51 protein-coding genes and 1 riboswitch (1 of these 52 running past the window's edge) are annotated in these 57095 nt (G+C 68.6%); of the genes, 27 read left to right on the top strand and 24 right to left on the bottom strand.

All coding sequences use genetic code 11. The features are described 5' to 3' along the window. Window positions 1–1257: the 3' portion of a tetratricopeptide repeat-containing sulfotransferase family protein gene (locus tag UUA_RS14285; protein WP_008438109.1), read on the top strand. The gene continues 573 nt to the left of window position 1, outside the view; the window shows 1257 of its 1830 coding nt (coding positions 574–1830); its start codon lies off the left edge, out of view; it ends in the stop codon at window positions 1255–1257. A gap of 3 nt (window positions 1258–1260) precedes the next feature. Here the strand turns inward: UUA_RS14285 and UUA_RS14280 are convergent, their stop codons facing one another. Both UUA_RS14280 and UUA_RS14275 read right to left on the bottom strand, forming a co-directional pair. Continuing rightward, a complete protein-coding gene (locus UUA_RS14280; RefSeq protein WP_008438108.1) occupies window positions 1261–2808 on the bottom strand; it encodes a tetratricopeptide repeat-containing sulfotransferase family protein in 1548 nt (515 codons plus the stop codon). 20 nt (window positions 2809–2828) lie between these two features. Then, window positions 2829–4406, bottom strand: a complete 1578-nt coding sequence (locus UUA_RS14275) for a tetratricopeptide repeat-containing sulfotransferase family protein (protein WP_008438106.1) — start codon at window positions 4404–4406, stop codon at window positions 2829–2831. A 118-nt stretch (window positions 4407–4524) separates the two neighbouring features. Here UUA_RS14275 and UUA_RS14270 point away from each other — a divergent pair, with 118 nt between their 5' ends. After that, entirely contained in the window at window positions 4525–5850 is a 1326-nt protein-coding gene (locus UUA_RS14270; RefSeq protein ID WP_039954133.1) for an aspartyl/asparaginyl beta-hydroxylase domain-containing protein, read from the top strand. 75 nt (window positions 5851–5925) lie between these two features. Here UUA_RS14270 and grxD read toward each other — a convergent pair whose 3' ends face one another. From grxD to UUA_RS14250, 4 genes are all read right to left on the bottom strand, one after another. Then, window positions 5926–6849: a Grx4 family monothiol glutaredoxin gene (gene grxD, locus UUA_RS14265; protein WP_008438102.1), complete on the bottom strand. Its 924-nt coding sequence runs from the start codon at window positions 6847–6849 to the stop codon at window positions 5926–5928. Between the two features lie 77 nt (window positions 6850–6926). Then, window positions 6927–7784 (bottom strand): UDP-2,3-diacylglucosamine diphosphatase, encoded by an 858-nt coding sequence (locus UUA_RS14260; RefSeq protein ID WP_008438100.1) that lies wholly within the window; start codon window positions 7782–7784, stop codon window positions 6927–6929. Window positions 7785–7871: 87 nt separating this feature from the next. Beyond that, window positions 7872–8471, bottom strand: coding sequence for an SGNH/GDSL hydrolase family protein (locus UUA_RS14255; protein WP_008438099.1), 600 nt, complete (start codon window positions 8469–8471; stop codon window positions 7872–7874). A 4-nt stretch (window positions 8472–8475) separates the two neighbouring features. Next, window positions 8476–9723, bottom strand: coding sequence for an aminotransferase class I/II-fold pyridoxal phosphate-dependent enzyme (locus UUA_RS14250; protein WP_008438098.1), 1248 nt, complete (start codon window positions 9721–9723; stop codon window positions 8476–8478). A gap of 158 nt (window positions 9724–9881) precedes the next feature. On the opposite strand from UUA_RS14250, the gene rsgA reads away from it, so the two are divergent. From rsgA to aceE, 4 genes are all read left to right on the top strand, one after another. Beyond that, window positions 9882–10937 carry a ribosome small subunit-dependent GTPase A gene (gene rsgA, locus UUA_RS14245; protein WP_008438097.1) on the top strand — a complete coding sequence of 352 codons (1056 nt, stop codon included), beginning with the start codon at window positions 9882–9884 and terminating at the stop codon, window positions 10935–10937. Window positions 10938–11082: 145 nt separating this feature from the next. Continuing rightward, window positions 11083–12372, top strand: coding sequence for a peptidase MATCAP family protein (locus UUA_RS14240; RefSeq protein WP_008438096.1), 1290 nt, complete (start codon window positions 11083–11085; stop codon window positions 12370–12372). Window positions 12373–12480: 108 nt separating this feature from the next. Continuing rightward, window positions 12481–14772, top strand: a complete 2292-nt coding sequence (locus tag UUA_RS14235) for an NADP-dependent malic enzyme (RefSeq protein WP_008438095.1) — start codon at window positions 12481–12483, stop codon at window positions 14770–14772. A gap of 198 nt (window positions 14773–14970) precedes the next feature. Next, on the top strand, window positions 14971–17685 hold the full coding sequence (aceE, locus tag UUA_RS14230) for a pyruvate dehydrogenase (acetyl-transferring), homodimeric type (RefSeq protein ID WP_008438094.1): 2715 nt from the start codon (window positions 14971–14973) through the stop codon (window positions 17683–17685). A 60-nt stretch (window positions 17686–17745) separates the two neighbouring features. Here the strand turns inward: aceE and UUA_RS14225 are convergent, their stop codons facing one another. From UUA_RS14225 to UUA_RS14205, 5 genes are all read right to left on the bottom strand, one after another. After that, window positions 17746–19350: an MFS transporter gene (locus UUA_RS14225; RefSeq protein ID WP_008438093.1), complete on the bottom strand. Its 1605-nt coding sequence runs from the start codon at window positions 19348–19350 to the stop codon at window positions 17746–17748. Window positions 19351–19442: 92 nt separating this feature from the next. Then, the gene (locus UUA_RS14220) at window positions 19443–19772 is read right to left on the bottom strand and encodes a hypothetical protein (RefSeq protein WP_008438092.1); all 330 of its coding nucleotides are present in this window, start codon (window positions 19770–19772) and stop codon (window positions 19443–19445) included. Between the two features lie 86 nt (window positions 19773–19858). After that, complete coding sequence (locus UUA_RS14215) at window positions 19859–20527, bottom strand: glutathione S-transferase family protein (protein ID WP_008438091.1); 669 nt, start codon at window positions 20525–20527, stop codon at window positions 19859–19861. A gap of 37 nt (window positions 20528–20564) precedes the next feature. After that, window positions 20565–22382 (bottom strand): family 43 glycosylhydrolase, encoded by a 1818-nt coding sequence (locus UUA_RS14210; protein WP_238533032.1) that lies wholly within the window; start codon window positions 22380–22382, stop codon window positions 20565–20567. Between the two features lie 307 nt (window positions 22383–22689). Continuing rightward, on the bottom strand, window positions 22690–23607 hold the full coding sequence (locus tag UUA_RS14205) for an arginine deiminase-related protein (RefSeq protein WP_008438089.1): 918 nt from the start codon (window positions 23605–23607) through the stop codon (window positions 22690–22692). Between the two features lie 224 nt (window positions 23608–23831). Here UUA_RS14205 and UUA_RS14200 point away from each other — a divergent pair, with 224 nt between their 5' ends. Next, a complete protein-coding gene (locus UUA_RS14200; RefSeq protein ID WP_008438088.1) occupies window positions 23832–24134 on the top strand; it encodes a DUF3247 family protein in 303 nt (100 codons plus the stop codon). Window positions 24135–24384: 250 nt separating this feature from the next. Here the strand turns inward: UUA_RS14200 and UUA_RS14195 are convergent, their stop codons facing one another. Continuing rightward, window positions 24385–26214, bottom strand: coding sequence for an FAD-binding oxidoreductase (locus UUA_RS14195; protein ID WP_008438087.1), 1830 nt, complete (start codon window positions 26212–26214; stop codon window positions 24385–24387). 157 nt (window positions 26215–26371) lie between these two features. Here UUA_RS14195 and UUA_RS14190 point away from each other — a divergent pair, with 157 nt between their 5' ends. The 3 genes from UUA_RS14190 (at window position 26372) to UUA_RS14180 (ending at window position 28558) form a co-directional block, all read left to right on the top strand. Further along, complete coding sequence (locus UUA_RS14190; RefSeq protein WP_039954130.1) at window positions 26372–27238, top strand: LytTR family DNA-binding domain-containing protein; 867 nt, start codon at window positions 26372–26374, stop codon at window positions 27236–27238. A gap of 70 nt (window positions 27239–27308) precedes the next feature. After that, on the top strand, window positions 27309–28043 hold the full coding sequence (locus UUA_RS14185; RefSeq protein WP_008438085.1) for a hypothetical protein: 735 nt from the start codon (window positions 27309–27311) through the stop codon (window positions 28041–28043). Window positions 28044–28105: 62 nt separating this feature from the next. Next, entirely contained in the window at window positions 28106–28558 is a 453-nt protein-coding gene (locus UUA_RS14180) for a DUF6491 family protein (protein ID WP_008438084.1), read from the top strand. A gap of 269 nt (window positions 28559–28827) precedes the next feature. Here the strand turns inward: UUA_RS14180 and UUA_RS14175 are convergent, their stop codons facing one another. Then, entirely contained in the window at window positions 28828–29649 is an 822-nt protein-coding gene (locus UUA_RS14175; RefSeq protein ID WP_008438083.1) for a ferritin-like domain-containing protein, read from the bottom strand. A 136-nt stretch (window positions 29650–29785) separates the two neighbouring features. Continuing rightward, window positions 29786–30202, bottom strand: coding sequence for a universal stress protein (locus UUA_RS14170; protein ID WP_008438082.1), 417 nt, complete (start codon window positions 30200–30202; stop codon window positions 29786–29788). Window positions 30203–30436: 234 nt separating this feature from the next. Between UUA_RS14170 and UUA_RS14165 the strand changes: the two genes are divergently transcribed. The 9 genes from UUA_RS14165 to UUA_RS19420 all read left to right on the top strand — a co-directional run bounded on the left by UUA_RS14165 (window position 30437) and on the right by UUA_RS19420 (window position 35902). Further along, window positions 30437–30895 carry a hypothetical protein gene (locus UUA_RS14165; protein WP_008438081.1) on the top strand — a complete coding sequence of 153 codons (459 nt, stop codon included), beginning with the start codon at window positions 30437–30439 and terminating at the stop codon, window positions 30893–30895. 179 nt (window positions 30896–31074) lie between these two features. Beyond that, window positions 31075–31551 (top strand): hypothetical protein, encoded by a 477-nt coding sequence (locus UUA_RS14160; protein ID WP_008438080.1) that lies wholly within the window; start codon window positions 31075–31077, stop codon window positions 31549–31551. A gap of 88 nt (window positions 31552–31639) precedes the next feature. After that, the gene (locus tag UUA_RS14155) at window positions 31640–32527 is read left to right on the top strand and encodes an energy transducer TonB (RefSeq protein WP_039954128.1); all 888 of its coding nucleotides are present in this window, start codon (window positions 31640–31642) and stop codon (window positions 32525–32527) included. A gap of 105 nt (window positions 32528–32632) precedes the next feature. Further along, a complete protein-coding gene (locus tag UUA_RS14150; protein ID WP_008438064.1) occupies window positions 32633–33376 on the top strand; it encodes a DUF2884 family protein in 744 nt (247 codons plus the stop codon). A gap of 97 nt (window positions 33377–33473) precedes the next feature. Next, window positions 33474–33914 carry a ferritin family protein gene (locus tag UUA_RS14145; RefSeq protein WP_008438061.1) on the top strand — a complete coding sequence of 147 codons (441 nt, stop codon included), beginning with the start codon at window positions 33474–33476 and terminating at the stop codon, window positions 33912–33914. 12 nt (window positions 33915–33926) lie between these two features. Continuing rightward, window positions 33927–34502 carry a DUF924 family protein gene (locus UUA_RS14140; protein WP_008438060.1) on the top strand — a complete coding sequence of 192 codons (576 nt, stop codon included), beginning with the start codon at window positions 33927–33929 and terminating at the stop codon, window positions 34500–34502. A gap of 93 nt (window positions 34503–34595) precedes the next feature. Further along, entirely contained in the window at window positions 34596–34904 is a 309-nt protein-coding gene (locus UUA_RS14135) for a DUF2845 domain-containing protein (protein ID WP_008438058.1), read from the top strand. 452 nt (window positions 34905–35356) lie between these two features. Next, on the top strand, window positions 35357–35713 hold the full coding sequence (locus UUA_RS14130; protein ID WP_008438049.1) for a hypothetical protein: 357 nt from the start codon (window positions 35357–35359) through the stop codon (window positions 35711–35713). Between the two features lie 27 nt (window positions 35714–35740). Next, the gene (locus UUA_RS19420; protein ID WP_155943275.1) at window positions 35741–35902 is read left to right on the top strand and encodes a hypothetical protein; all 162 of its coding nucleotides are present in this window, start codon (window positions 35741–35743) and stop codon (window positions 35900–35902) included. A gap of 254 nt (window positions 35903–36156) precedes the next feature. Here the strand turns inward: UUA_RS19420 and UUA_RS14125 are convergent, their stop codons facing one another. Next, on the bottom strand, window positions 36157–36741 hold the full coding sequence (locus UUA_RS14125) for a DUF4124 domain-containing protein (RefSeq protein ID WP_008438047.1): 585 nt from the start codon (window positions 36739–36741) through the stop codon (window positions 36157–36159). Window positions 36742–36949: 208 nt separating this feature from the next. Between UUA_RS14125 and UUA_RS14120 the strand changes: the two genes are divergently transcribed. Beyond that, window positions 36950–37804 carry a mechanosensitive ion channel family protein gene (locus UUA_RS14120; RefSeq protein ID WP_008438046.1) on the top strand — a complete coding sequence of 285 codons (855 nt, stop codon included), beginning with the start codon at window positions 36950–36952 and terminating at the stop codon, window positions 37802–37804. On the opposite strand, the gene UUA_RS14115 is transcribed toward UUA_RS14120, so the two are convergent. Beyond that, window positions 37801–41418, bottom strand: coding sequence for an ABC transporter permease/M1 family aminopeptidase (locus UUA_RS14115; RefSeq protein WP_008438045.1), 3618 nt, complete (start codon window positions 41416–41418; stop codon window positions 37801–37803). The two genes, UUA_RS14120 and UUA_RS14115, sit on opposite strands and share 4 nt — an antisense overlap. 127 nt (window positions 41419–41545) lie before the next feature. After that, complete coding sequence (locus tag UUA_RS14110; RefSeq protein WP_008438044.1) at window positions 41546–42430, bottom strand: ABC transporter ATP-binding protein; 885 nt, start codon at window positions 42428–42430, stop codon at window positions 41546–41548. A gap of 228 nt (window positions 42431–42658) precedes the next feature. Here UUA_RS14110 and UUA_RS14105 point away from each other — a divergent pair, with 228 nt between their 5' ends. From UUA_RS14105 to dapB, 3 genes are read left to right on the top strand one after another with little or no spacing between them, the layout of a single operon-like run. After that, a complete protein-coding gene (locus UUA_RS14105; RefSeq protein WP_008438043.1) occupies window positions 42659–44053 on the top strand; it encodes a dihydrolipoyllysine-residue acetyltransferase in 1395 nt (464 codons plus the stop codon). 15 nt (window positions 44054–44068) lie between these two features. Beyond that, on the top strand, window positions 44069–45916 hold the full coding sequence (gene lpdA, locus UUA_RS14100; protein ID WP_008438042.1) for a dihydrolipoyl dehydrogenase: 1848 nt from the start codon (window positions 44069–44071) through the stop codon (window positions 45914–45916). A 49-nt stretch (window positions 45917–45965) separates the two neighbouring features. Continuing rightward, complete coding sequence (gene dapB, locus UUA_RS14095) at window positions 45966–46766, top strand: 4-hydroxy-tetrahydrodipicolinate reductase (RefSeq protein WP_008438041.1); 801 nt, start codon at window positions 45966–45968, stop codon at window positions 46764–46766. Window positions 46767–46901: 135 nt separating this feature from the next. On the opposite strand, the gene UUA_RS14090 is transcribed toward dapB, so the two are convergent. Both UUA_RS14090 and UUA_RS14085 read right to left on the bottom strand, forming a co-directional pair. Continuing rightward, window positions 46902–47378 carry a hypothetical protein gene (locus UUA_RS14090; RefSeq protein ID WP_008438040.1) on the bottom strand — a complete coding sequence of 159 codons (477 nt, stop codon included), beginning with the start codon at window positions 47376–47378 and terminating at the stop codon, window positions 46902–46904. Next, window positions 47375–47953, bottom strand: coding sequence for an RNA polymerase sigma factor (locus UUA_RS14085; protein ID WP_008438016.1), 579 nt, complete (start codon window positions 47951–47953; stop codon window positions 47375–47377). Before UUA_RS14085 ends, UUA_RS14090 begins: the two co-directional genes overlap by 4 nt. A gap of 113 nt (window positions 47954–48066) precedes the next feature. Between UUA_RS14085 and UUA_RS14080 the strand changes: the two genes are divergently transcribed. Both UUA_RS14080 and UUA_RS14075 read left to right on the top strand, forming a co-directional pair. Continuing rightward, window positions 48067–48393, top strand: coding sequence for a DUF6249 domain-containing protein (locus UUA_RS14080; protein WP_008438015.1), 327 nt, complete (start codon window positions 48067–48069; stop codon window positions 48391–48393). A gap of 62 nt (window positions 48394–48455) precedes the next feature. Then, window positions 48456–49082, top strand: a complete 627-nt coding sequence (locus UUA_RS14075) for a trimeric intracellular cation channel family protein (protein WP_008438013.1) — start codon at window positions 48456–48458, stop codon at window positions 49080–49082. Window positions 49083–49193: 111 nt separating this feature from the next. On the opposite strand, the gene UUA_RS14070 is transcribed toward UUA_RS14075, so the two are convergent. From UUA_RS14070 to UUA_RS14055, 4 genes are all read right to left on the bottom strand, one after another. Beyond that, window positions 49194–49508: a hypothetical protein gene (locus UUA_RS14070; RefSeq protein WP_238533030.1), complete on the bottom strand. Its 315-nt coding sequence runs from the start codon at window positions 49506–49508 to the stop codon at window positions 49194–49196. A gap of 104 nt (window positions 49509–49612) precedes the next feature. Next, window positions 49613–50704, bottom strand: coding sequence for a DNA polymerase IV (gene dinB / locus UUA_RS14065; RefSeq protein ID WP_008438007.1), 1092 nt, complete (start codon window positions 50702–50704; stop codon window positions 49613–49615). 46 nt (window positions 50705–50750) lie between these two features. Then, window positions 50751–51713: a putative bifunctional lysylphosphatidylglycerol flippase/synthetase gene (locus UUA_RS14060; protein WP_153023001.1), complete on the bottom strand. Its 963-nt coding sequence runs from the start codon at window positions 51711–51713 to the stop codon at window positions 50751–50753. Next, the gene (locus tag UUA_RS14055; RefSeq protein WP_008438003.1) at window positions 51703–52617 is read right to left on the bottom strand and encodes an ATP-grasp domain-containing protein; all 915 of its coding nucleotides are present in this window, start codon (window positions 52615–52617) and stop codon (window positions 51703–51705) included. Before UUA_RS14055 ends, UUA_RS14060 begins: the two co-directional genes overlap by 11 nt. A 17-nt stretch (window positions 52618–52634) precedes the next feature. Continuing rightward, window positions 52635–52710: riboswitch (S-adenosyl-L-homocysteine riboswitch) on the bottom strand. A gap of 170 nt (window positions 52711–52880) precedes the next feature. Between UUA_RS14055 and UUA_RS14050 the strand changes: the two genes are divergently transcribed. Both UUA_RS14050 and UUA_RS14045 read left to right on the top strand, forming a co-directional pair. Next, window positions 52881–54212: an APC family permease gene (locus UUA_RS14050; RefSeq protein WP_008438000.1), complete on the top strand. Its 1332-nt coding sequence runs from the start codon at window positions 52881–52883 to the stop codon at window positions 54210–54212. A 109-nt stretch (window positions 54213–54321) separates the two neighbouring features. Beyond that, complete coding sequence (locus UUA_RS14045; protein WP_008437998.1) at window positions 54322–56463, top strand: hypothetical protein; 2142 nt, start codon at window positions 54322–54324, stop codon at window positions 56461–56463. 90 nt (window positions 56464–56553) lie between these two features. On the opposite strand, the gene UUA_RS19645 is transcribed toward UUA_RS14045, so the two are convergent. Next, a partial coding sequence (locus UUA_RS19645) for a hypothetical protein (protein ID WP_008437996.1) occupies window positions 56554–57095 on the bottom strand: 542 nt, incomplete at its 5' end.

Raw genomic sequence — 57095 nt, 5'->3', positions numbered from 1 at the left:
GAGCTGCTGGGGCGCACGCCCGGCCATCTCCCGGCGCGGCTGTTGCTGGCCGCGGTCTATGAACGCGTCAACGACCTCGACGGCAGCGCGGCCCTGCTCGACCAGGTGGAGCGAAATCATCCGGCACTGGATGCCGAGGCGCAGTTGGAGATCGTCCATCAGCGCGCGAAGCTGGCGTTGCGACGCGGGCAAACCGAGCAGGCGCGGCGGCTGCTTGAGCAAGCCGGGCCGCGCACGTCCGACGATTATGCGCATTTCTTTTCCCTGGCCGAGGCCTGCGACAAGCTGCGCGATTACCCCGGTGCGATCGCCGCGCTGCACGAGGCGCATGCGCGCCAGATCGAGGAGCTGAAGCACAATGCGCCGCGTCGCTTCGATCCCGCTGCGCCGGTGCTTCCGGCCGCGGTGGAACGCATCGGCGCCGAGGAGTTCCGACGCTGGCCGGTGCTGCAGGGGCCCGACAGCGCGAGCTCCCCCGTGTTCATCGTGGGCTACCCGCGCTCGGGCACGACCCTGCTGGAACTGATGCTCGACGCCCACCCGGCGCTGCAGTCAATGGACGAGCGGCCGTTCTTCACCATCCTTTCCGACCAGCTTGCCGATCACGGCATCGTGGTGCCGCAGGATCTGCACAAGCTCGATCAGCACGCTTGCGACGAGTTGCGCAAGGGCTACGTGAGCCTGGTCTGCTCGAAGATCCAGCGGCACTGGAGTGCACAGCTGGTCGACAAGAATCCGCTGAACATGCTGTGGCTGCCGTTGATCTACCGGCTGTTCCCCGAGGCGAAGTTCATCCTCGCACTGCGCCACCCGTGCGACGTGCTGGTCAGCAACTACATGCAGAACTTCCGTGCGGCCGTGCTGGCCGTGGCGTGCGCCTCGATGGAGAAGCTGGCGACCGCGTACGTGACGGCGATGGAATGCTGGCTGCACGACGTGGCGTTGTTCCAGCCAAACGTGTTCGTTTCCCGCTATGAGGACCTGGTGGCCGACCCGGCGGCGCAGACGCGGCGCATCGCCGACTTCCTCGGCCTGGAGGACGCCACGCCGCTGCTGCATTTCGATCGCCACGCGCGCGACAAGGGCTTCATCGCCACGCCGAGCTACGCGCAGGTCACCCAGCCGGTGAACCGCAAGGGGCTCGATCGCTGGAAGCGCTATCGCGAGGCGCTGGCCCCGGCGCTGCCGATCCTCGACCCGATGCTCCGGCACTGGGGCTATCCCGTCGCGGACGCCGACGAGTCCGCTGGCGGCTGATCCTCAGTCGTCCGCCATGCATGCAAGCTCCGGCAGCAGTGCGGCGTAGGCGCGCCAACGCTGCACCGAGCGGGAGTGCACGGGCTGGCGCGCCTGCCACAGGCTGGCCGTGTTGATGGCGCGTTCCTGGCCGGGCGCCACGGGCGGGATGGCAGCGGGCAGCCCGAGCCAGTCGGCCAGGGCGCCGATGCAGGCGGCGGGGTCGGCGACCAGGTCTTCATAACGCACTTCGCGCACGGCGGTCGGGTAACGCCGTTGCCAGTGCGCCATCAGCCGCCGCGTGCCGTGGATGACCGCCGCGATGTCGGCGAAATCACAGGCAAAGTCCTGCGTGCCGGGATGGAACGACTGCATCCACAGCGAGAGCGCGTTGTCGCGGGCGTTGCGGCGGCAATGGATCACCCGCGCCTGCGGGAACAGCGCGAGGATCAGGTCCACGTGCATGTCGTTGTGCGGCTGCTTGTCGATGTACCAGCGCGCCGGGGCATCGTCCTGCACCAGTTGCGCCGTATAGGCCGCGGCGGCCAGCGGCATCTGCGCGGCGCGTTCGCGGTCCGAGGCGATGGCATCCAGGCGCGGTGCCAGCGTCGGCAGCCAGGGCAGCTCCCCGCGATGCCGCACCGCCGGGTGCCGGGCCAGCTGTTCGGCCAGCAGCGTGCTGCCGGACCTCGGCATGCCCACGATGAAGATGGGCGTCCAGTCGTGGCCCGTATCCGGCTGGACGGGCGGCGCCGGCCGCGCCAGCCGCAGTTCCACGCTGCGCCGCCATGCCTTGCGGTTCCATGGCTGCCGCTCGCGCACCATGCGGTTGGCCTCGGCCCAGGCGGCGGCGGCGCGGGCATGCTCGCCGAGATCGTCGCAGGCCTTGCCCAACGCGAACAGCAGACCGCTGCGCGCGTGCGGGCTCAGATCGTTGCGCGCCAGGTAATGTTCAAACAGCGCGAGGTCTGGATGCTGGCGGTCGCGGTAGCGCTGCAGGCCGGCCAGGCCGAGCGGGACGTGCCATTCCAGCGCCAGCGGGCTGCCAGCCAGCGCTGCCTGCTGATGCAGGCGTGCCTCGTCGAAACGTCCCAGTTGCGACGCCAGCGCGCCGGCGTGCGCACGCAGGCGGGGATCGTCGAGGCCGCGGGCGAAGGCGTCCGTGCACAGCTGCAGCGCCTGCGCCTGGCGCCCGCAGTCGTCGAGCAACTCCACCGCGGTGAGCCGCTGCTCCATACTGGCGGTGCTGGCCGTGCAGGCGCCGGTCAGCACCTCGCCGGCAGCCACCATCCGGCCCTGCTCGCGCAGCAGGCGCGCCAGCACGAAGGCGGCGGGCAGATGGCCCGGCGCGCGCTGCAGGATGCCTCGCAGGCGCCGTTCGGCGCCGCGTCGATCGCCGCGCTGGATCGCCAGGCCGGCGAGCGCCAGCGCAAGCTCGTCGGATTCGGGATGCGCGGCGACGGCCGCTTCCAGCGTACTCGCTGCAGCCGCCACGTCGCCGCGCAAGACCTGCGCCTGCGCGGCTTGCAGCGACAGCTGCTCATCCGGAAGTGCAGGCGAGGTCGGCGTCATGGGCGCTTCCGCGGATGCGGTCAGACCGGCCAGGGCGGCAGGTCGAGCGCCGTGCGCAGCGGGTCGAGCAAGGCGCCATAGCGTGTGCTGTGCGCGGTGTCGCCGCGCAGCGGCTGGCGCACCTGGCTGGCGCTGGGCGAGCGCACCTCGCGGGTGTTTTCATGGAAACTCAGGCAGGCCGGGTTGAACGGCAGCCCGCAGAAGTCCAGCAAGGCGCGGATGCGGGCTTCCGGCTCGGCCAGCAGCGCCTCGTAGTCGTGCAGCAGCACCGCCCGCGGATGGCGCCCGGCGAGCCGCTGCAGACTGCGGTCGCAGTCGCGCCAGAAACTGGCCAGGTCGCCGAAGTCGCGGCTGTACTCGTTGTTGTCCAGGCGCTGGCGATAACAGGAGAAGCAGGTCTCCAGCGCGTCGCGACGGCAGCCGACGATGCGCGCTCCCGGCAGCATGGCGCGGATGGCTTCGGCATAGATCCAGTTGCTCGGCAACTTGTCGGTGAAGCGCGGGCGGTGCTTGCGCCAATGGGCCGTGCGTTCGAGATAGCGGTGGCCGAGTCGCGACCAGTCGGCGGGCTGCATGTGCGGCACCCAGCGCGGAAACGGCTGCCCGCGCCGACGCGACTCCTCGGCCAGCACCTGCGGCAGGTCCGGCAGCTCGCCGGTGCCCTCCACCTGCGGATGCGAGGCGAGGATCTGCTCGGCGAGCGTGGAGCCGGACCGCGGCAGGCCGACGATGAAGATCACCTCGTGCCCCAGGCCGGGCTCGTCCGCGCCCGCCGGCGGCGGATCGAAGGCCGCCGCCAGGGCGCCGATCGCCGCCGAGTAGCCGGCGGCGTTCCATTGCTGGCGCCGCCGCGCGATGGTGTTTGCCGTGGCGATCGCCTGCAGTGATTCGGCGTACTGGCCCTGGTCGTCCAGCGCGCGCGCCAGCGCGAAGCCGATCGCGATGCGGTCGTCGTCGGTGGCGCGCGGTTCCCGCAATGCGGCCTGCATGGCGGCGACGTCGGCCTCGCCCATGCGCGTGGTCTTGAGGTCGGCCAGCCCCCACCACGCCATGCCGGCCCATGCCCGTTCGGCCAGCACGCGGCGGTATTCGGCGGCGGCTTCGGCCGGTTGCCCGCGCATGCGCAGCATGTCCGCCCGCAGCGCGCGTGCGTCGGTGGCGTGCGGGTCGAGCTCCACCGCGCGGCGCAGGGCGGCCTCGGCCTCGTCGTTGCGCACGCTGCGGGTCAGCATGACGCCGAGGTTGTACCAGGCCAGCGCCATGTCCGGCTGCAGCCGGCAGGCGGCCTGCAGGGCATCGATGGCGCCATCGTATTCGCCGGCCTGGCCGAGCAGGGTGGCCAGCGTGTTGAGGTAGACCGGGTCGTCCGGCTGGCCGGCGAGTGCCGTGCGCATCAGGGCGATGGCTTCCTGGTGGCGCCCCTGCATGCCCAGGATGCCGGCGTGCAGGCGCTGCACTTCGGGATGATCGGGCTGGCTCGCGAGCAGCGGCGCCATGCGTGCGATCGCGACATCGAGACGGCCGTCGTCGAGCGCCCGCGCGACGGCGGATACGGCCCGCGTCAGGTCAGGGGTGAGGCCATGCAGTCGTGCCGACATCCGGGCTCCGTGATGTGTGGTGGGCGCGGCCGCGCCGCGAACGGCTATTATGCCTGCTCGACCACGGTCCGCTTGGTTCGGGCAGCTGTGGCATGGCACAACCCGCGGAGCACCATCGATGAGCGTTTCCCCTACGTCCGACCCAGTGTCGTCATTGCGGGAGGCCGTTCGCGCGCAGTTGCAGGGCGGACAGATGGCGGCGGCGGAATCCTCCTGTCGGCAATTGCTCGAGCACGAGCCCGATGATGCCGACGCACTGATCTTCCTGGCCGACCGCGAGCTGGCCCGGCGCAACGCGCCGCAGGCCTTGCTGCTGCTGAACCGGGCCGAGCGGGCGCATCCCGACCATCCCGGCGTGGCTCACCAGCTGGGCAACGTGCATCTTGCCAGCGGCGACTTCGATGCCGCCGCCAGCCACCTGCAACGGGCGCTGGCGGCAGCGCCGCACATGTTCCTGGCGCGGTTGCGCCTGGGTATCGCGCTGGAGCAGCTGGGGCGGGCAGAGCAGGCGCTGGCCGCCTATTTCATGGCCGTGCGCAGTGCGCAGGAGCAGGGCCGCTGGCTCAGTGACGCGACCACCGCGCCCGGCCTGCGCGAGTCGGTGAAATACGCAATGAGTTACGCCAATGCCGGGCGCAGGCGCCTGTTCGATGCGGCGCTGGAGCCGTTGCGCGAGCGCTACGGCCGCTCCGAGCTGCGCCGGGTGGATCGTGCGCTGGCGATCCATCTCGGGCTGGAGCCGATGCCGTCGATCGATCCGCGCCAGCGTCCGCTGTTCCTCTATTTTCCCGACGTTCCCAGCCAGCCGTTCTATCCGCGCGAGCGCTTCCCCTGGCACGAGACGCTGGAGGCGGCCGCCGCGGCGGTGCGCGAAGAACTGCTGGGCGTGCTGGCGGGCGAGCAGCCGCTGGAGTCCTTCCTCGGCGTGGACGACCCCGCCCAGGCGCAGTCGATGCTGCGTGGGTCGGATGGCCACGCCGCCGCATGGGATGCCTACTTCTTCCATCGCCATGGCGACCGCTACGAGGACCATTGCGCCGCCTGCCCGCGCACCAGCGCCCTGCTGGATGCGGTGCCGCTGGTACGCATCCGCGACCATGCGCCGGAAGCGCTGTTTTCGGTACTGCGCCCGGGCACCCATATCCTGCCGCACCGCGGCGTGACCAACACCCGCCTGGTCACCCACCTGCCGCTGATCGTGCCGTCCGACTGCGCGCTGCGCGTGGGCGGGCAGATCCATTCCTGGCGCGAGGGAAGTTGCGTCACGTTCGACGACACCTTCGAGCACGAGGCCTGGAACCGCAGTCAGTTCACCCGCGTGGTGCTGATTCTGGACAGCTGGAACCCCGACCTGACCGAGGCGGAGCAGGCGGCGGTCACCGACCTGGTCGAGACCATCGGCGACTTCAACGCGTCGTGCGAGCTGCCTGCCGGCCCTGCCTGATCGGCGCCGCATCGGCCCCAGTGAAAACGGCGCCTCCAGGCGCCGTTTTCCTGTGTCAGCCGGCTGCGATGCCGCTCAGTAGCATGGCATGCCCGGGTCGATCTCACTGGCCCACGCATCCATGCCGCCTTCCACATTGTGCAGGTTGCTGAAGCCGTGCGCGGCGAAGCGTTCGGCCATGGCGCGGCTGGACATGCCATGGTGGCAGATGAAGGCCAGCGCGGTGTCTTTCGGCAGGCTGGCCAGGTTTTCGTAGCCTTCCTCTTCCAGCACCCGCGCCTGCGCCAGCGGCGCGGCCATGGCGCGGCCGGCGGCGGGGCGCACGTCGACCAGGGTGATGTCGTTGGCGGCCAGGCGCTGCTGCAGCTGCTGCACGCTGAGCGACTTGATCTCGACGGCGCCGGGGAACTTCAGGCTGAGGCCCTCGCCCTGCACGGTGGAGACCCAGTCGATCACGACGCCCTTCGCGCGCTGCGCGCTGGCCGGGTCGAAGTGGATTTCCAGCCCGTTCGCCGCGGCCACGATGTCGTGTTCGCCGGCCGGCGCCAGCTGGAAGCCGGCGCTGTGGTCGGGGCCGATCTCCAGGTGCAGCGCCATGCCCTGCGCGCCGGCAGTGCCCTGGCGGATCGCCTCGGCGGCGGCATCGGTGACGGTGATTTCCGGTGGGGTACGGTCCGGCGCGGCGATGCCGAACAGCGCGTGCAGCTCGCCGCTGCCGTACATCTGGCGGATGATGTCGGCACCACCGACGAGTTCGCCTTCCACGTACAGCTGCGGGATCGTGGGCCATTCGCCGTAGGCCTTGATGCCCTCGCGGATCTCCGGATCGTCCAGGACGTTGACCGTGTGGTACTCGGGCAGCAGCTCGTTCAGCGTGTTGGTGGCGGCGGCGGAGAAGCCGCACATCGGCTGTTGGCGGTTGCCCTTCATGAACAGCACCACGCGGTGGTCCTTGAGCAGGGTTTCAATACGTTCGCGGGTGGCGGCGTCGAGGGACATGGGAAACTCCGGGGAAGAAGACCAATGATACGCCGTCCGATATGCGGGAGGCCCGCCGACCTTCAAGCCCGCCCGCTTCAGGCGGCCCGGTGCAGTTCGCCCAGGTCGTGCCGGCACGCGCCCAGCGGCGCCAGCGCCAGCACCGCGGCAGGGGAGGGCCACACCAGTTCGCGGCTGGCCCGGCCCAGCGCGGTGGGCTGCTCGCTCCAGTGGATCAGCTCCATTGCGCCAGTGTGGTCCTCGACCAGCGCGGTGCAGTGCTCGACCCAGTCGCCGTCGTTGAGGTAGAGCACGCCGTCCAGCTCGCGCACGTGGCCGAAGTGGATGTGCCCGCAGATGTGGCCGTCGAAGCCGCGTTCGCGCGCATCGGCGGCCACGCGCTGCTCGTAGGCGCGGATATATGCCAGCGCCCGTGCGATGCGCGACTTGAGGATGATCGACAGCGGCAGGTACGGCAGTTCCAGCCGCTGGCGCAGCGCATGCAGCCGGCGGTTGCTCCAGCAGATGAGTCGATGCATCGCCTCGCCGAGCTGCAGCATCCAGCGGCGGCCGAGCCGTTCGGGGTCGAACTCGTCGCCGTGGCTGACCCGGTAGCGGCGACCGTCGGCGCCGATGTGCACGGCGTCCAGCGCAATCCGCACGCCGCCGATGCATTGCCCGTGCAGGCCCCGCATCGGCGCATCGTGGTTGCCGGGGATGTAGGTCACCTCGACACCGCGGCGCGCCAGCGCCAGCACCTCGGCGATTACCGCGCCGTGTTCGGCGCGCCAGCCCTGGCGTCGGGACAGTGCCTCCAGGTCGATGATGTCGCCGACCAGGTAGAGCTTCTCGCAGCGCAGCCGGCGCAGGAAGTCGAGCAGGTAGGCGGCCTTGCAGTCCGGCGTGCCCAGGTGCACGTCGGAGATGAAGGCGCTGCGGCAGTGCAGGCTGGTCATGGCGCATTCCCCGGTGGTGGCCCGGGGCGCCAGTGTGCGATCGCCACGTCACCGTGCGATGGCGGAATGGTTGCAGGGTCGTTGCGGTCAGGAGCGAAGCGCCGCGCGCGCGCCCGGCTCGATCGCCTCCGCCCACAGCACGTACTGCGCGGCGGAAGGGTGCAGGCCGTCCTCGGCGAGCAGCTCGGGGTGTCGGCGCGAGATGCCGGTGACGTCGACGAAACGCACGCCGGCGCGGCGGCAGGCGTCGCCGGCGATCGCGTTGTAGATGTCCAGTTCTGCGGCGATGCGCGCGCCGTCGCGGCCCTGCCTGGCGGCGAAGCGGGTGACGCCCCAGTCGGGGATCGACGCCACCACCACCCGCGTCGCGCGCTCGCCGGCCAGCGTGATCGCGCGGGCCAGCAGGCCGGCGAACTCGCTGCGGTAGTCCTCGGCCGGGCGGCCGCGGTACTGGTTGTTCACGCCGATCTGCAGCGTCACCAGCGCGTAGGGCGGCGCCAGCGGCGCGGCGTCCATGCCCTGCGCCAGTTCGTCGGTGGTCCAGCCGGTGACGGCGACGATCTGCGGCTCGCCGATCGGCAAGCCGGCCCGGCGCAGCCGCTGCGCCAGCACGGCCGGCCAGCGCTCGTGCGTGGCCACCGCTTCGCCGATGGTGTAGGAGTCGCCAAGGGCGAGCCAGCTCGGCATGCGGTCAGGCCACCGCGACGGCGGGGTTGGGCGACTGCTCATGCGCCATCCGCGAGAGCACCCGCTCGATCCGCACGAACACCTCGCGCAGCTGCGCCGGCGGCGGCAGCAGGGTCAGCCGGAAGTGGCGGCTGCCCGGCACGTTGAAGCTGCTGCCGGGCACCACCAGCACCGATTCCTCTTCCAGCAGGCGCAGCGCGAAGGCCTCGTCGTCGAAGCTGGGAATGCGCTCGGCGCGTACCTGTGGGAACGCGTACAGCGCGCCACCCGGGGCGACCAGTTCCAGATGGTCGCTGGCCGCCACCCCTTCCAGCACGATCCGGCGCGCCTCGTGCAGGCGCCCGCCGGGCGCGGTCAGCGTGCCGATCGTGGGCGCGTCCTGCAGCGCCGGCAGCACCGCCCACTGCGCGGTGACGTTTGCGCACAGGCGCAGCGCGGCCAGCAGCTGCAGCGCATCGCGGTACGCGGCGGTGCGTGCGCGAGCACCGGACAGACTCATCCAGCCGACCCGGTAGCCGCAGGCGCGGTGCACCTTGGACAGGCCGCCGAAGCTGAGGCAGGGCACCTCGCCGGCCACCTCGGCCAGCGGCTGGAATGCGGCGCCGTCGTACAGGATCTCGTCGTAGATCTCGTCGGACAGCAGCAGCAGCCGGTGCCGCGCGGCGATGTCCACCAGCCGCTGCAGCAGCGCGCGCGGGTACACCGCGCCGGTGGGGTTGTTCGGGTTGATCAGCACCAGCGCGCGAGTGCGCGGGGTGACCAGCGCCTCGACCTCGTCCGGATCGGGCAGGTGGCCGTCGCGGGCCAGGCAGCGGTAGTAGCGCGGCTGGCCGCCGTTGAGAATGGTGGCGGCGCTCCACAGCGGGTAGTCGGGGCTGGGCAGCAGCACCTCGTCGCCGGCCTGCAGCAGCGCGCGCAGGCTCAGGTCGATCAGTTCGCTGACGCCGTTGCCGATGAAGATGCGCTCGGCCTCGACGCCGCGCGCACCGCGTGCGCGCTGCTGCGCGGCGATCGCTTCGCGGGCCGGCTCCAGCCCCTGCTCGTGGCCGTAGGCCTCGCTGTCGTGCAGGTGGGTGGCGATCGCCTCGCGCAGGTGCGCCGGCGCCGCGAAGCCGTAGCGGCCGGGGTTGCCGATGTTGAGCTTGATGATGTCGAGGCCGGCAGCCTCCAGCTCTCGTGCACGCCGGGTCAGCGCGCCGCGGATTTCGTAGCGCACGTCCGCCAGGTGCGCACTGGGTGTGATCGGGGCCAATGCCGGTGTCCTCTGCATGCCTGGGATGGGTTCGACGGCCCTGATGCTAGCAGCGTGGTGCAGTGCAGCGCGAGCGGGTTTCGGGCCGATTTCCGGTTCATCGTCGGGCAATCTTCAGGCAGGGCATAATCGCCGGACCGTGCCGACCGATCCTCCCCATGAGTGAAGCCGCAACGATCGAACGCCTGCGCCGCATCGGCTGGCGCGGCGGCGCGCTGCCCGGCGCCGGGCTGCGGCTGGCGCGGGTGGTGGCCCAGCATCGCGCCGGCTATGAGCTGCACGACGGCGAGAGCCTGTTCGGCGCGCAGCCGGACGGGCGTTTTCTCAAGCGCGGCCTCGACCCGGCCGAGCGGCCGGTGGTCGGCGATTTCGTCGAGGTCGAGCCGGGGCGGCCGCCGCACATCGTCAAGGTGCTGTCGCGGCGTACGCTGCTGTCGCGCGCGGCGGCGGGCGAGCGCTACGAGCGCCAGCTGATCGCCGCCAACATCGACTACGTGCTGGTGCTGACCGGGCTTGACGGTGATTTCAACCCGGCGCGGATCGAGCGCTACCTGTCGCTGACCGAGGGTTCCGGCGCGCAACCGGTGGTGCTGCTGAGCAAGCTCGACACGCGCGAGGACGCCGCCGCCCAGCTCGACGCCCTGCGCGCGCGACTGCCCGCGGGCACGCCGATCCACGCGCTGAACGGCAAGGACCCGGCCAGCGTGGCGCCGCTGGCCGCCTACCTGCAGCCAGGCGACAGCGCGGTGCTGGTCGGCTCCTCCGGCGCCGGCAAGTCCACCTTGACCAACACCTTGCTCGGCATCGCCCGCATGGCTACCGCCGAGGTGCGCCGCCACGACAGCCGCGGTCGCCACACCACCACCCATCGCGCGCTGCTGCAGCTGCCCTCGGGCGGCTGCCTGATCGACACCCCCGGCATGCGCGAGCTGAAGCTGACCGGCGAGGAAAGCCTCGACCTGTTCGCCGACATCGAGGCGCTGGCCGAGCAATGCCGTTTCGCCGACTGCGGCCACGGCAGCGAGCCGGGCTGCGCGGTACAGGCGGCGCTGGACAGCGGCGAGCTGGCGCCTGGGCGCTGGCGCAGCTTCCTCAAGCTGCACGATGAGCGCGAGGAGCAGGCGGCGACCCTGGAAGCGCGCCTGCGCCGCCAGCGCGGCGGCCGGCCCATCGAGCGCCCGCATGGCCATCGCGGGCAGCGCGAGCGGGATTGAAACCGGCACGCGTGGCCTTGCGGACGGGGCACGCCAAAGCATCTAGTATCGCGGCATTGTTGCAGCGGAGGGCAGGCATGCGCCGGTTGTCGTCGTCAGGTCCCGGGCCGTGCCGTCGTTCCGGCGCGTCGCGTGGGGCCGCGCGATGAGCACGGCGGACGGCGCCGTGGCGCCGCAGCTGCAGCGCTACGCCGCGCTCGATCAGCGCCTGCTGGCGGCGGTGCGCGGCATCCGCATCCTGCCCACGGTGGCGTGGCCGGCATCGCTGGAGGATCGCATGATCGCGGACTACGCCGGCGGCCGCTTCGCCTTGCCGCAGGTGAGCTACGCGCGGCCGGACCTGTCCGCGGCGCGCGCCGAACTGGCGGCGATCGAGGCGGCCGCCGGCGGCGGGGACCCGGCGGACAGCGACCCGCTGGGCGACTACCTGCGCCGCACTGCCGAATCCTGGCGCATCGCCGCCGGCATGCTGGAGTCGGTCGGCAGCGCCGGCGTCACCGCACCGTCGATCGTGTTGTACGGGCGGCCGGACGACACCATCCCCGGCAGCCAGCGCAGCAACCTCGACGCGGCGCGCTACTTCGTCGAGCTGTCCGACGAGCTGGGTGCGGACCTGCTGGCTGACGACAGCAGCGTGAACATGCCAGCCGACGTATTGCGCAGCGATCTGGCTGCCACCCTGGACGAGTTCTTCGGCGCCGGCACCATCAGCGTCGAGGTCGACCCCGAGCTGACCGCCAAGGCCGCCGCCGGCGCCACCCGCATCCGCCTGCGCGGCGGCGCCAGCTTCAGCGCATACGACCGCCACCAGCTGCTGGCGCACGAGGCGTTCGTACATTCGCTGACCGCGCTGAACGGCCGCCGGCAGCCGCTGCTGGCCTCGCTGGCGCGCACCTCGCCGCGGGTCACCGCGACCCAGGAAGGACTGGCGGTGTTCGCCGAGCTGATGTCCGGCGCGATCGATATTGCCCGGCTCAAGCGCATCAGCCTGCGCATCCTGGCGATCGACATGGCGCTCAACGGCGCCGACTTCGTCGAGGTCTACAAGTATTTCAGCGCCTGCGGCCAGAACGCGGCGGACAGTTTCCATTCGGCCCAGCGCGTGTTCCGCGGCGTGCCGCTGGGTGGCGGTGCGGCGTTCGCCAAGGACAACGTCTACCTGTCCGGCCTGCTCACCGTGCACACGTTCTTCCGCTGGGCGTTGCGGCAGCGACGGATGGACCTTCTGCGGCATCTGTTTGCCGGCAAGCTGACCCTGCACGACGTGGTCGCGCTGCAGCCGCACTTCGACTCCGGCGCGATCCTGCCGCCGCGCTGGCTGCCGCCGTGGATGCAGCACGTGCACGGGCTGGCCGGAAAACTCGCATTCTCGGTCTTCGTCAACGGCATCCACATGAGCAAGGTGCAGGCTGGCGATCTGTCGCTGGACGTCTGACCTGGCGTGTCGGATTGCCGCGGCTACTTCCGCAGCCGGTGCCATGACAGCGTGCCGACATGTGGTCCCTGATAACATCACGGGACTCATTCAAGCAAAGCTGCAACCATGTCACTGCCCGAAGAACTGCGTCTCGCTGCCCTCGAGTACCACCGCCTGCCGCGCCCCGGCAAGATCAAGGTCACCCCGACCACTTCCTTGCTGACCCAGCGCGACCTGTCGCTGGCGTACTCGCCCGGCGTGGCCGCAGCCTGCGATGCGATCGTGGAAGATCCGACCACGGCGGCCGAGTACACCGCGCGCTCCAACCTGGTCGCGGTGATCACCAACGGCACCGCGGTGCTCGGCCTGGGCAACATCGGACCGCTGGCAGCCAAGCCGGTGATGGAAGGCAAGGGCGTGCTGTTCCAGAAGTTCGCCGGCATCGATGTGTTCGACATCGAAATCGCCGAGAACGACCCGGACAAGCTGGTCGACATCATCGCCAGCCTTGAGCCGACCTTCGGCGGCATCAACCTGGAGGACATCAAGGCGCCGGAGTGCTTCATCGTCGAACGCAAGCTGCGCGAGCGGATGAAGATCCCGGTGTTCCACGACGACCAGCACGGCACCTCGATCATCGTCGGCGCGGCGCTGCTCAACGCGCTTATCGTGGTCGGCAAGAAGATCGGGGACATCCGCGTGGCCACCACCGGCGCCGGCGCGGCGGGCATCTCCTGCCTCGATATGCTGGTGGCGCTGGGCGTGAAGCCGGAGCACATCCTGGCATTCGACCGCAACGGCGTGATCCACACCGAACGCACCGATCTCGACCCCGACAAGCAGCGTTACGCGCGCGACACCAAGGCACGCACGCTGGCCGAGATCGTCGAGGGCGCGGACGTGTTCCTCGGCCTGTCCGCCGGCGGCATCCTCAAGCCGGAAATGGTCGCCACCATGGCTGCGCGACCGATCATCTTCGCGCTGGCCAATCCGAACCCGGAGATCACCCCGGAAGAGGCGAAGGCGGTGCGGCCGGACTGCATCATGGCCACCGGCCGTTCGGACTACCCGAACCAGGTCAACAATGCGCTGTGCTTCCCCTACCTGTTCCGCGGCGCGCTGGACGTGGGCGCCACGGTGATCAACGAGCCGATGAAGATCGCCTGCGTCAAGGCGATCGCGGCGCTGGCGCGGCGCGAGTCGTCCGACGTCAGCGCGCGTGCCTACGGCGGCAAGCCGCCGAGCTTCGGCGCGGAGTACCTGATCCCGCAGCCGTTCGACCCGCGCTTGCTGATCCAGTTGCCGCCGGCGGTGGCGCGGGCGGCGATGGAGTCGGGCGTGGCGACGCGGCCGATCGCGGACTTCGCCGCGTACAACGACCAGCTGACCAGCTTCGTGTTCCGCACCGGGCTGCTGATGAAGCCGGTGTTCGAGCGGGCCAAGTCCGCGCCGGCGCGACTGGTCTACGCCGAGGGCGAGGAAGAGACCGTGCTGCGCGCGGTGCAGGTGGTGGTCGACGAAGGCCTGGCACGGCCCATCCTGATCGGCCGCCCGGAAGTGATCGAAAAGCGCATCAAGCGCGCTGGCCTGCGCATCCGTCCAGGCGTGGATATCGAGATCTGCAACATCAACTCCGACCCGCGCTTCGACGACTACTGGCAGCACTACCACCGGCTGATGGAGCGCCGCGGCGTGACTCCGTCGATGGCCAAGGCGGTGGTGCGCTCGCGGCCCACCGCGATCGCCTCCCTGATGGTCGAGCGGGGCGAGGCCGACGCGATGATCTGCGGCCTGGTCGGCCAGTACCAGGGCAAGCTGCGCTACATCCGCGACATCATCGGCCTGGATGCCGGCGTGGTCGAGCCGTCGGCGATGGCCGCGGTGGCCACCGACAAGGGCACCTTCTTCTACCTCGACACCCACGTGCAGGACGATCCCTGCCCGGAGCAGATCGCCGAGGCGACCCTGCAGGCCTCGATCCGGTTGAAGCTGTTCGGCATCACGCCGAAGATCGCACTGCTGTCCGGCGGCAACTTCGGCAGCCGCGACACCTGCGGCGCCAAGAAGATGCATAGGGCGCTGGAACTGATCCGCGCCCGTGCGCCGCGGTTGGAGGTGGAGGGCGAGATGCAGGCCGACGTGGCGCTGGTGCCCTCGCTGCGCGAGAAGCTGTTCCCGAATTCGCGGCTGGAGGGCAAGGCGAACGTGTTCGTGTTCCCCAACCTGGACGCGGCCAACATCGCCTACAACATGACCCGCATGCTCTCCGACGGCGTGGTGATCGGGCCGATCCTGATGGGTGTGGCGAAGCCGGCGCACATCCTCATGCCGCAGTCGACCGTGCGCCGGGTGGTGAACATGAGTGCGGTGGCCTGCGTCGAGGCGCAGATCCGCGCGGCGAATCGCCACAGCGGCTGAGTCGGCGGCGGCCCGCCGGGCGGCGCGCGGCAATCCGTCGCGGTCGCCGCCGCCATCGCCGTGCGCCGGCGCATGGGCACAGGCCGATGGCGACCCCCGGGCCCAGCGGCTAGACTTGGATGCCGATCCCGCCGCGACCCCCGGCGGCGGGATATCCCCACAAGCATGGGCGCTGCAACGGCGCCGCGGAGAATCTTCATGGATCAGCTCGACGACATCCTCAACCAGGACATCGACCCCACCGAAACCCGGGAGTGGATCGACTCGCTCGATGCGGTGATCCATCACGACGGCACCGAACGTGCGCATTTCCTGCTGGAGCAGATGGTCGACACCACCCGCCGCTCGGGTGGCCACCTGCCGTTCGACCCGACCACCGCCTACGTCAACACCATCGCGCCGGCGAACGAAGCGAAGAGCCCTGGCGACGCGGCGATGGAATGGCGCATCCGCTCGCTGATCCGCTGGAACGCGATGGCGATGGTGGTGCGCACCAACCGCAAGCCCGGCATGCTGGGCGGCCACATCGCCAGCTTCGCCTCCTCGGCCACGCTGTACGACGTGGGCTTCAACCACTTCTGGCGCGCACCCAGCGCGGAGCACCCCGGCGACCTGATCGGCTACCAGGGCCACATCAGCCCCGGCATCTACGCGCGCTCCTTCCTCGAGGGCCGCATCAGCGAAGACCGGCTCGACCTGTTCCGCGCCGACGTGATCGGTGGCGAGCGCTCGCTCACCTCCTACCCGCACCCGTGGCTGATGCCCGACTACTGGCAGATGCCCACCGTGTCGATGGGGCTGGGCCCGATCCAGGCGATCTACCAGGCGCAGTTCTTCCGCTACCTGGAAAACCGCGGCCTGATTCCCAGGTCCGACCGCAAGGTGTGGTGCTTCCTCGGCGACGGCGAGGTGGACGAGCCCGAGTCGCTGGGCGCGATCTCGCTGGCCGGCCGCGAGGGGCTGGACAACCTGATCTTCGTGATCAACGCCAACCTGCAGCGCCTGGACGGCCCGGTGCGCGGCAACGGCAAGATCATCCAGGAGCTGGAAGGCCAGTTCCGCGGCGCCGGCTGGAACGCGATCAAGGTGATCTGGGGCAGCTACTGGGATCCGCTGCTGGCGCGCGACAAGGACGGCATCCTGCGCAAGCTGATGATGGAAACCGTCGACGGCGAGTACCAGGCGTGCAAGGCGTTCGGCGGCGCGTACACGCGCGAGCACTTCTTCGGCAAGTACCCGCAGACCCGTGAGATGGTCGCCAACCTCAGCGACGACGACATCTGGCGCCTCAACCGCGGCGGCCACGACCCGCACAAGGTCTACGCCGCCTACCACGCGGCGGTGAACACCAAGGGCATGCCCACCGTGATCCTGGCCAAGACGGTGAAGGGTTACGGCATGGGCATCGGTTCGGGCGAGGCGGAAAACCCCACCCACCAGCAGAAGAAGATGACCGGCGATGCGGTGCGGCACTTCCGCGACCGCTTCCAGATCCCGATCGCCGACGACAAGCTCGACAGCGTGCCCTACTACCACCCCGGCGCGAACTCGGCCGAGGTGGAATACATGCTGGAGCGCCGCCGCGCCCTGGGCGGCTTCCTGCCGCAGCGTCGCCGCCGCACCGACGTGCCGTGCAAGGCGCCGGAGCTGTCCGCCTTCGCGCAGATCACCGCCGGCACCGGCGAGCGCGAGATCTCCAACACCATGGCGCTGGTGCGCGGCATGAACCTCCTGCTGCGCGACAAGCAGCTCGGCCCGCGCGTGGTGCCGATCGTGGCCGACGAGGCGCGCACCTTCGGCATGGAAGGCATGTTCCGCCAGATCGGCATCTACGCGCCGTTCGGCCAGAAGTACCGCCCGCAGGACGCCGACCAGCTCTTGTACTACCGCGAGGCGCAGGACGGTCAGGTGCTGCAGGAAGGCATCTCCGAGGCCGGTGGCATGTCGGCATGGATCGCCGCGGCCACCAGCTACTCGGTGTCCAACCAGCCGACGCTGCCGTTCTTCATCTACTACTCGTTCTTCGGCTTCCGCCGCGTGGGCGACCTGATCTGGGCCGCCGGCGACCAGCGTGCGCGCGGCTTCCTGGTCGGCGCCACCGCCGGCGCCAGCTTCCCCGGCGAAGGCCTGCAGCATTCCGACTGCGCCTCGCAGCTGATGGCCGGCACCGTGCCCAACTGCCGCGCCTACGACCCCACCTTCTCCTACGAGGTGGCGGTGCTGCTGCATCGTGGCGTGCAGGAGATGTATGAGGAACAGCAGGACGTCTTCTACTACATCACCACCACCAACGAGAACTACACCCACCCGGACATGCCCGAGGGCTGCTACGACGGCATCGTCAAGGGCATGTACCTGTTCCGGGATTCGGGAGCCGGCGCCGCCAAGGGCAAGGGCAAGAACGGTGCACCGCGCGTGCAGTTGATGGCCGCGGGCGGTTCCGTGCTGGAGGCGGTCGCGGCCGCGGAACTGCTGGATGCCGACTTCGGCGTGAAGGCCGACGTGTGGTCCTGCCCCAGCTTCAGCGAATTGTCGCGCGACGGCTTCGATTGCGAACGATGGAACCGCCTGCATCCGGAAGCCAAGACGCCGCGCGTGCCGCACGTCGCGCAGTGCCTGGATGGGCACGACGGTCCGGTGATCGCCGCCAGCGAGTACGTGCGCGGCGTGGTGGACCAGGTGCGTGCGTTCGTGCCCGAGGGCCGCTCCTTCACCGCGCTGGGCGCCGACGGGTTCGGCCGCTCGGATACCCGCGAGCACCTGCGCGAGTTCTTCGAGATCAGCCGCTACTGGATCGCCCACGCCGCGCTGGCCGCGCTGGCGAAGGAAGGCAAGGTCAACGCCAAGGACGTGGCCCGCGCGATCCGCGAGTACAAGCTCGATCCGAACAAGCCGAACCCGCTGACGGTGTGATCTTGTTGGCCTTCGGCGTCAACGCCAGGAAAGCCGCCGCGAGGCGGCTTTTCCTTGCAACTATTCCGACAGTGCCTGCTGGATCGCTTCCAGCCCGTGCCCGCGCGTCTCGATGCCGCTGCGCGCAAGCATCCAGCCGGCCAGCACCATCGGCAGCGCGAGCAGCAGCGCCGACAGCATGAAGTGCTCGAACAGGCCGGCCACGCCGATCAGTGCGCCGAGGATGCCGCCGAATTTCGAGCCGCCGGCGATCAGCCCCGCGCCGGTACTGCGCAGGTGCACCGGGTAGATCTCCGCCGCGTACGGAATCAGCGTGGCGACCACCCCGCTGATGCACAGCAGCAGCGCCACCGTGCCTGCCGTGGTGAGCGCGGTCGAGCGCAGGTCGACCAGCGCGATGGCGAAGAAGAACAGCAGCGACAGCGCGGTCAGCGCGATGAACAGCACCAGGCTGCGGATGCTGCTCCAGCGCTGGTAGGCCCACACCACCACGCCGATGCCGGGCAGGGCAATGATCGCCGAGCGCGCCAGCAGCGCCGCGCTGGCCTGCGCGTCGATGCCCAGCGCCACCAGGTTCGCCGGCAGCCATAGCAGGAAGCCGAAGTTCGCCAGGCCCCAGGCCACCGCGCATACCATCAGGCCCCAGCTGATCGCCGCATGCCGGCCGCGCAGCAACTGGCGCATGCTGGTGCGTGCAGGCGCGTGCGACGGCGCGTGGGCGGCGTCGCACGCAGGCGCGGAGGCCACTGGCGCCACGCCGCCCGAGAAGCGCTGCAGCACCGCGCGCGCCTGATCCTCCAGACCGGCCAGGGCGAGGAAGCGCGGTGACTCGGGGATATAGCGGTTGAGCAGGATGATCAGCGCGCCGGTGGGCAGGTTGAGCAGCCACAGCGAGCGCCAGCTCCACGCCGGCTCGAACAGCGCGGCGGCACCCGAGGCCAGCAGGTAGCCGGCCGAGGTGCCGACGCCGCCCAGCGCCACCAGCAACCAGCCGCGGTGGCGGGTCGGGATGGTCTCGGCCATCAGGGTGAAGGTGATCGGCAGCATGCCGCCGGCGGCCGCGCCCATCATGAAGCACATCACCAGGTTCCAGCCGAAGCTCGGCATCGCGCCGCAGATCGCGGTACCCATGAACATCAGCGCCGACAGCAGGATCGTCGCGCGGCGGCCGAACAGGTCGCCGAGCCGGCCCCACACGATCGAGCCGACCACGGTACCGGTCAGTGCCGACAACGCCAGCCAGCCGGCGGTCGCGCCGCTGATGCCGTACTCGGCCGACAGCCCCGGCATCACGAAACCGATCGTGGCCGGCTTCATCACGTCCACCGCCAGCGCGATGGTCAGCACCGCCACCAGTTTCCAGTGCTCGCGGTTGAGCGGCACGTGGTCGGCGGCGTGGAATGGCAGCGGCTCGCGGTCGGGGTGCAGCGTGCGCCGCATCTGCTGCAGCCGCGGCATCAGGCCATAGCCGGCGAGCAGCACGCCGAGCGGCACCAGCGCCATGCCGGCCAGCATCAGGTTGTCCATCGGCATGCCGGCGAGGCGGAAGTGCATCGGCGCGGCCATCGCCAGCATCGGCAGATGCGCCAGCACGCCGGCGATCACCATGGCGCAGCCGAGCCAGAACGCCACCGGGTGGTGGAAGGTGAGGTCCCTCGAACGCATGCATCCGCCCCTGACATACAGGCGGCCAGCATACCGCGGCGGGCACGCACCGCTGCGCTGCTCCGCGTGCGCGTTCTAAGGGTGCGCGGCGCTCACTCGTCGTCGTTGCGGAACACGCGGCGCAGCAGCAGGAACGCCCCGAGCGTACCGGCCACGACCGCCGCGGTGGCCAGCGGGTGGCGGTTTACCTGGCGGCGCAGGCGGCGGTACTGGTAGTTCGCCTCGTCGGCGAAATCCTCGGCCGCGTGCGACAGCTGACGGCCGTACGAATCGCGGCGCCGGCTCCAGCGCGAGCCCAGCTCGCGGCTGCGTTCCAGCAGGGTATGCGCGTGGTCGGCAGCGCCATCGGCGTAGCGCTGCGCCTGTTGGCCGGCGCGTTCGCCGGCATCGCGGAGCCGGCTCTCGATATCGTGGTGGCGCATGGGAGTGTTCTCCTCGGCGGGCTTCCGAGGCTGCCAGCGCCGTCGTGAGCGAGGCGTAAACAGCGCCGCGCGGCAGCGCGATCCGTTCAGCCGAGCCGGTATTCGCCGCCCTGCTGCAGCGCGCGCTGGTAAGCCGGCCGCGCGTGGATGCGTTGCAGGAAGGTGGCCAGCCGCGGGTAACGGTCGTCCAGTCCGCCGCGCGCGGCGAACGCTTCTAGCGGGAAGCTCAACTGGATGTCGGCGACGCCGAACGTGTCGCCGCCGAACCACTCGCTCTTGCCGAGTTCGCCTTCGAGGTAATCCAGGTGCAGTTTCAGCTGCGGGTCGACGAAGCCGCCCTGCACCTTGCGCGCGATGCCCCTTGCGACGGGCTTCGCGAAGAACGGCATCGGCGTCGTCTCGATCCTGCGGAACACCAGCTTCAGCAGCAGCGGCGGCATCGCCGAGCCTTCGGCGTAGTGCAGCCAGTAGTTGCAGCGCAGCCGCTCGGGCGTGCCGGGCGCGGGGATCAGCCTGGCTGCACCGTAGCGGTCGGCAAGGTATTCCACGATCGCGCCGGACTCGGCCAGGGTGAGTTCGCCGTCGGTGATCATCGGCGACTTGCCCAGCGGGTGGATCGCGCGCAATGCCGGCGGCGCCAGCATGGTCTGCGGATCGCGCTGGTAGCGCCTGATCTCGTATGGCACGCCGAGTTCTTCCAGCAGCCACAGGATGCGTTGCGAACGCGAGTTGTTGAGGTGGTGGACGACGATCATCCACGCATCAGAGCGCACTGCACGGGGGCACGCAAGCTCAGGGCTGCAGCGTGGCGACCCGCGACAGCGTCGACACGCCGCGTTCGTCGAACGCCTCGACCGCCACGACGTAGGCCACGCCCTTGTTCAATGCGTGCAGGGTCAGTCGTGCCGGCTGGTCGGCGAAGCGCTGGTACGTCTCGTGCAGGCGATCGGCGGCCAGCCCCCAGCGCACGTTGTAGCCGACCGCGCCGGGCACCGGTTGCCAGACGACCTCGGCATCGCGGGTGTCGGCCAGGCGGCGGGCGGAAACCAGCACCGGCGCCGGTGGCGGCGGGCCGTCGGCGTTGCCGAACACGCGCAGGTCGGAGATCGCCAGCGTGCGTGCGCCGACGTGGCCGTGCACGTAGCGCAGGTAGCGGATGCGTGCCGGATGGTCGAGTTCGAGATAGGCGTTCGGCCGGTCGCGGGTTTCGTGCGAGAGGTCGGCCAGGGTGGTCCATCGCCTGCCGTCCGCCGAGCCGTCGAGGCGGAACCGGGTGACGATGTCGGGCGCGTCGCCGTAGCGGCCGGAGCGGTAGTCGGCGTAGTCCACCTGCACGGCGCGCACCGTGCGCGGGCCGCCCAGGTCGAGCGTGAGCGTCTGTCCGGCGGTGTTGCTTGCCGCCGCCCAGAACGTGCGGGGGTTCTCGTCGGTGACGGCGGAGGGCGGGTGTTGCGGCAGTTGCGACGAAGCGTGCGCGGACTTGCGGTACGACAGCAGCATCCAGCCGGTGAAGGTGCTCTCGCCCTCGCCCAGCGCATGGTCGGGCATGCGCTGCGGGAAATCGCCAAAGCGCGTGTCGACCCACATCTGGCCGTCCGCGTGGAAGCCGGCGGGGAACAGTTCGATGCGCCGTTCGAACGTCCAGTTCAGGCCCACCCACATGGTGCCGCTGTTCCACCAGTTGCCATGCGCGTCCTGGAAAGTGGAGCCGTGCCCGGCGCCGGTGGCGAAGCCGCCGGGCTTGTAGCCGACCGGGTTGTATGGCGCGTGGGTGAATGGTCCCAGCGGGTTGCTGCCGACGTAAACGCCGGTGGCGTACACGTTGTACTCGGTGCCCGGCGCGGCGTACTGCAGGTAGTAGCGGTCGCCGTGTCGGTTGATCCAGGCACCCTCGACAAAGGGCGCGATGCGGGTGTCAGCGTGGTCCTGTCCGAAGCGTTCCCAGCCATGCGTGGCGGGGTCGGCCTTGAGCAGCGCGGCCGGCGTGGTGACGAAGGCCATCCGCTTGCCTTCGCCCTCGTCGGCGTGGTCCAGCGCCAGGTCGATCTGCGCGCCGTACAACGGAAAGACGTTGGAGGAATCCCAGTACAGATAGGTCTTGCCGTCCTCGTCGCGGAACAGGCTCGGGTCCCACGGACCAGGCGGCAGGTCGCCCGGCTTCATTTCGCTCTCGTGCCCGGCCCATACCGCGCCGGGTACCGCCGGCAGCAGACGCGTCCAGAACTGCCATCGACTGTGCGCCGGATCGGTCGAGTACAGCAGTGGGCGCGGCTCCATTGCGGACGACATCAGGAACAGCTTGCCGTCGGCGACCAGGGTGGCCGGCGCCACCGGGCCGTCGAACGGCCATCGGTCCGGTTGCACGAACTGCCAGTGCAGCAGGTCGGTCGAACGCCAGTAGCCGTCGGCCAGGGTCAGGAACAGGTAGTACGCGTCGCCGTAGCGCACGAACGCCGGGTCAGCGCCGGTGCGGTACGAGATGCCCTGGTTCATCTGCTCGTAGTTGTAGCGGTAGTCGATATCCAGCGGATTGGCCCAGGTGCGCGCGCCGGTGGCGGCGGGCGCGGCCCGCGCACCGGCTGCGGCCAGCGGGAGCGCGAGTACGATCAAGCGCAGCAGGCGTGTGCAGGGTATCGACACTGACATGCGCCGAGCATGCCCCGGCACTGGCGGCCGCGCAACGCGGACCTGCCTCAGTGCTTGTGAAGAAAACCACTTCCTGTGGTTTTCTTCTGTCGCGAGTCCGGCACATGTATGCATGCCATCCTGGCATGCACCCTGCGGGCCAGCCTGCGGCTGTTCAAATCCGTTCCTGATGGATTTGTCCGGACTCGCTCACGCGAATCAGGCACTGGCGTGCCCGATCCGCGCCCGGCCATTCATGGCCGGGCTTCGAGGTTGAAAAACTCACAACCTCTCAGTAAATCTCGCCCACGCAGCAGCGCAGGCTGCCGCCGGCTTTCTCGATCTCGTCCAGTTCCACCACGCCCACCGCGAAACCGTAGCCGGCCAGCGCTTCGCGCTGGGCGTCGGTGAGCGAATGGACGGCGCGGGCGCTCATCCACACGCGGTGCTCGGAGAGGGCGATCGCGTTGCCGGCGAAGGCCTGTTTCTGCGCCGGGCTCAGCCAGACCGCGCGGTCGCCACAGGCGGTGGCGATCACCCGTGCCGCGGCCGGGTTGCGGAAGCCGTCGGCGGCGATGATCGCGGCGCGGCCGGCCAGCAGGGTCAGCACCACGTTGGTGTGGTACTCGGTCTCGGCCAGCTCGAAGCAGTAGGTCAGGCGCAGGCCGAACGCCTGGTGCATCGCCTCGGCACCGGCCGGGTCGCAGCGCTCGCTGAGGCCGCAGTAGCCGATGCCGCGGGCACGGTCGATGACCAGCGAGCCGGTCAGTTCGGCGACCAGATCGCTGCGGCCGGACAGGTCGATCTCGTCGTAGCCCAGCACGGCGCCGAAGAAGCCGCGGATGTCGGCGCGCGTGGCCTCGCGCTGGCGCACCGGGTGGCGCATGCGGCCGACGATCAGCCGCCCCGGGGCGGTGGCGAACACGTTGTTCGGAAACACCGCGTCGGGCGTCGCCGGGTCACCGGGAAAGGTGATCACCGGCACGTCCACGCGCAGCGCCTGCGCCAGCGCGCCGTGCTGGGCCAGCGCCCTCAGTGGGTCGACCGCCAGGCCCAGGTCCATGTAGCGGTTGTCGCGCGCTGATTCCTGCGCCAGGGCGAATTCGGCCGGCGCCACCATAAACGCGGCCCGCGCGGTCGCCGCCGCTCCCGGCAATGGCGCCAGTGTGGCAAATGCTTCGAGGAACTCGCTCGGCGAAGTGGTGATCATGGCGCAGCTCAATGCGGGGGCGTGAAAGCATATCCGCTGCCGGTTCTTCCCGTGCGGCGGCTCCCGTTTGCCGCCTGCTGCCAGCCCGATCGTGACCCGCTACCGCGCGGCGCATGGCGTGCGGCACCCTGCCTGCCGTTCAGCTGGCGGATAGACGAATTGACGCGCGCTTGCCATGTGGCCAACCACCCTGATGCCCGATCACGTCACGCGAGGCAAATGCCATGGGCAGAGCAGCGGAACGCGTCTACACCGACCGGGCCAGCATCCAGCAGCTCGAATCGCTGGTGGAGGAACTACCGGCCAACGGCCATGTGGTGCTGCTCCTCAAGGACGGCAGCAGCTGCGATGGCGTGGTCGTCACGCGACCGAACGTGCAGATGTTCCGCGACGCCGACGAGCGCGAAGGCATCAACGCCACCGTGCGGCTGGAACGGCCCGACGTGCCGGAATGGAGCCAGCAGGTCTGGCTTGACCAGATCGTGCGGGTCGAGCATCTCGACTCGTCCATGGCCAGCGAAAACTGAGAGGTTGTGGTTTTTCAACCTCTCAGGCCGGCCACGGAGGGCTGGGCATGAAACAGTCACGCAAGTGACTGTTTCATGTGAGCGAGTCCGCGCGTGTACCGGACTCGCGACTGAAGAAAACCACAGGATGTGGTTTTCTTCCCAAGCTCTGAGAGTTCGTGAATTTTTCGGGCCCGAAGCCCGGCCAGGCGGAAGAAAACCACGGGAAGTGCTTTCCTTCACAAGCTCGGGGCGCAGGCAGTTTGGCGTTCTACATCCGCAATCGGGTGAAGCCGTCCGCGCTCCACTGCTCGCTGCCGACGCCGTGGTGCACGAAGAACAGACCGTCGGGGTCGTACCTGCGCTTCGCCGCGGCGAGGCGCGGATAGTTGCCGCCCCAGAATCCCTGCTGCCAGTCGCGCAGGAAGTAGTCGCTTTCCGAGACGTAGGAGCCAGCGTCGGGTGCCGCGGCACGCAGCGCCTCCATCGTCCTGTCGACGGCTGCCGCCCTGCGCCGCGCCATGGCCAGGTCCGGTTTCGCACCGGGCATGCCGGGAAAGGCGGGGTCGTCGCCGCTGGCGCTGATGGCCAGGGCGAAGGCGTCGAGCACCTGCGGATGGGTGGCGGTGTCGCGGGCGCGGGCGATCGCGTCGGCCGGTGCGCCGGCCAGCCCCTTGTTGAAATGCAGCGAGACACCCTGGTGCTGCACGGCCTCGAACAAGGCATCCACCAAGCGCGCCTGCCGCTCCGGCTGCAGCAGCGACGCCGGTAGCCAGGCCGACTGGTAGCCCTGGATGAACCAGCCGACCTGGTCGTGGTCGCCAGACCACAGGAAGTGGTGGCGGGGGGCGTCGGGCCGGTCGTCCGACACGATGGCGCTCGGCAGGTATTTGCGCAGGAATTCGGCGTCCCACAGATGTCGGGCGGGCGCCGCCAGCGCCTGGAACGGTTTGCTGACGTGGCAATCCCTGCGCGCATGCACCCAGTCGAGGAACGGCGCCCAGGTCTGTTCGGCCTGCTGCTGGGTGAGGCCCTGGAACACCATGGAAACTTCGAAGGTGTTGCCACCGTAGAATTTCATCTGCTCGCCCCAGTGCGGGTTGAACAGCGCGCGCTGGTAGAAGCCCACCGCCTCGGCGATCAGGGCGCGGTAAGCCGCGTCCGAGTCGGCCTTGACGGTGAGGTTGACGCCGCCGAAGAACTCGGGCAGCTCGAAGGTGCGCAGGGTCAGCCGCGTGACCACGCCCAGGCTGCCGCCACCACCGCCCTTGAGACCCCAGAACAGCTCGGGATTCGTGCAGGCATTGGCGATGCGCAGCTGGCCGTCGGCGGTTACCACTTCCGCCTCCAGCAGGTTGGATGCCGCGGTGCCCCAGCGCTTGGAGAAGCTGCCGAAGCCGCCGCTCTGGACCAAGCCGGCCACGCCCACCGTGGTGCAGCCGCCGCCCTGCACGTAGCGCCCGCCACCGGTGGTCACGGCGGCGTAGGCGTCGATCCACATCGCGCCCGCCTGCACGCTTGCCGCCGGCTGCGGCGCCAGATGGCCGGCGCAGCCTTGCGGCACGAAGGCGTCGTGCAGGCTCACCTGGTTCATGTGCCGAGTCCACACCAGCAGCGAATCCGGCGCATCCGAGGTGCCCTGGTAGCTGTGGCCGCCGCCCTTCACCACCAGTCGCAGGTGGTGCTTGCGGGCGAAGTTGACGGCCGCACCCACGTCAGCCGGGTTCTCGGCTGCCACCGCGTAGGCGCTGGGCTGCGAGCTCCAGGCATCGGCCCAGCCGCTGGTCTGGGTCAGCGCGGGGTTGTCGCCCACCGCGAACGGGTTGCCCAGCTGCTTGAGCGCCTGCGCGCAGGCGCCGTCCGGCGGCGACGCGTCGCAGTGGGCGAAAGGCGATTCCAGCTTCAGCAGCCGGCCGCCGACCTGGCGTTTCAGCTGTTCCCATTCCGCGGCCGCGGGCCAGCCCGGCTGGCCCGGGCGCAGCCGCGAGCGCAGGGTCGTCGCAAGGTTGCCGGCGCTGTGCGCCAGGGCGGTGCCGCTGCGCATCAGCAAGGGCAGCAGCGGCAGGGTGACGGCCGCTTTCAGCAAGTCGCGCCTTTTCATCGTATCGCTCCGGACTGGATGGACGGGCACCAGCATGGGCGGGTGCTGCCGTCATTCCCAGCCGGGGGTGACGGATGGCGGGCCGCCGGGGACGAAGCGACCCCGGTGCGGGACGGGGCGCGTGGGGATCTCGCCGCGGCCCCGTAGAATCGCCGGCATGAGCGAGCAGGCGGATGGTGGGTACAGGGATTTTCAGCGTTGGCCACCCTTGGTCGAGGCTGCCTTCTGGGTGGCGCTGACCATCCTCAACACGGTGTTCAACGGCCTCGTTGCGCAGATCGACCATGCCCGCACGGCGGCCTGGGAACCGTGGGTGTGGGAATCGAGCAGCGCGCTGCTGATCCTGCTGCTGATCCCCTTCGTGAGGATGGTGGAGTGGCGCTGGCCGTTTCGCTTCGATACGTGGCGTCACAGCCTGCCATGGCATCTGCTGGCCAGTGTGGCGTTCAGCCTGATCCATGTGGCCGGCATGTTCGGGCTGCGCGGGTTGGCGTATGCGGTGGTTGGCCGGCATTACCATATGGGCGCGTGGTGGCCGAACTTCGGCTACGAGTACCTGAAGGACATCCGCAGCTATTTCATCATCGTCGCGCTGATCTGCCTGTCGCGGCTGTGGCTGCTGCGCCAGCAGGGCGAGGCGAAACTGCTGGCCGCGCCGTACGAGGGTGCGCCGGTGGAGCCGGTGGAGCGGCCGGAGCGCTTCCTGGTGCGCAAGCTGGGCAAGGAATTCCTGCTCAACGCCAGCGAGATCGAGTGGCTGCAGGCTGCCGGCAATTACGTGAACCTGCACGTGCGCAGCCGCGATTATCCCCTGCGCGCCACCATGGCCGGCATCGAGGAGCGGCTGGACCCGGCGCGCTTCGTGCGGGTGCATCGCGGCTACTTCGTCAACCTCGACTACCTGGCCGAGATCGAGCCGCTGGAAACCGGCGACGCGCGCCTGCAGATGCGCGACGGCGTGAAGATTCCCTGCAGCCGGCGCCATCGCGCCGCGCTGCGCGAGCGTTTCGGCCGGCAGGATTGAACACGGACGGTTGCGCGGCGACGGCCGGTCGTTCCAAGCTAGCCGCCTGTTCCCGCCTGGCAGGTCGCCGATGAATCGTGCTTTTCTCCGTCATGTTCCGCTGGTTTTCTGCGCCGCCTGGCTGCTGGCCGGCTGCTCGCCCCAGGGCGGCGCACCGGCACCGACGGCGGAACAGCAGCAGGCCCAGGCCCAGTCGGCCGACGCGGCGCGCAACCTCGACACCTACCGCCAGCTGCTGCGCATCCGTAACGACGAGATGGCGGTGTCGATGGGCAAGGACATCGTCAAGCGGTTTCCGGACAGCGCCGCGGCGAAGGAGGTGCTGCAGACCCTGCCGGCGATCGAGCAGCGCTACACCGCGGCCAGCGAGAAGAACCGGCTGGCTGGGCTGTGGTTGTACCAGGTGGCGCCGATGGCCGGCGGCACGCAATCCACCGCCAGCATCCAGAACAGCCAGCCCGCCAGCGGCGAGCGCGTGCGGCTGGTGCTGCGCCGGCACACCGAGTGGGGCCAGAGCGTGTTCCTGTACGGCAGCAAGCCCGGCTTCGTCTGCCGCGGCAACTGCACCATCGCCGGCGAGGTCGACGGCAAGCCGGTGCGGATCAAGGCGTTCGCGCCGTCCACCGGCGAGCCGGCGCTGATGATCCGCGACGACAACGGCTTCCTCGCGATGCTGCGCAAGGCAAAGAAGATCACGCTGAACGTCACCCTGGTCGAGGGCGAGAAGAAGCAGAGCCTGGTCTACGAAGTGGGCGGCTTCGACCCGGCCAAGTGGGTCGCCGTGGGCAAACCGAAAAAGAAGTAGCGCGGTCAGCCGCAAGCCGCCTCGCGCGTTTGCATGTATCCCGCCCGATGGAGATGGATGCCATGAAAACGCCACGCCTCATGCTCGCCGCCAGCCTGCTCGGCCTGCTCGTTGCCTGCTCCAGCGTGCCTTACGCCCAGCGCGTGGGCCAGCGCCAGGCCGCCTATGCCGCGGCGGCCGGCGCGCCGGTGAACAGCTTCCGCTTCTTCAACCTGTACTCGTGGGAGCCGCTCGGCGACACCGAGCTGGCCGTCTACACGCGGCCTAACCAGGCTTGGCTGCTGGACCTCGGCGGCTGCCATGACCTGATGTTCGTCAACGCGATCGGGATCACCTCCAACGTCGGTCAGGTGATGGTCGGCTTCGACAAGGTGCTCACCGGGGCGCGCAATTTCCCCTGCACGATCACCCGCATCCGCCCGGTCGACGTGAAGAGCCTCAAGGTCGCGCAGCAGAAGCAGCGGCAGATCGAGAGTGCGGCGCGCGAAGGGCAACCGCCCGCCGCGGCGCACTGAGAGGTTGTGAATTTTTCAACCTCTCAGGCCGGCCACGGCGAGGGCATGGATGCCCGAGTGGAGGCAACGCAGGAGCGGTTGCCCGATGCCCGAGTTGAGGCAATGCCGGGAGCAGTTGCCCGAGGGCCGGGCATGAAACAGTCACGTCAGTGACATGTTTCATGTGAGCGAGTCCGCGTGTACCGGACTCGCGACTGAAGAAAACCACAGGAAGTGGTTTTCTTCACAAGCTCGGAGTCCCGTGCCGGCACCGGCTGCGCCGGCGCCGGTCAGTGCAGGAACAGCTTCTCGGTGATCTTCGCCAGCGGCTTTTCCAGCGCGTTCTGCAGGCGCGGCGGCAGGTCCAGCGGCTTGAGCAGCATCTTCACCGTCATCGCGGCCGGGATGTTCCGCCGCAGGCGGCCCTGCGCGCGATCGCTGATGCGGCGGAATTCGGCCTCGTTGCCCTGGTGCTGCGGATAGCACTGGTTGAACACGTGACGCAGCGCGATGTCGCTGTCCTCGCTCTTGATCTCGTTGACCCGGCGCAGCAGCGCGCGGAACACCTGGTAGCGACCGAAGCCCTCGCGCTCGCGGTAGCGCCGATAGTGCTGGTAGAAGTACTTGAAATGGCGCACCTCGTCGCTCTTGATGTGGTTGGTCAGCTGCTTCAGCACCGGTTCGTCGGTGATGTCGTTGAGCGCGCGGTACAGGCTGGCGGTGCCGGTTTCCACCACGCAGCGCGCGGCCAGCTCCAGCCCGCGGCACGACTCCAGCTGCTCGGCGGTGCACACCGCGCCGTACTCGTTCCAGAACGTGGCGAAGCCCTTGTCCCAGTCGAACTCCGGCCAGACCTTGCGTACGTACGCGGCCAGCGCGCGGCCGTGCTGCAGTTCTTCCTGCTCCCAGTGCTGGCGGAGCCAGCCGCCCAGCTCCTCGTCGCCGGCGAAATGGTCGATCAGGTTGCTCGCGTACAGGTCCGAGCCGCTTTCGACGAAGGACGCGCTGCACAGCAGGAAGAACAGGTCTTCGTCGTGGCGCACGCAGGCGACCTCGATGCGGTCGAGGTCGATGCTTTCCAGGGTCCAGGGCAGGTCGGCAGCTTGGCTCAAGGCAGGTTTCCCCGTATGGCGATGGCCGCGGCAGCGGCAAGGCGCTTCCTGACGGCCCGTGGGATGACAGCACGATGACAGAGCATACGGCGTGGTCGCGGCAACGGATTAACGCCGGCCGACTTGCCGCTTCTGCTCAACGCACCACCGTCACCGGCACGTGGGCGCGCGCCAGCACGTTGCCGGATACCGACCCGAGCAGCCAGCGCGCCAACGCGCCGCGTTCGGTATGGCCGATCACGATGTGGTCCACGCCATGCTGCTCGATCTGGTTCAGCAGCACGTCGCCGGGGCTGCCCAGGGTGAGTTCGACGTCGATCAGCTCGGCCGCGTCAGGCACGATCGCGGTCAGTTCTTCAAGCAGTTCCCGCGCGCGTTCGGTGCCGTTGTCGGCCATCAGCAAGGCGCAGGCGTCGGCGCCGCCCTCGGTGACCTGCAGCACCGAGACCACGCGCACGCGACCGTGGCTGCAGCGGGCGAGCTCGACCGCAAACTCGAACGCGCGGCGGGAGGCATCCGAACCGTCGTAACCGACCAGTGAATACTTGACCATGATGCCCTTCGCCTCGCCGACCGCCGTTGCAGGACGAGTCTATGCGTGGCGTCCGCCGCGCGACAACCATGGGCGCTCTTCGGCGGTCCATGGCGAGAAGCTGAACGGTCGTCGGGCTTCTGCACATGATTGTCACATCGCCGTGCACACTCTGCGCTCACCTCGCCGCGGCTGCCGCTCCGCCTTGCCTCCGCGGCGCACCAACTCACCTGCAGAACGCGAAAGGAGACGACGATGATCAAGCATACGTTTGGAATGGCCGCGCTGATAATCGCCTGCGCGGGCGCCATGACCGCGCTGCCGACCAGCAACGCACGGGCCGCCGAGGCCTCGGTGAAATGCGACCTGGTGTACAACCTGTCCGGCTGGTCGCTGATCTACAAGCATGCCGAAGGCACCGGCACGGTCACCTGCAGCAACGGCCAGCGCGCGAACGTGAAGATCGCCGTGGTCGGCGGCGGCCTTACCGCCGGCAAATACCACATCGACAACGGCAAGGGCGAGATCAGCAAGGTGCACGACATCGCCGACATCTACGGCAACTATGCGCAGGCCGGCGCCGAAGCCGGCGTGGTCAAGAGCGGCACCGCGCAGCTGCTGACCAAGGGCACCACCTCGCTGGCGTTGTCCGGCACCGGCGAAGGCGTCAACCTGGGCATCTCGGTGGGCAAGTTCACCATCAGCAGGAAATGATGCGTGCCGGGGTGACAAAGAAGGGCGCCGCACGGCGCCCTTCTTCTTGGACGCGGTAAACTTGGGCGGCCTGCAACCGTGCCTTTCCCGAATCGAGAATCCGTGATGCGCCGTCCCTGCCGTTTGCCTGCTCCGGCTCCGCTATATGCCCGTGCGTGCCGCCAGAAGGCGGCCGCCTGATGCCGCCGGCGGTGCGCAACGACACCGTGCCGGCACGACGCTTCGCGGCCTGGGCCATCGGCCCGTGGGTGCTGCTGTTGTTTGCTGCGCTGGGCTTCGTGCAGTACCTGCGGCATGGCGAGTACGCGTATCTGGCCGCCTCGCTGCTGGTCATCGTGGCCTGCGCCGGCGGCATCCTGCGCCAGGCGTGGGCGCGCCCGGTACTGCAGCTGCTGGCCATGCTGCTGGCCGCGTGGGCGCTGGTGTCGGGTGTGCTGATGCTGCAGCAGTGGAATGACTTCGACACCGCGCGGCAGCACGCGCAGGCCCAGCCGCAAATGGGCGAGGTGACGCTATGGATGATCGCGCGCGCCGAGCGCGTGTGGCAGGTCGGCCTGGCGCTGAAAGCCGCCGCGATCCCGTTGCTGCTGTGGCTGGCCTGGCAGCTTGGCCGGCCGGCGGTGCGGACTCAGTTTCGACGATGGAGCTCACGCTGAAGAGGGGAGAGTCGGCATTGCCTGCGCGGCGCTGATTGCGCGAGCACAATACAAGGCGGTAGGCGTTCTCTGGAAAACGGGGGTACAGATGAAACGGTTGCTGATGGGATGGCTTTGCGTGTTTTTCAGCGGTGCAGTATTGGCTGACGGAGGAGTCGGCGCCGTGCGCAGGCAGGTGCAGGCCAGCATGCTGGTGACCGGTTCGATCGTCGTGGCGCAGGATGGCAGCGTGGACAGTTACACGCTGGACAAGCAGGACAAGTTGCCGCCGCTGGTGCTTGAAGTCATCAGCAAGACTGTGCCGCACTGGAGCTTCGCTATCGATGTCGCCGACTTCCAGGAGTACATGCGCATAAGCCAGGCCAAGCTGCTCAAGACAACGATGAATCTGCGCGTGCTCGCCGTGGCCGCCGACAGTCAGCAGTACTCGGTGAGCATCAGCAAGGCATCCTTCGGCGAGGATGCCTCCGCCGAGGGGAAAGCTTCCAGCGACAGGCTTACCGGGAAAAGCCTGGCCGCGCCACGTTATCCATCGAAGTCCTTGCACGATGGCGTGGGCGGCACCGTCTATGTGGAGGTGCGCATTGGACGCGACGGCAGGGTCGAGGATCAGGTTGCCCGCCAAGTCAATCTGCACGTTATTGCAACCGAGAGCAGCATGGCGATTTTCCGGAAGGATCTCGCCAACGCTGCCGTAGAGGCTGCGCGGCACTGGAAATTCAACCCGCCAACCTCAGGCAGGGAGGCCGGCTTGCAGCATTGGTACGCCTTGATTCCGGTGAATTTCTGTCCGGATGTCCGTTGCGCCCAAGAGGCGTATGGCAAGTGGGTGGGTTATGTGCCCGGGCCCAATACGCCAGCGCCATGGCATGACGATCCCGGGGCACTCGCCGAGAATTCGGACGCCATGCCCGCAGGCGTGGCTTTCCAGCCGGATCGGCGATTGAAGCTGCTCACCTCGCTGGACAACAGCTGAGGAGCCGGCGGACCTCGAACGTCTCGCGCGTGTAGCGTGGTTCAGTAGGGGTTATCGAGCGAGCATATATTGCTGATCGACGTCATTCGTCCCGGAGCCTCATCCATGCGTCGACTTGCCCTGGTCGTCCTTCTGCTGTTGGTGACAAGCCTGCACGCGCAGGACCTGGCGACGACCTGCCACGCCAGCAGCAGCTACGACGTCACCCTGAAGCCCGACAGCTTGCTGTTCGATCGGCCGTCGCCGGCGCCGTTCCACGTCGAGCTGCAGCACGGTGCGCTGCGCACCGACGGCGCCGTGGTGAAGTTGAATGCGGAGGACGAGGACCGTATGGCGGTGTTCGAGCGCGAGCTGCGCGCGCTGGCGCCGCGGGTGCGCACGGTGGCGCGCAACGGCGTGGACATCGCCGCGCAGGCGTTGCGTGCGGAAGCCGAGGGCATGGGCCTGGGTGCCGATACCCGTGCCGAATTCAACCGTAGGCTGGGCGCGCATGCGGCCGACCTGAAGCGGCGTATCTCGGTCAGCCAGAGCACACACGACTGGCAGGGTGACGCCGCCACCCAGGCGATGAACCAGATCGCTGACGACCTGTTGCCGCTGCTGGCGGCCGACCTCGGGCAGCAGGCGGTCAACGCCGCGCTGGCCGGCGACCTGCAGACCGCCGCCAGCCTGCGCGACCGCGCCGCCGACCTTGCCACCGCGTTGCGCCCGCGTCTGCAAGCGCGCCTGCAGGTGCTGCGCCCGCAGGTCGAGGCGCTGTGCCCGTCGATCCAGCGGCTGGCGGCCCTGCAGCAGGGCGTGCGCGGCGGCAACGGCCAGCCGCTGAATCTGCTGCAGGTCGGACAGTGAGTGAGGCTGACCGGCGGGCACTCGCTCGCCCGGGGTTAATCTGCGGCTAAGTGGGCCGGGGCGAGGATGGCGCACCGTCCATGGCCACCGATCCCGCATGCCGCTGCAGTTGCCTGCCTCCACCTGCAATGCCCTGATCCGGCGCAGCATCGACCTGCGCCAGCTCTATCGGCATGCCGCGACGGCCTGCGAGCCCGGCCTGCGCATGGTGCTGAACGACAACGCGCACACGCTGGATTTGCTGGTCGCCGACCTGCAGGCGCCGCTTTCCGACCGTGGCGCCCGGCCGTGTCGGCGCGGCAGCTGGCATGGTGTCGTACACCGCCATCTGGCCGGCTGGCTGATGCGCAGCGCCGCACGCCGCGACCATGCCTGGATCCATCTGCTGGCGCACGACGAGAGCATGCTGCTGCGCCGCTTCGAGCAAGCCATCGCCGCGGCGCCGGTGGGGTCGGTGCTGGTGCTGCGCCGGCAACTGCCGCGCTTGCGCGGCATCCACCTGGACATGCACAGTCTGGGCGGTAGCGCACGCTATTGAACGAGGTTGCTGATGCCGACGACCGCGCAGGACGTGCTGGATTTCTGGTTCGCCGAGGCGAATGCTGCCCGCTGGTTCGTTGTCGATGACACCTTCGACGCACAGATCCGCGAACGCTTCGGCGCCGCCGCACAAGGCGCCGCCGAAGGGCGCCTGGACGACTGGGCGCACACCCCGCCGGGCTGGCTGGCGCTGCTGATCCTGCTCGACCAGTTCCCGCGCAACCTGTACCGCAACGACCCGCGCGCCTGGGCGGCGGACGCCGGTGCGCAGCGTATGGCGCTGTCGGGGCTGGCCCGTGGTGACGACCGGCAACTGCCCGCCGTGCAGCGCGTGTTCGCCTACCTGCCGCTGGAGCATGCCGAGGATCTGGCGCTGCAGCGGCGTTCGGTGGCGTTGTTCGAGGCGCTGGCGGCGGAAGCGGAGGCCGAACAACGACCGCTTTTCGACGATTACGTGGATTATGCTCGGCGCCACCACCAGGTGATCGCGCGTTTCGGCCGCTTCCCTCACCGCAACGCCGTCCTCGGTCGTCCCAGCACGCCGGAAGAACTGCACTACCTGGCGCAGCCAGGTGCCGGTTTCTGAGGTACGGGACGACCCGTGGACTGCGACGCCACGGCAATCGTTCCAACCGGATCATTCCAACGGGATCATTCCAATCGGACCAGGGAGCAGGTCATGCGCATTCGTCTCGTCGTCGCCTTGTTCGCGTTCAGTGCCGCCGTGCAGGCGTCCAGCACGCTGCGCGTGGGCAACCAGGTGCTCACCGCCGGCGACAGCCGCGAGCGGGTAGTTGAACTGCTGGGCAAGCCCACCTCGAAATCGCATGCGCGCAAGCCGCGCAGCCACGGCAGCCGCCGTGGGGGTGTCCGCGTGGTGGACCAGCACCAGGGCGGCGAACAATGGCGCTATCGCCGCGGCGACCACGTCACCGTGGTCACCATCGTCGACGGCCGGGTCAGCGAGATCGAGGATCGCAGGCTCTGAAACGTCCGGTCGGTGCGTATTGCTGGCAGTTGCGCTACGTGACTGCCGATACTCCTGCATGGCTACCTCGGATCCCAGAGTTGCTGCTGTGGGCCTACCGCTCTCCAATCGGTTGGTTAATTGATTGAGGACTACCGAGGCGCGCCCCAAGTTGGTCGTGGGGTAGTGGCAGATGGCGTCATAACATGCCGTAAAACGTCAGCTCTGTGGGGGTGCCAACCACAAGCGCCACTGCCTCGTTGAGCCGGAGTGAGTGCCAAGTACTTCACCCTACGGTGCTTGGCACTTTCCCTGCTTGGCTTCATGCGAAGCTGCGGCAATGGTGTTGTGACTCTTGACATACGCCATGGGTGTGGTAAAGCGCTAGCATCAGATGCTACTATTGTTAACTGGCTTGGGAAGGCAGGTGCCTCGTAACTGGGCGCCACTAGCATCTGAAGGGGAACCAAAGCATGGTGAAGGATCCAGTGGACGCTCAGCTGAGCAAGCTTGTTCACGAGCTTTGGAGTCGGATTATTGAGTCAATCAACCATGTGGTCGAAGCAGACTCATCGTTCGGTTTCGAAAAATTTGTAGCTCTAGCCAACCCCAGTATTGGCCAGATCATCGCGGCCATTCAGCTAGTTGAACCAATAGTTAGTGTCGTGCTGAACAGTTCACAGATTCAAGACGATCCAACTAGGACTATGCAGTTGCTCAACTGCCAACAAGCCATACATCTGATCCGACGCACCCATGTGTCGTTGAAGAACGGCGATGAGGCTGAATATCAGGACTGCATTCGAAAACTCCGCAGCCAGAAACAGTGACCACAGGAGACAAGCAGGAGAACTATCATGGATACCGCAGGCCCTAAACTCAATTTGCATTCCCTCTACGCACCCAAGAATCGTGAAGATCTGATCCTGTTGCTCGAGGAAGCGTGCGCCGAATTTGCATACATCAATGCGCATCTGGCCAAGATCATTGAGAGCGGCAAGGTGGCGGAAGCCGTGTGATATCTGGCTAGTGGTTCAGTAAAAAGCCCCGCTTTGGCGGGGCTTTTTTTCAGCTCAGCAGTCACCACATCAACATGGGCGTCCGAGCACCAGCAACCAGCGTAGGCCGGACTGGTCTTCCGTGCGATCACGTCAGAAGTCATCCTTCGTCAGTGTGGCCTAGGCCGTTACCATGAACACCAACACCGAGAACGTGGTGTTCACCGCGGAAATGCCGGCGTCCGGCGGCAGTACGTCATAGCGCTGCAGCAGCGTCATCCACCGCATAGGTCGCGCTTGATCTTGTTCCGCTCGTAGGACCGCGACGACTCGGAACCGCCACCCACGTTGGCGCCGGCTCGCACCCTGTCGCATAAGTCAGACTGGTCCATCGACTGCTGGCGCACCGGTACTCGCTGGTCCACCCAGCCACTGCCGGTGAAGTGCTGCCCGCTGGCTGTGAACCCCGAAACGTCCACCGGCGCCGCCTGGCTGTACGTCGACGGACATGGCGTTTTCTGGATCCACGTGCGGCGGCCCGCCGTGCATTGGTATGCAACGGTGGGCGCGGGTGGCCCCTCACTTCCGTGGCCCGCGGTGTTCGCGTAGGCGCCGGCCGGCGCCTGTTCCTGCACCACGCGCTGCTGCACCACCTGCGGTTCCGCTTCCTGCTCCACCCGCACGCGCGACAGGGATTCATCGTACGTGCTATGCCTCAGCTCCGGCTGCTTCGTCGGGCACGGTGTGTTCTGGTACACGTTCACCCCGTTCGCACCCTTGCAGGTGTAGATGTCGCCTGCGTGCGACAAACCCACGCTGGCCAGCAGACCAGCGGCAAACCACCATCGCGTCGTCCCCATCTGCGGACTCCTTTTGCAGTCTGCGAGCAAGCCTACCGCTAAAAATTGTCAGCGGCACACTGCTTCTCACTGGTAGCACCGAGCTGTGTGACGCTTCCAAACCCAACACAGAGTGCGGAGTGAGGTTGGCCGATGTCATGGCGATAACGATGAAGTCGCAGGTGATCCTGCTAGGCTCGTTTCAGGTTTTTTGCAGAAGGCAAGATTTATGTTCGATGTTTCCGCCGCACCGGTGGCGGCCGACGCAATGTCCACCTACACCGACCAGGCGATGCAGCTTGGCCTGCGCCTGCTCGGAGCGCTGGTGGTGCTGCTGGTCGGCATGTGGGTGGCGAGCAGGCTGGCCAATTTCGCCCGCGCGGCGCTGGGCCGGGCCAACCTGGATTCCACCCTCAGCGGATTCCTGCGCAACCTGATCTACGGCGTGCTGGTGGTGCTGCTGGTGGTCACCGCTTTGGGCGTGCTGGGTGTGCCGTCGGCGCCGATGGTCGCCGCGCTCGGCACCGCCGGGCTGGCGGTGGGGTTGGCCCTGCAGGGCTCGCTCAGCAACCTGGCGTGGGGCGTGCTGCTGGTGTTGTTCCGCCCGTTCCGGGTTGGCGACTACGTCAGCGCCGGCGGCACCGAGGGCACCGTGCAGAGCATCAACCTGATGCATACCCAGCTGCTGCTGCCGGACAACCGCGAGGCGATCCTGCCGAACGCGAAGGTCGGCGGCGACGCCATCATCAACTACAACCGCCGGGGTACGCGCCGCTTCGAGCTGAAGCTGGGCATCGCCTATCGCGACGACGCGGAACAGGTGATGGCCGCGATCAGGCAGCTGATGGCGGCGGACCGGCGCATCCTGAAGGATCCGGCGCCCGGGGTGTGGATCGAGAACCTGAGCGGGCAGACGGTGAACCTGGTGCTGCGCGGCTGGACCCTCGTCAGCGACGGCTGGGACGCGCAGACCGATCTGCTGCACGCGATCAAGCGGCAGATCGACGCGCAGCAGATCAGCATTCCGGTGGGGCCGCAGCAGGTCACCCTGGTGCACGGCAACCCCGGCCCCGGTGGGGCCTAGGGCAGCGTGACGGCGCGGCGGTTGTCGCTGGAGACCTTGTCGATCAGCTCGTTGTAGGGGTCGATGCCGGCCACGGCGGGCTTGCCGTCCACGGTGACGGTGAGCGTGCTGTCGCCGTCGGGCAGCAGGCGCTTCTCCAGGTACAGCGGCGTGCCGTCCTTGCCATCACCCTTTGATGCGGCGAACACGCCGATCTCGATCGGGATGTCCGGCTTCGCCCGGGTCTCCTTGCCGGTGCCGTCCACGCGGACCTTGCCGGCATGCACCTTCAGGGTCACCTCGTACTTGTCGCCCGGCAGCGGCTTCGCGCTGGCGTTGATGAGGCGGTTGTCGAACAGGGTGATCTTCCAGAAGAGATCGTCCAGCAGCGGCTGCCACCTCGGGCCCAGCGCGTGTCCCAGCGCGTCCATGAATTCCTGCGAGGTGGTGTACGGCGGCTGCTGGAACCCCTTGTCGAGCAGGAACTGCTTCAGTACTGCGTTCAAGCTGCCTTCGCCGATGTAGTCCTGCAGCGCGTAGAACACCAGTGAGCCTTTCTTGTAGTGGATGTACTGCTGGTTCTCCACCCTGGCCAGCGGCTCCTCGGCCAGCTTCTCGGTGGCGCGGCCGGCCAGATAGCCGTCCAGTTCGTACTTCAGGAACTTGTGCATCTGGTCGGTGCCGTACTTGTGCTTCATCACCATCAGCGCGGAGTACTGCGCCAGCGACTCGCTGAGCATGGTCGAGCCCTGCATGTTCGCGCCGATCACCCGGTGCGCCCACCACTGGTGCGCCACCTCGTGCGCTGTGACGTAATAGACGTAGTCGATCTTGCTCTTGTCGCGCAGGTCGGCGATGAAGCCGATCGACTCGGAGTACGGGATGGTGTTGGCGAACGACTGCGCGTAGCTGGCGTAGTTCGGGAACTCCAGGATACGCAGCTGCCTGAACTGATACGGTGTGAAGTTCGCGTCGTAGTAGTCCAGCGCGTCCTTTGCGCCCTGGATCATGCGCTGCACGTTCCAGGCATGCGCGGGGTTGTAGTACACCGCGATGTCCACGCCCTTCCACGCCTCGTGCTTCACCGCGTAGCGCGCCGACAGGTACGAGAAGAACGGCAGCATCGACTGCTCCCTCCCGTCTTGCGCCATGGCGTAGTGGAAATAGCGCCGGCCGTTGGCTGTCCATTCCTTCTGCAGCGTGCCCGGCGCGATGGCGATCTGGTCGGGCGCGGTGGAAACGGTGGTGTCGAAGTCGATCCAGTCCGCGTCGTTGCTGCTGTAGGTGTTCGCACGAGCTTCCTCGTCGCCCAATTTCGGCATCCGCGGCACTTCGGCGGAAAGCCCGTACTTGCGGCGGTCGTTGCGGTCGGTGAGCTGCGCCTGCGTCTGATAGCCGAACTGCGGCATCACGCTGTTGTTGAAGAACGTGCCGTCGTGGGCGAGGAACTGGCCTTCGGGACTGTTGGTGAAGCCCTTCGGCGCGTATTCCAGCGTGAAATCGAACGCCATCGACGCGCCCGGCGCCAGCGGCGTCTTCAGCCGGCAGATGGTGTAGCCGAGTGCCTTGTCGGCGCTGAGCGTGTCGTGCGGGGCGAAGTCCAGCGACTTCACCGTGAAGCCGTCGCTGAAGTTCACGTGGAGCTCCGCGATCGGCGCGGGGGTCTTGTTGACCAGGGTGTAGCGGCCGCGGATATCCAGCCGGCGCCGGTACGGGAAGATGTCCACCGCGGCCGTTACCGCGGTGATGCGCGGCTGCGGCAGGTGCTTGTATCTCGCGTACTTCTTCTCGTAGTCGGCGCGCTGTTGCAGCTTGTCGCTGCTGCTGCGGTAGTGGTTGAGCACATTGGTGTTGTAGTAGATCCACGCGCCGCTGGCGGCGAATGCGAGCAGGCTGAGCGTCAGCACGATCTTCGCCGGCGCATGCAGCCGCGTGCGCGCCTCGCGCAGGCGTTCGCGCCACGACTGCCCGGTGCCGCGCACCCAGAACAGCGCGGCCAGCACCAGCAGCGCCACGGCAAAGCAGGTCCAGTAGAACTCGAACCACAGCACGGCCCGGAGGAAATGACCGAAGCCGTTCATGTCCGAATACGGCAAGCCCGGCGTGCTGCCGTAGTTGTACAGGTGCTGTTCCCAGTGCAGCAGGTCGAAGCCGACCGTGCCCAGCACCAGCCAGACGATGGTCAGCAGGTAGCCGAGGAACTTGTTGTTGGCGACCACCTGCAGGAACAGCGCCAGCACCGCCAGCAGCACGAACGGGATCGCGTTCAGCGCCAGCGTGGCCAGGTACAGCCCCGGTTCCAGCTGCGTGTAGCCGTGGCCCAGCTGCCAGCCGATGCCCACCACGGCGCCGACCAGCAGGAACGCAGCGATCACCGCCAGCAGCGCGCCCAGCTTGGCGGTCAGCGGCACCCAGTCCGGCACCGGGAACGCGTCGGTGACCTCGGCCGAGCGCTGGCTGCGCTCGCGCCACACCAGCTCGCCGGCGTAGAACGTGACGATGATGTACAGCAGCCACTGGAAGCCGCCGCGCACGTTCTCCAGCATCTGGTGCGTCACCGGCCAGGTGGCGGTGCCGTAGATCTGGCTGGACAGCGCCAGCGCGAAGACCAGGTTGAACAGCCCCAACGCCAGCATGACCAGGAACGGCACGCCGCGCAGCACGCCGAGCGTGTCGAATGCGAGCTGCGCGCGCAGCTGCAGCAGGTGTGCGCGCAGGCCGTCGGCCAGCCGCACCTTCGGCAGTGCCAGCGCGGCGGCGCCGGCCTGTGGGCGCAGCAGCGGCGGCTCTGACCGTTGCCTGCGCCGCGGCAGTTGCAGGCCTTCGCGGTTCGGTCGGAATAGCGCGGCGGCGGCGCCCAGCATGGCCACGCCGATCGCGCTCCACAGCACGCGATTGAACAGTAGTACGCCGTCCAGCGCGGGCAGCTCGTGGTTGGCCTGGTCGGCCGACCAGTAGCGCGTGACCAGGGCCAGGGTGCGGCCGCCGAACGGGTCGAGCATCGCGGCGATGAGGTGGTTGTTGACGTCGCGGCTCAGCAGGCCGACCACGGCGTTGAGCACGAAGTAGACGATCAGGCCGATGTAGGTGGCCAGCAGCGAGCGCGTGGTGGTGGCGAGCAGGAACAGCAGCGCGCCGATGAACAGCAGGTTCGGCAGCACCATCACGCCGAACGCCCAGGCATAGCCGTGCCAGCTTGCCGGGCCCAGCCGCGCCGCGTCGATCCACGGCATAACGCCGCCGATCGCCAGGCCCAGCGCGCAGGCCAGCATGACCGCCAGCGCGGCGAGGTAGCCGGCGGCGAAGCGGCCGCCGAGATAGGCGCCGCGGCTGATCGGCGTGGTGAAGAACAGTTCGGACGTGCGCTGGTCGAAGTCGCGCAGCGCCGCGCCAGCCACGAACACCGTGACCAGGAAGGTGCTGAGCACGGTGAGCACACCGAGCAGCCGCGCGATCACCAGCGGCGCGTTGCGCAGCACGTTGCCGCTGGCGCCGCCGACGATCACTGCATCGGTGCTGGCCAGCGCGAAGGCCAGTGCGCCGAATGCCGCCGCGACAATCCAGAACAGCGGCGCCTTCAGCTGCTGGCGCAGTTCGAAGTGGAGTATTTCGAAGAAGGTCGACTGCGAGAACATCAGTGATCCCTGTCTGATCGTCGTAGGAGCCCGCTGGCGGGCGATGCTGTTGCCTTGATGCCTCGATGAAAGATCAGAGCAACAGCATCGCCCGCCAGCGGGCTCCTACCGCGGAATATCGGCGTCGTCAGGCGGCGCGGGCGGTGGCCTGCGCGCGCAGGCGGCCGAAATAGACGTCCTCCAGGTCGGGCGCGACGGGTTCGAAGCCTTCTTCCGGCAGTGCGTCGGCCAGCACGTGCAGCAGGGTGCGACCGCCGGCGAGGCGGGTGGACAGGATGTTCATGCGGGCGCGGTAGCCATCCAGCTCGGCCTTGTCGATGGTGCGCCGCCAGACGCGGCCTTCCAGCGAGCGGATCGCCTCGACCGGTTCGCCGGCAAGCAGTACCTGGCCCTGGCCGATGATCGCCATGCGTGGGCACAGGTCGGTGACGTCTTCCACGATGTGGGTGGACAGGATCACCACCACCCGCTCGCCGATCTCGGCCAGCAGGTTGAGGAAGCGGTTGCGCTCCTCCGGGTCGAGACCCGCGGTGGGCTCGTCCACGATCACCAGCCGCGGATCGCCGATCAGCGCCTGGGCGATGCCGAAGCGCTGGCGCATGCCGCCGGAGTAGGTGCCGAGCTTGCGCTTGCGCACGTCCCACAGGTTCACCTGGCGCAGCAGCGATTCGACCAGCTCGCGCCGCTCGCTTGTCACGGTGACGCCCTTGAGCACGGCGAAGTGCTCGAGCATCGCCTCGGCCGACACCTTCGGGTAGACGCCGAATTCCTGCGGCAGGTAGCCGAGCAGGCGCCGGATGGCCTGCTTGTCGGCGAGCAGGTCCATCTCGTCGAGCTTGATGGTGCCTTCGTCCGGGTCCTGCAGCGTGGCGATGGTGCGCATCAGCGAGGACTTGCCGGCGCCGTTCGGGCCGAGCAGGCCGAACATGCCGCTGGGGATGTCCAGCGACACGCCGCGCAGCGCCCGCACACCGTTGGCGTAGGTCTTCGACAGCTCGCGGATGGTCAGCATCGGGGGTTTCCTGCGCCGCCCGTGCGGCAGCGTGATGCGGCCAGACTAGGGGAAGGCGCAGTCGTCTCGCGTGCGCTCAAGGTCATGCATACGCGCGCGCATGGTGGACGAAAAGTCGGTCGGATCAACGCCTGCGGGGGATACGGATCGGGCCTGCCTTCGTTATGATTGAACTCTTGTATGCGGCCGCCATCCCCGAGCGGCACGCCATCGCCCGCAGGAGTCACCATGGCCGACCTCAAAGAAGCCCGCGTTCCCGATATCGGGCATGCGGACGTTCCCGTCATCGAAGTGCTGGTCAAGGCCGGCGACCGGGTGGAGAAGGAACAGAGCCTGATCACGCTCGAATCGGACAAGGCGACCATGGAAGTGCCCGCACCGTTCGCCGGCACGGTGAAGGAAATGAAGCTGAAGGTGGGCGATGAGGTTTCCGAAGGCGCGGTGATCGCCCTTATAGAAATCGACGGCGCAGCCGTCTCCGCGTCCCCCTCTCCCGCTGCGCGACCGGAGGGAGTCCCCTTGCGGGTGGAGGAGGGCAGGGGTGAGGGTGCGCCCGGAGCTGTGAAGCCGTCTGCTCCCGCACCAGCACCCGCCGAACCGAAACCCGCGCCGATCGTCAGCCAGGGCGCGCAGCCGGGGAACGCGCCCGAGGGCGACGTGTCGCCTCGGGCGCGCCCGCCGATGGACGCCAGCATCGTGATGCCCGGTGACGCGCCGTACGCCAGCCCGGCGATCCGCGCGTTCGCGCGCGAGCTGGGCGTGGACATCCAGCAGGTGAAGGGCAGCGGCCGCGGCGGCCGCATCCAGCGCGAGGACGTCAGCGCCTACGTCAAGCACGCACTCGCTTCCGGCGCGCGCCCGGTGGCCGGCGCCGCCGCTTCGGTAGGCGGCCTGAACCTGCTGCCGTGGCCGAAGGTCGACTTCGCCAAGTTCGGCGAGGTCGAGGAAAAGCCGCTCACCCGCATCCAGAAGATTTCCGGCGCGAACCTCTCGCGCAACTGGGCGATGATCCCGCACGTCACCCAGCATGAGGACGCCGACATCACCGAGATGGAGGCGTTCCGCAAGCAGCTCGGCGCCGAGAACAAGGATCTGAAAATCTCGCCGCTGGTGTTCCAGATCAAGGCGGTGGTGGCGGCGCTGAAGGCGTTCCCGCAGTTCAACGCCTCGCTCGACGAGTCGGGCGAGAAGCTGATCCTGAAGAAGTACTTCCACATCGGCATCGCGGTGGACACGCCAGATGGCCTGGTGGTGCCGGTGATCCGCGATTGCGACAAGAAGGGCCTGCTCGACCTGGCCCGCGACCTGGCCGAGATCTCGAAGAAGGCGCGCGAGAAGAAGCTTGGCCCGGCCGAGATGTCCGGCGGCTGCTTCTCGATCAGCTCGCTCGGCGGCATCGGTGGCACCTACTTCACGCCGATCGTCAACGCGCCGGAGGTGGCCATCCTCGGCGTCTCCAAGTCGGTGACCAAGCCGGTGTGGAACGGCAAGGAATTCGCGCCACGGCTGATCCTGCCCTTGTCGCTGTCGTACGACCATCGGGTGATCGACGGTGCGCTCGCCGCACGCTTCGCCAGCTTCCTGGCCAACCAGCTCGGCGACATCCGCCGGCTGCTGCTCTGACCGGAGGCGACGACCATGGCGAACACGATCGAGATCAAGGTTCCCGACATCGGCGGCCACGACAACGTGCCGGTGATCGAGGTGCTGGTGAAGGCCGGCGACACGGTGGCGAAAGAACAAAGCCTGATCACGCTGGAGTCGGACAAGGCGACCATGGAGATTCCCTCCAGCGCCGCCGGCGTGATCAGGGAACTGAAGCTCAAGGTGGGCGACGAGGTTTCCGAGGGTGCGCTGATTGCCGTGCTGGAAACCGTCGGCACAGCCGACTCATCGTCCCCCTCTCCCGTTCCGGGAGAGGGCAGGGGTGAGGGTGCGGGGCCGCGGAGTAGCTCCAACGAAGCGTCCAAGAGCAACCAGCCCCCCGCAAGCCCCGTCCCCTCACCTCAATCCTCTCCCCGTGGGGGAGAGGAGGCGAAGGTGCCGCAAGCGGCAGCCGGCACCGGCCGCAAGGCCGACATCGAATGCAAGCTGGTCGTGCTCGGCTCCGGCCCCGGCGGCTACAGCGCCGCGTTCCGCGCCGCCGACCTCGGCGTCGACACCGTGCTGGTGGAGCGCTACGCCACGCTCGGCGGCGTCTGCCTCAACGTGGGCTGCATCCCGTCCAAGGCGCTGCTGCATGCCGCGGCGGTGATCGACGAGGCCGAAGCGATGGCCGCGCACGGCGTCACGTTCGGTGCACCGAAAATCGACATCGACAAGCTGCGCAGCTTCAAGAGCAAGGTGGTCGGCCAGCTCACCGGTGGCCTTGCCGGCATGGCCAAGGCGCGCAAGGTGCGCACGGTCGAAGGCAGCGGCACGTTCGTGTCGCCGCATGAAATGGAAGTCCAGACGAAGGACGGCGTGAAGCTGCTCCGCTTCGAGCACGCGATCATCGCCGCCGGTTCGCAGTCGGTGAAGCTGCCGGCGTTCCCGTGGGACGACGAGCGCGTGATGGATTCCACCGGCGCGCTGGAACTGAGGGACGTGCCGAAGAACCTGCTGGTCGTCGGTGGCGGCATCATCGGCCTGGAAATGGCCACGGTGTACGCCGCGCTGGGCAGCGCGGTGACCGTGGTCGAGTTCATGGATCAGCTGATCCCGGGTGCGGACGCCGACCTGATCAAGCCGCTGGCCAGGCGGCTGGGCGGCAAGCTCAAGGGCGTGCACCTGAAGACCAAGGTGGTCAGCGCCAAGGCGACGAAGAAGGGCATCGAGGTCGGCTACGAAGGCGACAGCATTCCCGAGACCACGCTGTTCGACCGCGTGCTGGTTGCGGTGGGCCGCTCGCCGAACGGTAACAAGATCGGCGCGGACAAGGCCGGCGTGGCGGTGACCGAGCGCGGCTTCATCAACGTCGACACACAGATGCGCACCAACGTGCCGCACATCTATGCCATCGGCGACCTGGTCGGCCAGCCGATGCTGGCGCACAAGGCCACCCACGAGGCGCATGTCGCGGCGCAGGCGGTGGCCGGGCAGAAGAGCCACTTCGACGCGCGGGTGATCCCGTCGGTGGCGTTCACCGACCCGGAAATCGCCTGGGTCGGCGTGACCGAGCGCGAGGCGAAGGAAAAGGGGCTGAAGGTCGGTGTGGGCAAGTTCCCGTGGGCCGCCTCGGGCCGCGCCATCGGCATCGACCGCACCGAGGGTTTCACCAAGCTGATCTTCGACGAGGAAACCCACCGCATCGTCGGCGCCGGCATCGTCGGCGTGCACGCCGGCGACCTGATCTCCGAGCTGGCGCTGGCGATCGAGATGGGCAGCGAGGCGGCCGACATCGCGCTCACCGTCCACCCGCACCCGACCCTGGGCGAGTCGGTCGGCATGGCGGCGGAAGTCTACGAAGGCACCATCACCGACCTGTACCTGCCGAAGAAGAAATGATCGTTGCGCCGCGCTCCGGCGCGGCGCGCGCCCGCCAAACGAGGTAACCATGTCGCTGAAGGTATGTCTCGCCGGCGCCACCGGCTGGGCCGGCTCGGAACTGGCGCGCGGCATCGCCGCCAGTGCGGATCTGGACCTGGTCGCCGCGGTGTCGCGCCGGCATGCCGGACAGCCCCTGGGCCTCGCGCTGGGCGATGCGGCGATCGCCGCGCCGGTCTACGCCAGTGCGGCCGAAGCGTTGGCCGCGCCCTGCGACGTATTCGTCGAGTACACCCATCCGGACCGCGCCAAGGCGAACATCCTTGCCGCGCTGGAGCATGGCGCGCACGTGGTGGTCGGCACCTCCGGCCTCGGCGACGCGGACTACGCACAGATCGACGCGCGGGCGCGCGAACGGCAGCGCGGCGTGCTGGCCTGCGGCAACTTTGCGCTCACTGCGGTGCTGCTGATCAAGTTCGCCGAGATGGCGGCAAAGCTGATCCCGCAGTGGGAGCTGATCGACTACGCCAGCGCCGGCAAGCCGGATGCACCCAGCGGCACCGTGCGCGAGCTGGCCACGCGCATGGGCAAGGTGCGCCAGCCGCAGCTTGAAGTGCCGCTGGAGCGGACCGTCGGCCTGCGCGAGACGCGCGGCGGCACGCTGGCCGGCAGCCAGGTGCACGCGCTGCGCCTGCCGGGTTTCGTGATCGGCGCCGAGGCGATCTTCGGCATGCCGGACCAGACGCTGACGATCCGCCACAACGCCGGCAGCAGCGCGAGGCCTTACGTGGATGGCGCGCTGCTGGCGATCCGCAAGGTGAGCGGCTTGCTCGGCCTGCATCGCGGCCTGGACGCCGTGCTGGAACTGTAGGAGCCCGCTCGCGGGCGATGCTTTGAAGGCCGGGATTCGAAATTCGGGATTTGGGATTCGCAAGAGCAAAAGCATCGCCCGCGAGCGGGCTCCTACAGATCGGGTGGAAGGTTGTCGACTGCCGCCGCGACCGGTTCAGTTCGTCCGCTCCCGCACGTGACGTTGCCACTGCCCGAGCAGCCACGATGCGCCGAGGCAGCCGCCCAGCGCCAGCAGCCAGCGCGTGGCCGGGGCATGCGGGGTCGGCAGCAGCGCCGCGAACGGCGGCAGCCAAGTGCTGCCGTGGATCGCCACCACCGCGGCGGCGGCAATGACCAGGGTGATGGCCAGCGCCAGCGCCAGCATGGATTCGACCCCGCCGTTGGCCGCTCGCCGTACCGGGGCGGCCGCGATCCGCGCGGCCAGCTGCTGCGCGAAATCCGCCGGCAACGCCTCCGCCAGCGGTTCGCGCAGCGCTCGCGCGAGCAGGCGATAGCGCTGGCCGCGTGCGTCGTCGCTGGCGGGGTCGAGTTGCAGGCGCTCGCGCCGCATCGCGCTTTCCTGCGCCAGCCATTCGCGCTCGCGCGCCGGGTCGTCGAAGGCAGGGATGTAATCGTCGGTGTGCTTGGTCATGCTGCAACTCCGGTCCGCGCTTCGAGCGCGCCACGCAGGCGCAAACGCGAGCGGAACAAGTGGCTCTTGATGGTGCCGCTGGCCAATCCGGTGATCCGGGCGATCTCCGGGATGGTGGTTTCTTCGAGGTAGTACAAGGTCAGCAGGGTGCGCTGCAACGGCGGCAGCGCCTCGATCGCCGCGTGCAGGTATCGTGCCGTTTCCTCATCCGCGCAGGCGGCTTCCAGGTCGAAGCCGTCGCCGATGTTGTCCACCAGTGCGTGGTCATCGCCGCTGCCGTTGTCGATGAGCGGAATCCGCTTGTGCTGCAGGTGGCGCAACGCGATGGTGTAGGCCACGCGGCCGATCCAGGATTTCAGCGCGCTCTCGCCGCGGTACTGGTGCAGGCACTGGTGCACGCGCAGGAAGGTGTCCTGGCACAGCTCGCGCGCGTCCTCCGGGTTGCGCACCATGCGCCGGATGATGTGCCAGCACAGCCCCTGGTACTCGCGCACGAGCCGTTCGAACGCGCCCGGCCGGTTGGCCAGCACGGCGTCGACCAGATCGTGGTCGGGGCTGCTGCGGATGTCATCCATGGAGCCAGGGGATACGCGCAGGCGGCCGGTGGTTGCAAGTGCGCGGCTGCAACCACCTCGGGGGCGGCTGTATCTACCTTCCCGACAGCCACCACACTCCCAAGGAGAGCACCATGAGCTTCGGCGAACTCATCCCGATCAGCCTGTTTATCTGCATCGCCTATTCGATCAAGGTCTGCGTCGATGCCATGGTGCGCCGGCACATGGTCGATGCCGGCGGTTCGGAACAGCTGGTCAATTCGATCCTGCGCGACGAGGATCAGCGCCGGCGCCACTCCTCGCTGCGCTGGGGCGTCGTGCTGGTGGCGCTGGCGATCGGCTTCGGACTGATCCAGTGGTTCGACTGGCACGAGGTCACCCCCGGCCTGATCGCCGTGCTGGCTGGCGCGACCGGCTTGGGTAATCTGGCGTTCTTCGCGATCTCGCGGAGGATCGGCTAGATTCGGCAGCGGGGATCCGTCGCCGCCTTGTCGGCGTGCCATGAAGGAAGCGAGCCGGCCGCATGAATGAACGACTGATGTTCAACCTGGTGGACCTGGCTGGTACGTTCGCGTTCGCGATCAGCGGCGCCACTGCGGCCCGGCGGCGCAACCTCGACCTGTTCGGCATCCTGGCGATCGCCTACATCACCGCCTGCGGTGGCGGCATCGTGCGCGACCTGTGCATCGGTGCGATCCCGCCGGCGGGCCTGTCCGACTGGCGCTACCTGCTCACCGCGGTGGTGGCGGCCCTGCTCACCATCCTGGCGTACCGCTGGGTGGAGCGGCTGACCTACCCGGTGCGCCTGTTCGATGCGATGGGGCTGGGCCTGTTCGCGGTGTACGGCGCGAACAAGGCGCTGGCGTTCGGCCACAACGCGGAGGTGGCGATCCTGCTCGGCATGGTCACCGCGATCGGCGGCGGCGTGGCGCGCGACGTGCTGCTGGCACGCGTGTCGGTGGTGCTGCAGAAGGAGATCTACGCGCTGGCCGCGCTCGCCGGCGCCGCGCTGGCGGTGATCGGCGAATACCTGCACTGGCCCGTGCTGTGGGCGACCTGGCTGCCGATCCTGCTGTGCTTCGCGCTGCGCGTCCTGTCGCTGTACTTCCACTGGAACCTGCCGCGCTTCGGCCGCGAACACCAGGGGTGATACGCCACGCGCTTCCTCCGGGCCAGCCGCGGCGAGCGATGGCGTAACGGACAAGACAAAGGGGCCGGATCCTGGGATCCGGCCCCTCGCCGCGCATGGGGCGCAGGATGCTCAGTGCTGATGGGTCTTGGCGTGCCCCTTGGCCTTGTGCTCGCCCTTGTTCTTGCTGTTGGCAACCGGGCTGACGGTCTTGCCGACGTTGGCGTCGTCCGCCTTCGCCATGTGCGCGGCGTCGGATACGGCGTCGCCATGCGCGTCCTGGTTCATGTGCATGGACGGAGCGCTGGGGGGAGTGTGGCCACCCGCACCATGTTGCGGAGCGGCGATGGCGAACGAAATCGGCAGAACAAACGCGGCGGCAATCAGGACGGCGTTAATGGTCTTGGTCATGACGTAACCTCGGTAGGGATGGGCCATGCGGCGCATGGCGCAGTTACGATAGGGCCTGCCCAAACGACAGGATGAATGGCGGATATGCGCAAGAAGTTGCGTGTGAATCGCGTCACATGGCGGTCCACTCGTGCATCGACTCACGCATCGAACAGATCCGCCTGCGCCTGGTAGCTGTCGCCATTGACGAACCCGGCCAGGCCCACGCCGGCCAGGCGGTAGCGGCTGTCGGCGGGGCGCTCGACGCGCTCGCGCAGGGCGCAGGCGATGTCGGCCAGCTCGGCGGCGGAGCGTGGACGCTGTACCGGGGTAAGGCTGCGCGTCAGCGTGTGGAAGTCGGCGGTCTTCAGCTTCAGCACCACGGTGCGCGCGACGCGCGCGTGTTCGTGCTGGTAGGCGGCCCATGCCTTGGCGGCGAGCCGGCGGATGTGCGGTTCGAGTTCCTCCAGCAGCAGGTCGTGCTCGAAGGTGTCCTCGGCGGAAATCTGCAGGGTGGGCCGCTCCGGCTGCACCGGGTGTTCGTCGACGCCACGCGACAACTCGTGCAGGCGCCGACCCCAGCGGCCGAAGCGCTGCTCCAGCTCGGCCTGCGCGAACGCGCGCAGCTCGCCCACGGTGGCGATGCCGAGCGCGGCCAGCTTCGCCTCCATCACCTTGCCCACACCGGGCAGGCGGCCCACCGGCAGCGGCGTGAGGAAGGTCTCGACCTGCTGCGGGCGCACCACGAACAGGCCGTCCGGCTTGCGGAAATCCGAGGCGATCTTGGCCAGGAACTTGTTCGGTGCGACCCCGGCCGAGGCGGTGAGCCGGGTTTCCTCGCGGATCGCCGCGCGGATCGCCTCGGCGGTGGCGGTGGCCGAGCCCAGTGCGCTCTTCGTCGTGGTGACATCGAGGTAAGCCTCGTCCAGCGACAGCGGCTCGATCAGCTCGGTGTGCCGCGCGAAGATTTCGCGGATCTGCCGCGAAACCGCCTTGTAACGCACGAAATCCGGCGGCACGAAGATCAGCTGCGGGCACAGCCGCTCGGCGCGGATCGCCGGCATCGCCGAGCGCACGCCGAACACGCGCGCCTCGTAGCTGGCCGCGCACACCACCGAGCGCGCGCCACGCCAGGCCACCGCCACCGGCTTGCCGCGTAGCGCGGGGTCGTCGCGCTGCTCCACCGACGCGTAGAACGCGTCCATGTCGACGTGGAGGATCTTGCGCGGTGAGGCGGACACACGGACGACCATGGCGGGGCGATGCACCGATTCTAGAGGCGAGCGTCGTCGGTGGGTGTCAGCAGTGACGCCGCGCCGATCGCCGCAGGCGCCATTCGAAGCCGGCCAGCGCTGCGCTGGCCAGCGCGAACGGCAGCAGGTTGTAGGTCAGCCGGTAGCACAGCATCGCGGCGAGCAGGTCGGCGCGCGCCTCCGGCGGAAACGAGGCCAGCATGATCGTCTCGAACACGCCCAGGCCGCCCGGTGCGTGGCTGACGATGCCGGCTAGCACCGCGCCGACGTAGATCGGCAGGAAATCGACGAACGGCGGCGCTGCACCGGCCGGCAACAGCACGTACAGCGCGCTGATCGCGGCGAGCATCTCCACGCCGCCGATCAGCATCTGTGCCGCCGCGGTGCCGGCGCCCGGCAGCGGCAGTGTCAACCGTCCCAGCGCGAGGGTGCGCGGTCGCGCCAACCAGCCCAGCAGGGCGAGCAGCAGCAGGACCAGCGCCATGCCCGGCCAGCGGCCCCAGCCTTGCGTGATCTGCGGCTGCCAGCACAGCGCGCCGGCGATCACTACGGTGAAACCCAACCCCACGCCGAGCCCGGCCAGGGCCACGATGCGCGCGATGTCGCCGGCGCCCAGCCCGACCGCCGCATAGATGCGGTAGCGCAGTGCCGCACCGGTGATCGCATGGAAGCCCAGCGTATTCGAGATGCCCTGGGTGACCGCGCCGGCGAACGCTGCCAGCTGCGCGGAGACACGATCGCCCACCACCGTGCGCGCCGCCAGCACGTCGAACAGCGCCAGCATCGTCAGGCTGATCGCCGCAGCGATGACCGAGGCTGCGATGTGCCGCGCCGGCAGCTGCGCCCAGGCGGCCACCACCTCGTGCCACGACAGCCCGGTGACGTAGCGCTGCAGCAACCATGCCGCCAGCGCGAACGCCGCCAGCGAACCGCCCCACGAGGCCAGGCGCAGCCAGCGCGGCGGCGAACGCGCGGCGTCGTCGTGCCGCTGCGGCGGCTCAGCGTGCACGGGCCGCCGCGACTGCATCCGGGCGGTCGAACCGCGCGGCCACTTCCCGCGCCAGCCGCTCTGCCGCCGCCGGATGTCCGGCCAGGTGCAGGAACGGCTCGATCAGTTCCAGCTCCATCACCAGGAAGCGCCTGCCGCTGACCACGCCATCCACGCGCAGGTAGGTGTGGTTGCCGTGGCCGAGCGCCGCCAGCGCGGCCAGCGCACGATTGGCGGCGGCCAGGATCGCCGCGTCGGGCTGCGCCGGCTCGGCGCTGCCGCCGTATTCGCCCTGCACGCGGTAGTCGCCGCCGGCCGGGCGCTTGATCACCGCATGGCTGAATTCGCCGGCGAAATACAGCAATGACCATTCGCCGTCGCTGACGACTTCCGGCACGAACGGCTGCACCAGGTAGTCGCGTTCGCGCGGCAGTTGCGCCACGGCATCGGCGAACGCCGCGTCGCCGGCAGTGCCGCGCAGCGTGTGCCAGGCGTTGCCGCTGACGCTGGGCTTGACCACCACCGATTGCCCCGCCAGCGCCAACAGCGTATCGGGCAGCGCCGCGGCACCGGCCAGCCGGGTGGGGATGATGGCGACGCCGTGCTGCGCCAGTTCGAGCAGGTAGCGCTTGTCGCTGTTCCAGCGCAGCAGCGCGCTGTCGTTGATGGTGGGGACGCCCAGCGCGTCGAGCCGGTCCAGCCAGTGCAGGAACGCCGCATGGTGCCTGAAGTAATCCCAGATGGTGCGGATCAGCACCGCGTCGAACGCCGACCAGTCCACCGCCGGGTCGTTCCACACGCAGACCGTCGGCGGCAGGCCGAGCTGCTCCAGCGTGGCGGCCAGATGCGCGTCGTCGGGTTGAACCGATGGATGGTCTGCGGAAGTGGCGAGGGCGAGCCGGCGAGGGGCGGCGGAAATGAGCACGGCGACGTCTCCAGTGTGCGGAAAGGGCGCCCTTGCGACGGATTCGCACATCGAGCGTGGCGGACGGCGTCCGCTGCAGCACCCCTCGACGGCGATGGCGCGGCGGCATCGCCGCAACGCCAAAAACCGACGGCACCTGCCGTGCCGACCACGACAGTCTTCCGGTGCGGCCGCGCCTTGTCAATTTGCCGGATGGCATGCTGCCGGGAGCGCGCGCCAGGCGGGACTGGTGGAGACCGCATCGACAATGGCAAGGTAGCTGGATGCCGATCGAACCCGCCAACGCCTATGCCCGCCGCCTGAACACCTGGGACGCCGCGATGATCGTCATCGGCGGCGTGATCGGTGCGGGCATCTTCCTCACCCCGGCCACGGTCGCGCGCAACACCTCCTCGGGTACGGAGGTGCTGATGCTGTGGGCGATCGGCGGCCTGCTGACCCTGGCCGGCGTACTGTGCTACGCCGAGCTGGGCGCGCGCCGGCCGCAGGCGGGTGGCATCTATGTCTACCTGCGCGAGGCGTTCGGCTTGCTGCCGGCGTTCCTGTTCGGCTGGACCATGGCACTGATCAACTATCCCGGCAGCGTGGCCGCGGTGGCCACCATGTTCGCCGAGTATTTCTGCGCCGCGCTCGGCCTGCCGCCGCTGTGGGTGAAGCCGGCGGCGGTGGGTGCGATCGTGTTCATCGTGGGCGTAAACCTGTTCGGCATCCGTGCCGGCGCGTGGATGCAGAACGTGTTCACCGTGCTGAAGCTGGCCGCCATCGCGCTGCTGGTGGTCGCAGGGCTGGTGCTGGCGCATGGCCGGCTGGGGTCGGTGCTGGCGGTGGACGCGGCGCCGCCCGTGTCGCCGTGGTCGTTCGTCGGTGCGCTGCTGCCGGTGCTGTTCACCTACGGCGGCTTCCACTACCTCAACGATCTTGCCGGTGAAGTGCGCAACCCGCAGCGCACGCTGCCGCGTGCGTTGGGCCTGGGCATGGCCGGCGTGGTGATCTGCTACCTGCTGGCCAATTTCGCCTACCTGGCGGGCCTGGGCCATGCCGGCCTCGCCGCCAGCCAGGCGCCGGCGGCGGACCTGATGCGCCGGCTGTTCGGCGAGCATGGCGCCACCGTGATCGCCGTCGGCATCGCCTGCTCCACCTTCGGCTACTGCGCCATCGCGATCGCCGGCGGCGCGCGGGTGCTGCAGACGATGGGCGCGGACGGCGTGTTCTTCCGCGCTGCCGGTCGCGTCGACCCGCGCACGCGCGCACCGCAGATCGCGCTGGCCCTGCTCGGCGCGTGGGCGGCGGTGCTGGCCTATTCCGGCAGCTTCAATCAGCTGCTCAACTACACCACGGTGGGGGAGTGGCTGGGCCACGTGTTCGGCATCGGCACGCTGTTCTGGTACCGCAAGCATTTCATCGACCAGCCGGCGCCGTACCAGGTGCCGTTCTATCCGCTGCTGCCGCTGATCTTCGTGATCACCGTGTTCGGCGTGATCGTGGCCAGTGCCATCCACGCGCCGGGCGACGCCGGCATGAGCCTGCTGATCATCGCGCTGGGCGTGCCGGTGTACTACGGCTGGCAGCGCTGGACGCGCCGCCAGCCGGCGTGAGGCATTACCCTGCGTAGGGTGGGCACCGCCCGCCGGCCCCAGGCTTCGTGATGCGAGAGCGGCGGGCAGTGCCCGCCCTACAAAGCCGGTTCACGCGAGGATGCCGATGATGAAACGTCATGCATGGATCTGGCTGGGCCTGTGCGGTCTCGGTGTATGCCATGCCGCCACCGCATCGGGCGTGGCCGACCTGACGGCGCCCGATGCCAGGGTCCGCATCAGCCTCGACCACGTGCAGCGCATCGGCGGCACCGAACGCGCCGCCGACGGTGTGGCGCAACAGCGCTACGCGTTCCAGCCGGCGCCGCGGCCGCAGGTCGTGGTGGCGCCGGCAAGCGGCGCATGGGACTGGAGCGGCCGGGGCGAGCTGCGCCTGCGCGTGCAGAACGCGATGCCGTGGGCGGTGACGCTGGAGATTGCCGTCGACGGTGCCGCGGCGGGCCAGCGTCTGCAGGCCAGCGTGGGGGTGCCGGCCGGCCCCGCGCAGACCGTGGTGCTGCCGCTGCACGCCACCTCGCCGCGCGCGCAAGGGATGCAGGCCGGGCCGCCGATGCCGTACGACGCGCATGGGCGACGCATCCTGCTGGCGACCACGGTGGAAGGCGCGCTCGACCTGCGCGCGGTGCGCGCGATCACCCTCGCCATGCCGCCGCCGCAGGCCGCGCAGACCCTGCTGCTGGGCACGGTCGACGCCGTGCCGGGCGAGGCCACGCTGCACGAGGCCTACGCCGGCATCGTCGACCGCTACGGACAGTATGTGCGCGGACGCTGGCCGGAGAAGATCGACACCGACGAGGCGCTGCGCGCCGCCGTGCGGGCGGCTCCGGCCGGGGCCAGCCCGGCCGGACTGGATCGCTACGGCGGACGTCTTGACGTCCAAAGCCTGGATCGCACCGGCTGGTTCCATACGCAGAAGCGCGACGGCCGCTGGCATCTGGTGACGCCCGACGGCCATGCGTTCTTCTCGCTCGGCGTCAACGCGGTGATCACCGACGGCGGCCGCAGCTACGTCGAGGGCCGCGAGTTCATGTTCCGCGACCTGCCGCCGGACAGCGGCGAATGGGCGGCGTTCTACGGCCATGACGACAACCGCAACCCGGAGCAGGGGGCCAGCCGCGGCATCGGCTACAACCGCGGGCGCTGGTTCGACTTCTACGCGGCGAACCTGTACCGCATCGACGGCAAGGACTGGCTGGCGGCATGGCGCACGCGCACGCTGCAGCGCCTGCAGGCCTGGGGTTTCAACACCCTCGGCAACTGGAGCGACGACGCGCTGGGCCGAGCGCACCGACTGCCGTACACGCGTTCGATCGACATCGCCGGCGACTACGCGAACGTCTCGAGCGGCTACGACTACTGGGGCCGCATGCCCGATCCGTTTGATCCGCGTTTCGTACAGGCCACGGAGCGGGCGGTGGCGAAAGCCAGCACCGGCGTGCGCGACGATCCGTGGCTGCTCGGCTACTTCGCCGACAACGAACTGGCCTGGGCCGGCAGCGGCCCGCAAGGCCGCTGGGGCCTGGCGCTGGGCACGCTGGCCGGCGACGCGAACAGCCCCGCCAAGCAGGCGTTCATCGCCGACCTCAAGGCGAACTACCGCACGTCGGCGCAGCTGGCCGCCGCATGGGGCATCGCGCTCGCCTCATGGGACGCGCTCGACGCCACCGGCTTCGCCGCGCCCGCGCCGAGCGAGACGCATCCGGCGATCGCGCGCGACTACAGCGCATGGCTGCGCCGCTACGCGTATACCTACTTCCGCACCGTGACACAGGCGCTGCGCCGCCACGACCTGCACCATCTGTTCCTCGGCGGCCGCTTCGCGGCGCGCACCCCTGAGGCCGTCGCCGCCTGCGCCGCGTACTGCGACGTGCTCAGCTTCAACGTCTACGCCGACCTGCCCCAGCACGGCCTCGACCTCGCCGCGCTGCGTCAGCTCGACAAGCCCGTGCTGATCGGCGAATTCGCGTTCGGCTCGACCGACCGCGGCCCCTTCGGCGCAGGCCCGGTGGCGGTGTGGAACGAGCAGCAGCGCGGCGAGGCCTACGCGAAGTTCGTCGCTGCAGCGGCAAGCGATCCGAACATCGTCGGCGCGCACTGGTTCGACTACGCCGACCAGCCCGTCACTGGCCGCGTGCTCGACGGCGAGAACAGCCATTTCGGGCTGGTGGGGATCACCGATGTGCCGTTCGGCGGATTCGTGGAGGCGGTGCGCGCGGCGAATCAGCGAGTAGACAATACCGAAGTGCGTTGAGTGTGGCAGCCCAACATTTGACCTGAGCGGTGACGTAGGCATGCGACACATGTCAGAAGCCGTTCGCTCGATGGAAGGGTTTGGCGTCATTTACGCGTAGGGATTGACTCCTCCATACTCCTTAATGTGCTTAGATATCTCGCCGGCGTACCAAGAGCCTTCGCTCTCAAGTATTGAGAGCTCGCTCAGTGCATTCGGTCCGTTGTTCATCGCGAGAATCAACGCGGCGTACTCGCGAAGCTGCATGTCGATTTTCGTCGAGCCGACAATCTCTCGCAGCATAGTTGCTGCCTTGGGTAGTGAGGAAATTATTGCCTCGATAGATTGCCCTAGCGTACCCCGGCCGATCTGTTCCTCGGGATCGATGAAGGCCAATAGCTTGGCGACGTGCTCAACAGTCAATTTGGAGAGAAGACTTCGGGCGTGCTCGCGCGTCGTCGGTGATATCGGCTCACCAAAGCCGAAGATGTCACCGTGCCATGGAATATGAGCAAGCCAGTAAAGGAGTACTGGCGGGATCTGCGATGCAGGCCGCTCGACGAACGCCCGAACAAGTTCGTCCCATACAGCGAGATTGTTCGGAAAGCGCCGGAACAGGACCAAGAGTCCGAGGGGCGGATTCAACTCCGAAG

This window comes from Rhodanobacter thiooxydans LCS2, assembly GCF_000264375.1.
Classification (GTDB): Bacteria; Pseudomonadota; Gammaproteobacteria; order Xanthomonadales; family Rhodanobacteraceae; genus Rhodanobacter; species Rhodanobacter thiooxydans.
This window is presented reverse-complemented; position numbering and strand designations above follow the sequence as displayed.

Coding starts and splice junctions, on each gene's coding strand:
- UUA_RS14280 (WP_008438108.1), bottom strand. CDS start 2,808: ATGACGCCGACCTCGCCTGCACTTCCGGATGAGCAGCTGTCGCTGCAA.
- UUA_RS14275 (WP_008438106.1), bottom strand. CDS start 4,406: ATGTCGGCACGACTGCATGGCCTCACCCCTGACCTGACGCGGGCCGTA.
- UUA_RS14270 (WP_039954133.1), top strand. CDS start 4,525: ATGAGCGTTTCCCCTACGTCCGACCCAGTGTCGTCATTGCGGGAGGCC.
- grxD (WP_008438102.1), bottom strand. CDS start 6,849: ATGTCCCTCGACGCCGCCACCCGCGAACGTATTGAAACCCTGCTCAAG.
- UUA_RS14260 (WP_008438100.1), bottom strand. CDS start 7,784: ATGACCAGCCTGCACTGCCGCAGCGCCTTCATCTCCGACGTGCACCTG.
- UUA_RS14255 (WP_008438099.1), bottom strand. CDS start 8,471: ATGCCGAGCTGGCTCGCCCTTGGCGACTCCTACACCATCGGCGAAGCG.
- rsgA (WP_008438097.1), top strand. CDS start 9,882: ATGAGTGAAGCCGCAACGATCGAACGCCTGCGCCGCATCGGCTGGCGC.
- UUA_RS14240 (WP_008438096.1), top strand. CDS start 11,083: ATGAGCACGGCGGACGGCGCCGTGGCGCCGCAGCTGCAGCGCTACGCC.
- UUA_RS14235 (WP_008438095.1), top strand. CDS start 12,481: ATGTCACTGCCCGAAGAACTGCGTCTCGCTGCCCTCGAGTACCACCGC.
- aceE (WP_008438094.1), top strand. CDS start 14,971: ATGGATCAGCTCGACGACATCCTCAACCAGGACATCGACCCCACCGAA.
- UUA_RS14225 (WP_008438093.1), bottom strand. CDS start 19,350: ATGCGTTCGAGGGACCTCACCTTCCACCACCCGGTGGCGTTCTGGCTC.
- UUA_RS14220 (WP_008438092.1), bottom strand. CDS start 19,772: ATGCGCCACCACGATATCGAGAGCCGGCTCCGCGATGCCGGCGAACGC.
- UUA_RS14215 (WP_008438091.1), bottom strand. CDS start 20,527: ATGATCGTCGTCCACCACCTCAACAACTCGCGTTCGCAACGCATCCTG.
- UUA_RS14205 (WP_008438089.1), bottom strand. CDS start 23,607: ATGATCACCACTTCGCCGAGCGAGTTCCTCGAAGCATTTGCCACACTG.
- UUA_RS14200 (WP_008438088.1), top strand. CDS start 23,832: ATGGGCAGAGCAGCGGAACGCGTCTACACCGACCGGGCCAGCATCCAG.
- UUA_RS14195 (WP_008438087.1), bottom strand. CDS start 26,214: ATGAAAAGGCGCGACTTGCTGAAAGCGGCCGTCACCCTGCCGCTGCTG.
- UUA_RS14190 (WP_039954130.1), top strand. CDS start 26,372: ATGAGCGAGCAGGCGGATGGTGGGTACAGGGATTTTCAGCGTTGGCCA.
- UUA_RS14185 (WP_008438085.1), top strand. CDS start 27,309: ATGAATCGTGCTTTTCTCCGTCATGTTCCGCTGGTTTTCTGCGCCGCC.
- UUA_RS14180 (WP_008438084.1), top strand. CDS start 28,106: ATGAAAACGCCACGCCTCATGCTCGCCGCCAGCCTGCTCGGCCTGCTC.
- UUA_RS14170 (WP_008438082.1), bottom strand. CDS start 30,202: ATGGTCAAGTATTCACTGGTCGGTTACGACGGTTCGGATGCCTCCCGC.
- UUA_RS14165 (WP_008438081.1), top strand. CDS start 30,437: ATGATCAAGCATACGTTTGGAATGGCCGCGCTGATAATCGCCTGCGCG.
- UUA_RS14160 (WP_008438080.1), top strand. CDS start 31,075: ATGCCGCCGGCGGTGCGCAACGACACCGTGCCGGCACGACGCTTCGCG.
- UUA_RS14155 (WP_039954128.1), top strand. CDS start 31,640: ATGAAACGGTTGCTGATGGGATGGCTTTGCGTGTTTTTCAGCGGTGCA.
- UUA_RS14150 (WP_008438064.1), top strand. CDS start 32,633: ATGCGTCGACTTGCCCTGGTCGTCCTTCTGCTGTTGGTGACAAGCCTG.
- UUA_RS14145 (WP_008438061.1), top strand. CDS start 33,474: ATGCCGCTGCAGTTGCCTGCCTCCACCTGCAATGCCCTGATCCGGCGC.
- UUA_RS14140 (WP_008438060.1), top strand. CDS start 33,927: ATGCCGACGACCGCGCAGGACGTGCTGGATTTCTGGTTCGCCGAGGCG.
- UUA_RS14135 (WP_008438058.1), top strand. CDS start 34,596: ATGCGCATTCGTCTCGTCGTCGCCTTGTTCGCGTTCAGTGCCGCCGTG.
- UUA_RS14130 (WP_008438049.1), top strand. CDS start 35,357: ATGGTGAAGGATCCAGTGGACGCTCAGCTGAGCAAGCTTGTTCACGAG.
- UUA_RS19420 (WP_155943275.1), top strand. CDS start 35,741: ATGGATACCGCAGGCCCTAAACTCAATTTGCATTCCCTCTACGCACCC.
- UUA_RS14125 (WP_008438047.1), bottom strand. CDS start 36,741: ATGGGGACGACGCGATGGTGGTTTGCCGCTGGTCTGCTGGCCAGCGTG.
- UUA_RS14120 (WP_008438046.1), top strand. CDS start 36,950: ATGTTCGATGTTTCCGCCGCACCGGTGGCGGCCGACGCAATGTCCACC.
- UUA_RS14115 (WP_008438045.1), bottom strand. CDS start 41,418: ATGTTCTCGCAGTCGACCTTCTTCGAAATACTCCACTTCGAACTGCGC.
- UUA_RS14110 (WP_008438044.1), bottom strand. CDS start 42,430: ATGCTGACCATCCGCGAGCTGTCGAAGACCTACGCCAACGGTGTGCGG.
- UUA_RS14105 (WP_008438043.1), top strand. CDS start 42,659: ATGGCCGACCTCAAAGAAGCCCGCGTTCCCGATATCGGGCATGCGGAC.
- lpdA (WP_008438042.1), top strand. CDS start 44,069: ATGGCGAACACGATCGAGATCAAGGTTCCCGACATCGGCGGCCACGAC.
- dapB (WP_008438041.1), top strand. CDS start 45,966: ATGTCGCTGAAGGTATGTCTCGCCGGCGCCACCGGCTGGGCCGGCTCG.
- UUA_RS14090 (WP_008438040.1), bottom strand. CDS start 47,378: ATGACCAAGCACACCGACGATTACATCCCTGCCTTCGACGACCCGGCG.
- UUA_RS14085 (WP_008438016.1), bottom strand. CDS start 47,953: ATGGATGACATCCGCAGCAGCCCCGACCACGATCTGGTCGACGCCGTG.
- UUA_RS14080 (WP_008438015.1), top strand. CDS start 48,067: ATGAGCTTCGGCGAACTCATCCCGATCAGCCTGTTTATCTGCATCGCC.
- UUA_RS14075 (WP_008438013.1), top strand. CDS start 48,456: ATGAATGAACGACTGATGTTCAACCTGGTGGACCTGGCTGGTACGTTC.
- UUA_RS14070 (WP_238533030.1), bottom strand. CDS start 49,508: ATGCGCCGCATGGCCCATCCCTACCGAGGTTACGTCATGACCAAGACC.
- dinB (WP_008438007.1), bottom strand. CDS start 50,704: ATGGTCGTCCGTGTGTCCGCCTCACCGCGCAAGATCCTCCACGTCGAC.
- UUA_RS14050 (WP_008438000.1), top strand. CDS start 52,881: ATGCCGATCGAACCCGCCAACGCCTATGCCCGCCGCCTGAACACCTGG.
- UUA_RS14045 (WP_008437998.1), top strand. CDS start 54,322: ATGAAACGTCATGCATGGATCTGGCTGGGCCTGTGCGGTCTCGGTGTA.